This window comes from Agrobacterium sp. CCNWLW155 (genome assembly GCF_036888815.1).
Taxonomy (GTDB): Bacteria; Pseudomonadota; Alphaproteobacteria; order Rhizobiales; family Rhizobiaceae; genus Agrobacterium; species Agrobacterium radiobacter.
The window spans coordinates 1008387-1063285 of sequence record NZ_JBAKFW010000001.1 but is presented as its reverse complement, the minus strand read 5'-3'; the positions used below and the strand labels follow the sequence as shown (position 1 = coordinate 1063285).

The 54899-nt window shown below is 58.4% G+C and carries 57 protein-coding genes, 4 tRNA genes and 1 pseudogene (2 of these 62 cut by a window edge); 37 read left to right on the top strand and 25 right to left on the bottom strand.

The window, feature by feature from the left end:
- From V6S97_RS05400 to ilvC, 3 genes are all read left to right on the top strand, one after another.
- On the top strand, positions 1-774 hold the 3' portion of the coding sequence (locus V6S97_RS05400) for an AraC family transcriptional regulator (RefSeq protein ID WP_082182593.1). 135 nt of this gene lie to the left of the window's left edge; 774 of the gene's 909 nt are visible here — the last part of the coding sequence; its start codon lies off the left edge, out of view; the stop codon is at positions 772-774.
- 402 nt (positions 775-1176) lie between these two features.
- Positions 1177-1830 carry a TetR/AcrR family transcriptional regulator gene (locus tag V6S97_RS05395; protein ID WP_003507581.1) on the top strand — a complete coding sequence of 218 codons (654 nt, stop codon included), beginning with the start codon at positions 1177-1179 and terminating at the stop codon, positions 1828-1830.
- Between the two features lie 49 nt (positions 1831-1879).
- Positions 1880-2899, top strand: a complete 1020-nt coding sequence (ilvC, locus tag V6S97_RS05390) for a ketol-acid reductoisomerase (RefSeq protein WP_046798127.1) — start codon at positions 1880-1882, stop codon at positions 2897-2899.
- 81 nt (positions 2900-2980) lie between these two features.
- Here ilvC and V6S97_RS05385 read toward each other — a convergent pair whose 3' ends face one another.
- Both V6S97_RS05385 and V6S97_RS05380 read right to left on the bottom strand, forming a co-directional pair.
- Positions 2981-4012 carry an endonuclease/exonuclease/phosphatase family protein gene (locus tag V6S97_RS05385; RefSeq protein ID WP_080866274.1) on the bottom strand — a complete coding sequence of 344 codons (1032 nt, stop codon included), beginning with the start codon at positions 4010-4012 and terminating at the stop codon, positions 2981-2983.
- Positions 4013-4119: 107 nt separating this feature from the next.
- A complete protein-coding gene (locus V6S97_RS05380) occupies positions 4120-4572 on the bottom strand; it encodes an RbsD/FucU family protein (protein WP_060726384.1) in 453 nt (150 codons plus the stop codon).
- Between the two features lie 273 nt (positions 4573-4845).
- Between V6S97_RS05380 and V6S97_RS05375 the strand changes: the two genes are divergently transcribed.
- The 5 genes from V6S97_RS05375 (at position 4846) to V6S97_RS05355 (ending at position 11496) form a co-directional block, all read left to right on the top strand.
- Positions 4846-6090, top strand: a complete 1245-nt coding sequence (locus tag V6S97_RS05375) for an aminotransferase-like domain-containing protein (protein WP_060726383.1) — start codon at positions 4846-4848, stop codon at positions 6088-6090.
- Positions 6091-6418: 328 nt separating this feature from the next.
- Positions 6419-7402 carry an ABC transporter substrate-binding protein gene (locus V6S97_RS05370; RefSeq protein ID WP_060723369.1) on the top strand — a complete coding sequence of 328 codons (984 nt, stop codon included), beginning with the start codon at positions 6419-6421 and terminating at the stop codon, positions 7400-7402.
- A gap of 9 nt (positions 7403-7411) precedes the next feature.
- Positions 7412-9106 carry an ABC transporter permease gene (locus V6S97_RS05365; protein ID WP_060726381.1) on the top strand — a complete coding sequence of 565 codons (1695 nt, stop codon included), beginning with the start codon at positions 7412-7414 and terminating at the stop codon, positions 9104-9106.
- A complete protein-coding gene (locus V6S97_RS05360) occupies positions 9094-10119 on the top strand; it encodes an ABC transporter ATP-binding protein (RefSeq protein WP_003507595.1) in 1026 nt (341 codons plus the stop codon). The genes V6S97_RS05365 and V6S97_RS05360 overlap by 13 nt, the downstream gene beginning before the upstream one ends.
- A gap of 267 nt (positions 10120-10386) precedes the next feature.
- Positions 10387-11496, top strand: coding sequence for an endonuclease/exonuclease/phosphatase family protein (locus V6S97_RS05355; protein ID WP_334426221.1), 1110 nt, complete (start codon positions 10387-10389; stop codon positions 11494-11496).
- Positions 11497-11527: 31 nt separating this feature from the next.
- Here V6S97_RS05355 and V6S97_RS05350 read toward each other — a convergent pair whose 3' ends face one another.
- Entirely contained in the window at positions 11528-13267 is a 1740-nt protein-coding gene (locus V6S97_RS05350; protein WP_003507597.1) for a GGDEF domain-containing protein, read from the bottom strand.
- A gap of 212 nt (positions 13268-13479) precedes the next feature.
- Here V6S97_RS05350 and V6S97_RS05345 point away from each other — a divergent pair.
- Positions 13480-13555, top strand: a tRNA-Thr gene (locus V6S97_RS05345).
- A 469-nt stretch (positions 13556-14024) separates the two neighbouring features.
- Here the strand turns inward: V6S97_RS05345 and V6S97_RS05340 are convergent.
- Together V6S97_RS05340 and V6S97_RS05335 are read right to left on the bottom strand one after the other, a co-directional pair.
- The gene (locus V6S97_RS05340; protein ID WP_162690857.1) at positions 14025-14870 is read right to left on the bottom strand and encodes a hypothetical protein; all 846 of its coding nucleotides are present in this window, start codon (positions 14868-14870) and stop codon (positions 14025-14027) included.
- A gap of 90 nt (positions 14871-14960) precedes the next feature.
- Positions 14961-15314, bottom strand: coding sequence for a nuclear transport factor 2 family protein (locus V6S97_RS05335; protein ID WP_003507612.1), 354 nt, complete (start codon positions 15312-15314; stop codon positions 14961-14963).
- Positions 15315-15709: 395 nt separating this feature from the next.
- On the opposite strand from V6S97_RS05335, the gene V6S97_RS05330 reads away from it, so the two are divergent.
- Positions 15710-16312: a J domain-containing protein gene (locus V6S97_RS05330; RefSeq protein WP_003507613.1), complete on the top strand. Its 603-nt coding sequence runs from the start codon at positions 15710-15712 to the stop codon at positions 16310-16312.
- Positions 16313-16319: 7 nt separating this feature from the next.
- Here the strand turns inward: V6S97_RS05330 and V6S97_RS05325 are convergent, their stop codons facing one another.
- Both V6S97_RS05325 and V6S97_RS05320 read right to left on the bottom strand, forming a co-directional pair.
- Positions 16320-16928 (bottom strand): DUF922 domain-containing Zn-dependent protease, encoded by a 609-nt coding sequence (locus V6S97_RS05325; protein WP_003507614.1) that lies wholly within the window; start codon positions 16926-16928, stop codon positions 16320-16322.
- A gap of 158 nt (positions 16929-17086) precedes the next feature.
- A complete protein-coding gene (locus V6S97_RS05320; RefSeq protein ID WP_003507615.1) occupies positions 17087-17542 on the bottom strand; it encodes a PRC-barrel domain-containing protein in 456 nt (151 codons plus the stop codon).
- Between the two features lie 163 nt (positions 17543-17705).
- On the opposite strand from V6S97_RS05320, the gene V6S97_RS05315 reads away from it, so the two are divergent.
- Complete coding sequence (locus V6S97_RS05315) at positions 17706-18131, top strand: DUF1801 domain-containing protein (RefSeq protein ID WP_003507616.1); 426 nt, start codon at positions 17706-17708, stop codon at positions 18129-18131.
- A 28-nt stretch (positions 18132-18159) separates the two neighbouring features.
- On the opposite strand, the gene V6S97_RS05310 is transcribed toward V6S97_RS05315, so the two are convergent.
- Positions 18160-19128: an alpha/beta hydrolase gene (locus V6S97_RS05310; RefSeq protein WP_334426218.1), complete on the bottom strand. Its 969-nt coding sequence runs from the start codon at positions 19126-19128 to the stop codon at positions 18160-18162.
- A 256-nt stretch (positions 19129-19384) separates the two neighbouring features.
- Between V6S97_RS05310 and V6S97_RS05305 the strand changes: the two genes are divergently transcribed.
- A complete protein-coding gene (locus tag V6S97_RS05305; RefSeq protein ID WP_223564864.1) occupies positions 19385-19918 on the top strand; it encodes a hypothetical protein in 534 nt (177 codons plus the stop codon).
- 19 nt (positions 19919-19937) lie between these two features.
- Here the strand turns inward: V6S97_RS05305 and uvrB are convergent, their stop codons facing one another.
- A complete protein-coding gene (gene uvrB / locus V6S97_RS05300; protein WP_334426217.1) occupies positions 19938-22904 on the bottom strand; it encodes an excinuclease ABC subunit UvrB in 2967 nt (988 codons plus the stop codon).
- Between the two features lie 266 nt (positions 22905-23170).
- On the opposite strand from uvrB, the gene V6S97_RS05295 reads away from it, so the two are divergent.
- Both V6S97_RS05295 and V6S97_RS05290 read left to right on the top strand, forming a co-directional pair.
- Positions 23171-23524, top strand: coding sequence for a DMT family protein (locus V6S97_RS05295; protein ID WP_020009373.1), 354 nt, complete (start codon positions 23171-23173; stop codon positions 23522-23524).
- A gap of 106 nt (positions 23525-23630) precedes the next feature.
- Positions 23631-24053 carry a GNAT family N-acetyltransferase gene (locus V6S97_RS05290; protein WP_003507621.1) on the top strand — a complete coding sequence of 141 codons (423 nt, stop codon included), beginning with the start codon at positions 23631-23633 and terminating at the stop codon, positions 24051-24053.
- 117 nt (positions 24054-24170) lie between these two features.
- On the opposite strand, the gene V6S97_RS05285 is transcribed toward V6S97_RS05290, so the two are convergent.
- Positions 24171-24554, bottom strand: a complete 384-nt coding sequence (locus V6S97_RS05285; RefSeq protein ID WP_003507622.1) for a winged helix-turn-helix transcriptional regulator — start codon at positions 24552-24554, stop codon at positions 24171-24173.
- Positions 24555-24708: 154 nt separating this feature from the next.
- On the opposite strand from V6S97_RS05285, the gene V6S97_RS05280 reads away from it, so the two are divergent.
- Together V6S97_RS05280 and V6S97_RS05275 are read left to right on the top strand one after the other, a co-directional pair.
- Entirely contained in the window at positions 24709-25320 is a 612-nt protein-coding gene (locus tag V6S97_RS05280) for an NAD(P)-dependent oxidoreductase (RefSeq protein WP_003507632.1), read from the top strand.
- A gap of 12 nt (positions 25321-25332) precedes the next feature.
- Positions 25333-25809 (top strand): nuclear transport factor 2 family protein, encoded by a 477-nt coding sequence (locus V6S97_RS05275; RefSeq protein WP_003507634.1) that lies wholly within the window; start codon positions 25333-25335, stop codon positions 25807-25809.
- Between the two features lie 68 nt (positions 25810-25877).
- Here the strand turns inward: V6S97_RS05275 and V6S97_RS05270 are convergent, their stop codons facing one another.
- The 4 genes from V6S97_RS05270 to rlmB form a co-directional block, all read right to left on the bottom strand.
- Entirely contained in the window at positions 25878-27242 is a 1365-nt protein-coding gene (locus V6S97_RS05270) for a PepSY-associated TM helix domain-containing protein (RefSeq protein ID WP_003507637.1), read from the bottom strand.
- 47 nt (positions 27243-27289) lie between these two features.
- Positions 27290-27694, bottom strand: a complete 405-nt coding sequence (locus V6S97_RS05265; RefSeq protein WP_003507644.1) for a DUF2946 family protein — start codon at positions 27692-27694, stop codon at positions 27290-27292.
- A gap of 177 nt (positions 27695-27871) precedes the next feature.
- The gene (locus V6S97_RS05260) at positions 27872-28264 is read right to left on the bottom strand and encodes an acyl-CoA thioesterase (protein WP_003507645.1); all 393 of its coding nucleotides are present in this window, start codon (positions 28262-28264) and stop codon (positions 27872-27874) included.
- Between the two features lie 76 nt (positions 28265-28340).
- Positions 28341-29228 (bottom strand): 23S rRNA (guanosine(2251)-2'-O)-methyltransferase RlmB, encoded by an 888-nt coding sequence (gene rlmB / locus V6S97_RS05255; RefSeq protein WP_003507646.1) that lies wholly within the window; start codon positions 29226-29228, stop codon positions 28341-28343.
- A gap of 209 nt (positions 29229-29437) precedes the next feature.
- On the opposite strand from rlmB, the gene V6S97_RS05250 reads away from it, so the two are divergent.
- The 5 genes from V6S97_RS05250 (at position 29438) to V6S97_RS05230 (ending at position 33539) form a co-directional block, all read left to right on the top strand.
- A tRNA-Tyr gene (locus V6S97_RS05250) sits at positions 29438-29522 on the top strand.
- A gap of 25 nt (positions 29523-29547) precedes the next feature.
- Positions 29548-29621: transfer RNA gene (locus V6S97_RS05245), tRNA-Gly, on the top strand.
- A gap of 253 nt (positions 29622-29874) precedes the next feature.
- Entirely contained in the window at positions 29875-32085 is a 2211-nt protein-coding gene (locus tag V6S97_RS05240) for a sensor histidine kinase (RefSeq protein ID WP_111792329.1), read from the top strand.
- Positions 32078-32533 carry a response regulator gene (locus V6S97_RS05235; protein WP_003507648.1) on the top strand — a complete coding sequence of 152 codons (456 nt, stop codon included), beginning with the start codon at positions 32078-32080 and terminating at the stop codon, positions 32531-32533. Before V6S97_RS05240 ends, V6S97_RS05235 begins: the two co-directional genes overlap by 8 nt.
- Positions 32534-32546: 13 nt before the next feature.
- Positions 32547-33539 carry a sensor histidine kinase gene (locus V6S97_RS05230; protein WP_003507649.1) on the top strand — a complete coding sequence of 331 codons (993 nt, stop codon included), beginning with the start codon at positions 32547-32549 and terminating at the stop codon, positions 33537-33539.
- A 53-nt stretch (positions 33540-33592) separates the two neighbouring features.
- Here the strand turns inward: V6S97_RS05230 and V6S97_RS05225 are convergent, their stop codons facing one another.
- Positions 33593-34018 (bottom strand): response regulator, encoded by a 426-nt coding sequence (locus V6S97_RS05225; RefSeq protein ID WP_223564862.1) that lies wholly within the window; start codon positions 34016-34018, stop codon positions 33593-33595.
- A 118-nt stretch (positions 34019-34136) separates the two neighbouring features.
- Here V6S97_RS05225 and V6S97_RS05220 point away from each other — a divergent pair, with 118 nt between their 5' ends.
- From V6S97_RS05220 to V6S97_RS05205, 4 genes and pseudogenes are all read left to right on the top strand, one after another.
- A complete protein-coding gene (locus tag V6S97_RS05220; protein WP_334426214.1) occupies positions 34137-34346 on the top strand; it encodes a hypothetical protein in 210 nt (69 codons plus the stop codon).
- Positions 34347-34637 (top strand): annotated as a pseudogene (locus tag V6S97_RS29165) (CHASE3 domain-containing protein); the annotation flags it as partial. It abuts the gene before it with no gap.
- A gap of 288 nt (positions 34638-34925) precedes the next feature.
- Positions 34926-35924: an ATP-binding protein gene (locus V6S97_RS29160; RefSeq protein WP_442886022.1), complete on the top strand. Its 999-nt coding sequence runs from the start codon at positions 34926-34928 to the stop codon at positions 35922-35924.
- Between the two features lie 4 nt (positions 35925-35928).
- Positions 35929-36969, top strand: coding sequence for a sensor histidine kinase (locus V6S97_RS05205; RefSeq protein WP_003507655.1), 1041 nt, complete (start codon positions 35929-35931; stop codon positions 36967-36969).
- An 85-nt stretch (positions 36970-37054) separates the two neighbouring features.
- Here the strand turns inward: V6S97_RS05205 and V6S97_RS05200 are convergent, their stop codons facing one another.
- The 7 genes from V6S97_RS05200 to V6S97_RS05170 form a co-directional block, all read right to left on the bottom strand.
- The gene (locus V6S97_RS05200) at positions 37055-37765 is read right to left on the bottom strand and encodes an anti-sigma factor (RefSeq protein WP_334426212.1); all 711 of its coding nucleotides are present in this window, start codon (positions 37763-37765) and stop codon (positions 37055-37057) included.
- Positions 37762-38304, bottom strand: a complete 543-nt coding sequence (locus tag V6S97_RS05195) for a sigma-70 family RNA polymerase sigma factor (RefSeq protein WP_087744505.1) — start codon at positions 38302-38304, stop codon at positions 37762-37764. Before V6S97_RS05195 ends, V6S97_RS05200 begins: the two co-directional genes overlap by 4 nt.
- Positions 38305-38429: 125 nt before the next feature.
- On the bottom strand, positions 38430-38861 hold the full coding sequence (locus V6S97_RS05190; RefSeq protein ID WP_003507662.1) for a DUF2177 family protein: 432 nt from the start codon (positions 38859-38861) through the stop codon (positions 38430-38432).
- A gap of 77 nt (positions 38862-38938) precedes the next feature.
- Positions 38939-39316, bottom strand: coding sequence for a DUF2147 domain-containing protein (locus tag V6S97_RS05185; RefSeq protein ID WP_003507664.1), 378 nt, complete (start codon positions 39314-39316; stop codon positions 38939-38941).
- A 27-nt stretch (positions 39317-39343) separates the two neighbouring features.
- Entirely contained in the window at positions 39344-40576 is a 1233-nt protein-coding gene (locus V6S97_RS05180) for an SAM-dependent methyltransferase (RefSeq protein ID WP_003507666.1), read from the bottom strand.
- Positions 40563-41381: a DUF1365 domain-containing protein gene (locus V6S97_RS05175; protein WP_060723326.1), complete on the bottom strand. Its 819-nt coding sequence runs from the start codon at positions 41379-41381 to the stop codon at positions 40563-40565. The genes V6S97_RS05180 and V6S97_RS05175 overlap by 14 nt, the downstream gene beginning before the upstream one ends.
- Complete coding sequence (locus V6S97_RS05170; RefSeq protein WP_060723325.1) at positions 41378-42751, bottom strand: NAD(P)/FAD-dependent oxidoreductase; 1374 nt, start codon at positions 42749-42751, stop codon at positions 41378-41380. Before V6S97_RS05170 ends, V6S97_RS05175 begins: the two co-directional genes overlap by 4 nt.
- Before the next feature lie 189 nt (positions 42752-42940).
- On the opposite strand from V6S97_RS05170, the gene V6S97_RS05165 reads away from it, so the two are divergent.
- The 3 genes from V6S97_RS05165 (at position 42941) to V6S97_RS05155 (ending at position 46914) form a co-directional block, all read left to right on the top strand.
- Entirely contained in the window at positions 42941-43729 is a 789-nt protein-coding gene (locus tag V6S97_RS05165; RefSeq protein ID WP_334426210.1) for a DUF1295 domain-containing protein, read from the top strand.
- Positions 43726-44751, top strand: coding sequence for an SAM-dependent methyltransferase (locus V6S97_RS05160; RefSeq protein ID WP_334426209.1), 1026 nt, complete (start codon positions 43726-43728; stop codon positions 44749-44751). The genes V6S97_RS05165 and V6S97_RS05160 overlap by 4 nt, the downstream gene beginning before the upstream one ends.
- 312 nt (positions 44752-45063) lie before the next feature.
- On the top strand, positions 45064-46914 hold the full coding sequence (locus tag V6S97_RS05155) for an ABC transporter ATP-binding protein (RefSeq protein ID WP_334426208.1): 1851 nt from the start codon (positions 45064-45066) through the stop codon (positions 46912-46914).
- Between the two features lie 58 nt (positions 46915-46972).
- Here V6S97_RS05155 and V6S97_RS05150 read toward each other — a convergent pair whose 3' ends face one another.
- Complete coding sequence (locus V6S97_RS05150) at positions 46973-47167, bottom strand: hypothetical protein (RefSeq protein WP_003507677.1); 195 nt, start codon at positions 47165-47167, stop codon at positions 46973-46975.
- Between the two features lie 117 nt (positions 47168-47284).
- Positions 47285-47611, bottom strand: a complete 327-nt coding sequence (locus V6S97_RS05145; protein WP_003507678.1) for a BA14K family protein — start codon at positions 47609-47611, stop codon at positions 47285-47287.
- 299 nt (positions 47612-47910) lie between these two features.
- Between V6S97_RS05145 and V6S97_RS05140 the strand changes: the two genes are divergently transcribed.
- Positions 47911-48360, top strand: a complete 450-nt coding sequence (locus V6S97_RS05140; protein WP_003507679.1) for a hypothetical protein — start codon at positions 47911-47913, stop codon at positions 48358-48360.
- Positions 48361-49000: 640 nt separating this feature from the next.
- Positions 49001-49369 (top strand): MliC family protein, encoded by a 369-nt coding sequence (locus tag V6S97_RS05135; RefSeq protein WP_003507680.1) that lies wholly within the window; start codon positions 49001-49003, stop codon positions 49367-49369.
- A gap of 470 nt (positions 49370-49839) precedes the next feature.
- Here the strand turns inward: V6S97_RS05135 and V6S97_RS05130 are convergent, their stop codons facing one another.
- Positions 49840-50472: a TerC family protein gene (locus tag V6S97_RS05130; protein WP_003507682.1), complete on the bottom strand. Its 633-nt coding sequence runs from the start codon at positions 50470-50472 to the stop codon at positions 49840-49842.
- 402 nt (positions 50473-50874) lie between these two features.
- Here V6S97_RS05130 and tuf point away from each other — a divergent pair, with 402 nt between their 5' ends.
- From tuf to rplA, 7 genes are all read left to right on the top strand, one after another.
- Complete coding sequence (gene tuf / locus V6S97_RS05125) at positions 50875-52050, top strand: elongation factor Tu (RefSeq protein WP_003507684.1); 1176 nt, start codon at positions 50875-50877, stop codon at positions 52048-52050.
- Between the two features lie 142 nt (positions 52051-52192).
- Entirely contained in the window at positions 52193-53086 is an 894-nt protein-coding gene (locus V6S97_RS05120; RefSeq protein WP_003507686.1) for an NAD-dependent epimerase/dehydratase family protein, read from the top strand.
- 125 nt (positions 53087-53211) lie between these two features.
- Positions 53212-53287, top strand: a tRNA-Trp gene (locus V6S97_RS05115).
- 183 nt (positions 53288-53470) lie between these two features.
- Complete coding sequence (secE, locus tag V6S97_RS05110; RefSeq protein WP_003507689.1) at positions 53471-53671, top strand: preprotein translocase subunit SecE; 201 nt, start codon at positions 53471-53473, stop codon at positions 53669-53671.
- Between the two features lie 23 nt (positions 53672-53694).
- Complete coding sequence (gene nusG / locus V6S97_RS05105; RefSeq protein ID WP_003507690.1) at positions 53695-54225, top strand: transcription termination/antitermination protein NusG; 531 nt, start codon at positions 53695-53697, stop codon at positions 54223-54225.
- A 144-nt stretch (positions 54226-54369) separates the two neighbouring features.
- The gene (gene rplK / locus V6S97_RS05100) at positions 54370-54801 is read left to right on the top strand and encodes a 50S ribosomal protein L11 (protein WP_003507702.1); all 432 of its coding nucleotides are present in this window, start codon (positions 54370-54372) and stop codon (positions 54799-54801) included.
- 2 nt (positions 54802-54803) lie between these two features.
- A protein-coding gene (rplA, locus tag V6S97_RS05095) for a 50S ribosomal protein L1 (protein WP_003507704.1) crosses the window boundary here: on the top strand, positions 54804-54899 show its 5' portion. 600 nt of this gene lie beyond the right edge of the window; the window shows 96 of its 696 coding nt (coding positions 1-96); the start codon lies at positions 54804-54806; the stop codon falls past the right edge of the window.

Sequence of the window (54899 nt, the reverse complement as noted above, 5' to 3'; positions counted from 1 at the left end):
GGCAGCTACCGCCCCTGTTTCGCACTGGTGATCCAGGGATCGAAAAGCGTCCAGCTGGGAACGGACACCATCAATTACGGTGCGGGCGACTATCTCCTGACATCGCTTGACCTGCCGGTTGCCTGGCGCGTGGTGGAGGCGAGCAAGGAGGTTCCGCATTTTTGCATCGCGCTTGCGATCGATAGTGAAAAGCTGCTCGATCTCATGCGGCGCGTGCCTATCGACCCGCCTGCGGAGCCGGCGAACGCGCAGCGCGGCATCGTCGTCAATGCCGCCACGCCGGAGCTGCTCGATGCGGCCATCCGGCTGATGCGCCTGCTCGACCGCCCGGCGGACATTGCGGCAATGGCGCCGCTGATCGAGCAGGAAATCCTCTACCGCATCCTGACCGGACCGGCGGGTGGGCAGCTGATGAACATCATCGCGGCCGGCAGCCACGGCAACCGGATCGCCCGCGCCATTGCCTGGCTGCGCGAGAATTTCGCGCGCCAGCTGCGCGTCGAGGATCTTGCGGAGCATATCGGCATGAGCGTGTCCTCCTTCCATCATCATTTCAAAACGATCACGGCCATGACGCCGGTTCAGTACCAGAAGCAATTGCGCCTGCATGAGGCGCGCCGGCTGATGCTGCTGGAGCGGCTGGATGCGGGCACTGCCGGACATCGCGTCGGTTACCAGAGCCCTTCGCAGTTCAGCCGTGAATATAGTCGCTTTTACGGGTTGTCGCCGTCGCGGGATATCGATGCCTCGCGTGAGATCAGCGTGGCTGGGTAGGTTGGGAGGTTCTGCGTCGGTTAGTGGATTGATGGTGGGTGTGGCTATACCCCCCTCTGCCCTGCCGGGCATCTCCCCCTCAAGGGGGGAGATCGACTCGTGGTTGGGTCTCGCCCATCTCAACGTTTGCGAATGGAGCGCTGGTAGGGCCTCCTGCCGATCTCCCCCCTTGAGGGGGAGATGCCCGGCAGGGCAGAGGGGGGTATAGCCACACCCGTCATCGATCCGCCATCAACACAAAACTTCCTGGTAAAGCTCCCAGGCCGGCATTCACGCTTCACCGCACCGCGTCAATTCTCATTCTCCCCGAAGAATCCGCTTGACCCCAACGCTGCCTCCGCTTAAATGGCGCTCGAACCGTACCGTACGGTACATTAATCGAGCCCCTGGAGTGGAAAAGACTTGGCTTCCGACCCGATCACAGCGCAGGAATTTTCGCCGCGCCAGAACGCCGTTCTGGATCAGGCATTGCGTCTATTGGTCGAGGGCGGCGAGAAAGCGCTCACCACATCCGGTCTGGCGCGTGCGGCCAACTGTTCCAAGGAAAGCCTCTACAAGTGGTTCGGTGATCGCGATGGCCTGCTGGCAGCAATGATCACCTTTCAGCAAAGCAAGGTCCGCACCTTCGAAAAGGCGGGCGACCGCGTGTCTGCGCCGCAGCTTGCCGATCACCTCGAGGTTTTCGCGCATGATCTGCTTGATGTGCTGGCGGGCGACGTGTCGCTGGCGCTCAACCGTCTGGCGATAGGGCAGGCGAGCCGTGACGGTTCGAAGCTCGGCGATCTGCTGCTGGAACGCGGCCGTCGCCAGATCGACCGCCGCGCCCGCGGGCTGATCGAGGCGGGTCGCCGTTCGGGTTACCTGCGTTTCGATGATGCCGAGGAGGCATATCGCAGTTTTTACGGTCTCATCGTTTCGGATCTGCATGTGCGCATGCTGCTGGGCGAGGCGCCGGACAAGGATTTTTCCGCCCGGGCGAAGAAGGCGGTCGTCGCCTTTCTGACCCTCTACGGCACGGAAAAGGTACATTCGGAACTCAGCGGCAAACCCGCCTGAGATTCCGGTTCAGACAACTGAGAGACAAGCATTAGGGAAGGACCATAAAATGCGCGTTTATTATGATCGTGATGCCGATCTCAATCTCATCAAGTCCAAGAATGTCGTCATCGTCGGTTACGGCTCCCAGGGCCGCGCCCATGCGCTGAACCTCAAGGATTCCGGCGCCAAGAACGTCGTCATTGCTCTGAAGGCCGGTTCGCCGACCGTCAAGAAGGCGGAAGCCGACGGCTTCAAGGTCATGACCGTTGCCGAAGCCGCCAAGTGGGGCGACCTCCTGATGATGGCGACGCCGGACGAACTCCAGGCTGACATCTACAAGGCCGACATCGCCGGCAACATCCGTGACGGCGCAGCGATCGCTTTCGCACACGGCCTCAACGTTCACTTCGGCCTCATCGAGCCGAAGGCATCGCTCGACGTCGTCATGATTGCACCGAAGGGCCCCGGCCACACGGTTCGCGGCGAATACCAGAAGGGCGGCGGCGTTCCCTGCCTCGTAGCCGTTCACCAGAACGCTTCGGGCAACGCGCTTGAACTCGCTCTCTCCTACGCCTGCGGCGTTGGCGGCGGCCGTTCGGGCATCATCGAAACCAACTTCAAGGAAGAGTGCGAAACCGACCTCTTCGGCGAACAGGTCGTTCTGTGCGGCGGTCTCGTTGAACTCATCCGCGCCGGTTTCGAAACCCTGGTCGAGGCCGGTTACGCACCTGAGATGGCCTATTTCGAGTGCCTGCACGAAGTGAAGCTGATCGTTGACCTGATCTATGAAGGCGGCATCGCCAACATGAACTACTCGATCTCCAACACGGCCGAGTGGGGCGAATACGTCACCGGTCCGCGCATCATCACTGCCGACACCAAGGCTGAAATGAAGCGCGTTCTGCACGACATCCAGACCGGCAAGTTCACCTCCGAGTGGATGCAGGAATGGAAGGCTGGCGGCGCACGCTTCAAGGGTATCCGTCGCAACAACGACGCCCACCAGATCGAAGAAGTCGGCGCAAAGCTGCGCGGCATGATGCCCTGGATCGGCAAGAACAAGCTGGTCGACAAGGCTGTCAACTAAGCTTCATTGCTGGTGGAAGATTGGAAGGCCGGGGCGAAAGCTCCGGCCTTTTCTGTATTGTCCGGCTGAGAGGGCTCCCGGTCACACGATCGCGTCGTCTTCCTCGATAACCACCGAAACCGGGAAGTGATCGGAAAATCCGCCGAGATTGACGTTTTTGACCGCATCGCCTTTCGAAAGACCGAAGCGGATCGGTCCCTCGTTCTTGCTATGGCTGACCATGGCGGCAATCGCTTCGATTTTCGCGGTTTCCTCGTGCACCTTGAAGCCGCTGCTGCCGCTCAGAAGTGATCGGGAGACGAGGATCTGATCGAAGATATTGGCATCTCCGTTAAAATAGAGCGTGCCGTAGATCGTTCTTGCCGTGCCGACGGAATCCACCACCGGCTGGCGCAGATAATTCCAGGTGAGATTGTAGAACATGGCCGATTGCGAGCTTTCGACATCGTCGCGCTCGCGGGTGGAATTGGCGTGATAGCGCAGCGATGCATCGGAAGGGTCGTCGTTGAAATCGCCGAAAGCGATGACGGCGATGTCGTTGCCTTTCTCTTCCCTGATCCGCTGGTGCCAGTAACCCAGCGTTTCACCGGCGGTCATGCGAAAACCGGCGCTTTCCACCGCGCCGCCCGAGCGCGACGGCCAGTGATTGGAGAGCGCGATAAGCTGGCGGCCGCCCTTGGTGATGAAGGTGCATTGGGTAATGTCGCGTGTGCCGGTGCGGCGCATCACGAAATGGCTGAAAATCTCGTTTTCGTTGATCAGCAGCTTTTTGCTGTCGTAGATGAAGGCGGTGTCGATGCCGCGCTGGTCCTTGCTGGAATCGGCGTGCACGACGCGATAGGCGCGCGTGGGCATGAGGTCGTTCAGATGTTCCGCCAGCGTCTCCAGCACGAAACGGTTCTCGACTTCGCACACACCGAGCAGATCCGGTCCCGCACCGCCGATCTGACTTATGATCAGACCGAGCTGCCTGACCTTGGTCCTGAACAGGTCCTCTGTCCAGCCTTTCAGATCGTTCTTCAGCCGCTCGGCAATCCACGGCTCGCGCGCCGGATAGCCCTCCGGCGCAAACAGGTTTTCGACATTCCAGAACGCCAGGACATATTGGGTCATGATCCGCACACCTCCGGTTGGTTTTTCAAGCCTAGTGGAAGTTTTTGCCACAACAACTTGAAATTGTCATGAAGGCCGGCGGCTGGCGAATTTTCCGGTTCCCGGCCTTATTCGGCCGGCGGAATGACACCCTTCGTCAGCAGGAAGCAGCCATAGAACCGGGTTTCGCCTGTTGTGATGACGCAATAGGCCTGTTTGGCTTTTTCGTAGAAGGCGAAGCGTTCGATGCCGTACATGGGGGCGGATTTTCCTTCCGCCGCGTCGATTTCCTTCTGCACCTCGGCCTGCACCGGCTCCAGCTGATCGGGCGCGCCCATCACTTCCATGCGACCGACCGAGGGCTGCAGCGGCGTGTCGAGCGGCAGGACGGACAGGATGGCTTTCATGGCGCGGGCTGCAGAGACATTGTCGATATGCAGCACCTTGCCGACAGTCGTCTGGCGGGCAACCGAATCGGAAGGGAAGTTGGTGTCGGAGATCACCAGCGTATCGCCGTGACCCATGGCGCGCAGCGCGTGCAGAACGTCGGCGTTCAGCGCCGGGTCGATATTTTTCAGCATGTCGTCAAACTCCCATGATGCTTTCGCCGCGTTGCGGCGCGCGCGCAATCCAGCCGGAAAACCATGTCGCGTCAATCGCAAAGGTGTGATTGTGAAGCTTTGCGCAAGGGTGTATTTGGCTTTGTCCGCAAAATCGGGCCTCAAGAGGGGCCGGTTGCGGACAATGTGCAGGGAGGCAGAAATAATTCGAAAAACTGATAAGTCAGTATTGCTGACGTATCGACATTTCTGTAAAGATGCACGCATAAAAACGACACAAGAGGAAACGTACCCATGCTTGATTGGGAACAAATTTTCGCCACGCGCTCTTCGCGCATGAAAGCGTCTGAAATCCGCGAGCTGCTGAAGCTGCTCGAGCAGCCCGATATCATCTCCTTTGCCGGCGGCATTCCGGACCCGGCTCTTTTCCCCGCAGAGGAATTCCAGCAGGCTTACGCGGAAATTTTTTCCGGCGCGCAGGTCAATGCAGCGCTGCAATATTCGGTGAGCGAAGGTTACAAGCCGCTGCGCGAATGGCTGGCCGGCGAGATGGACAACATCGGCATCGAATGCACTGCCGATAACGTCTTCATCGTTTCCGGTTCGCAGCAGGGTCTCGATTATCTCGGCAAGCTGTTCCTGTCGCCGAAGGATACAGCGCTGGTCACCTGGCCGACCTATCTCGGCGCCCTTTCCGCCTTCAACGCCTATGAGCCGAATTACGACCAGCTGAACCCCGGCGGCAACCGCACGCCCGAGGCATACCGCGAAACCGCGGCCAAGCTCGGCGGCGCGGTGAAGTTCGCTTATCTCTCGGCCGATTTCTCCAATCCGACCGGGGAAACCGTCGATCTGGCCGGCCGCGAAAAGGTTCTGGCGCTGGCCGATGAGCTTGACATCGCCGTCATCGAAGACGCTGCTTACCAGTCGCTGCGTTACGATGGCGAGGCTGTTCCGCCGATCATGGCGCTCGATATCGCCCGCTCGGGCGGCATCGAGAATACCCGCACCATCTATTGCGGCAGTTTCTCCAAGACGCTCGCACCCGGCCTTCGCGTCGGCTACATCGTCGCGTCTGCGCCTGTTATCCGCAAGCTGGTGCTGATGAAGCAGGCCGCCGACCTGCATTCCTCGACAATCAACCAGATCGCCATCGAACGGGTCGCCTCGCGCGGCTTCGACAAACAGGTTGCCAAGATCAAGGCTGCTTACAGCGCCCGCCGTGATGCGATGCTGGCGGCGCTTGACAGGTACATGCCGAAGGGCACGCGCTGGACGAAGCCCGAGGGTGGCATGTTCATCTGGGTTACCTTGCCGGAAGGCATGGATGGCGCCGCACTTCTGGCGAAGTCCATCGCCACAGAAAAGGTCGCCTTCGTTCCTGGCCGCGCTTTCTTCGCGGATGGTTCCGGCACGAATACGCTGCGTATCAGCTTCTCCTGCGCCAATGAGGCGATGATCGAGGAAGGCATGAAGCGGCTTGGGCGGTTGATCGCGACCGCGCAGGCAACTACGGGCGAGGTGGTTCCGGCGATTTGAGTGACTTTCCGGCAGTTACAGAGGTTGCGGCTTCACCCCCCCTCTGCCCTGCCGGGCATCTCCCCCTCAAGGGGGGAGATCGGCAAGACGCTCGCCTGCCACTTCATTCTAAAGCGTTGAGATAGGCGAAACCTTGCCGCAAATCGATCTCCCCCCTTGAGGGGGAGATGCCCGGCAGGGCAGAGGGGGGCAAGCCGCAAGCGCCAAGGAGCATTGTTACTCTCAATCCCGACGAACCCTAGGGATTACACCTCTAAAATCCTGCCTGTCACATACATGTTATGCAATCATGTTTTAGCGGTCCCACCGAACAACAGGGACTGGACCCATGAAAACGCTGCTCTCCGCTTTCACCGCCATCGTATCGCTCGGCTTCATCGCCACAGCCGCCAATGCCGCCGATCTGGTGCTTTATACCAGCCAGCCGAACGAGGACGCGCAGGCGACCGTTGATGGTTTCAAGGCCGCCAATCCGGGTCTCGAAGTTGAATGGGTGCGTGACGGGACGCCGAAGATCATGGCCAAGCTGATGGCCGAGATCAATGCCGGCAATCCGGTTGCCGACGTGCTGCTGATCGCCGACACGGTAACGCTGGAGCGCATGAAGCAGGCCGGCCAGCTTCTGGCTCACAAGTCCCCTGAAGCCAAGAATATCGATGCCTCGCTCTATGATGCGGATGGCTTCTATTATTCCACCAAGCTCATCACGACAGGCATCATGTATAATACCGCTGCCGCGATGAAGCCGACCAGCTGGAAGGATCTGGCGAAGGCGGAAGCCAAGGGTCTCGTGACGATGCCGAGCCCGCTGACCTCGGGTGCCGCGCTGATCCATGCGCAGACGATCGCCGCCGTTAAGGACCTCGGCTGGGATTATTACAAGCAGCTGAAGGCCAATGAAGCCATTGCCGGCGGCGGCAACGGCGCGGTCCTGAAGTCCGTCGCATCGGGCGAAAAGGCCTATGGCGTGGTCGTCGACTACATGCCGATCCGCGAAAAGGCCAAGGGCGCGCCGGTCGAGTTCGTCTTCCCGGAAGAGGGCGTTTCTGCTGTCACCGAGCCGGTCGCGATCATCAAGGGCACCAAGCACGAGGAAGCAGCCAAGAAGTTCGTTGACTACGTGCTTTCCGAAAAGGGCCAGCAGGGCTTCGTCAAGCTCGGTTACATTCCCGCGCGCGCCGACGCCGGCATGCCGGAAGGTTTCCCGGCCCGCGACAAGCTCAAGGTTCTGCCGCTCAACGCTGCTGATGCGTTGAAGAACTCCGAACAGGACCTGAAGACCTTCTCCGATATCTTCGGCTCTAAGGGCTGATAAAGCGGAATGACCCGTTCCAATGCCTATGGAAGCAGCCAGCCGCGCTGGCTGTTTCCTTTTGTGGTCAGCGTTGTTTTTGCGCTGAGCGCCCTGCCGCTCGGGCGGCTCGCCTATACCGGCATCATTTCGTCACTCAATGGTGACATATGGCGACTTCTGGCCGATCCGGCCCTGTGGGATGCGGCGCTGAACACGCTTTCCACCTCGTTTTTCGGCATGCTGATTTCGCTTGGCATCGGCGGCGCCTTTGCGCTTTCGCTGACGCTCTGCGACATACGCGGCAAGTCGATCTTGAGCTTTCTGTTCATGCTGCCGATGATGATCCCGCCGCAGGTGACGGCGCTGTCGTGGATCGGCATGACCGGCCCGTCAAGCACGCTTTTGAAGGCCATCGGCCTTGCGCCGGCGATGGGATCGCCGCAGCCGCTTTATTCCACTGCCGGCATCGCGCTGTTGCTCGGCGTGCAGCATGCGCCGCTCGTCTATCTGTCGCTGCGCGCGGGTCTGCTGGCCTTGCCACAGGATGGTATCGAGGCCGCCAAGCTCTCGGGTGCTTCACCGCGCCGTGTGTTGTTCGATATCATCCTGCCGCTTTCGACACCGGGATTGATCGCCGGGGCGGCAATCTCATTCGTGTCCAATGTCGGCAATTTCGGCATTCCGGCGATCCTCGGCATTCCCGCCTCGATCTTTACCCTGCCGACGCTGATCTACAGCCGTTTCGCCAGTTTCGGCACCAGCACCTTCGGCGATATCGCCATTCTCTCCACCATGATCGCCATCATTTCCGTGGCCGGGCTTGCTTTGCAGGAACGGGCGATGAAGGGCAGGGACTATCGCATCATCGGCCTTTCCGGCAAGGCGGCGACTTTTGGGCTGGCGCGGTGGCGGGTGCCGGCGGAGCTTGCCCTGTGGCTCGTGTTGTTCTTCATGCTGGTGGCGCCGCTTGCGGCACTGGTGGCAAGTTCGCTCGCGCCCGCCTACGGCGTGCCGCTCAGCCTCAAGACCGCGACACTGCATGCCTATGAGGAACTGCTTTACCGGCAGAGCGTGACCCGCACGGCCTTCCGTAATTCGCTGTTTCTGGCGACTGCCACATCACTTTGCCTGCTGGCGGTGACGGTGCTGACGGCCTACTTCCTCGTGCGTGGCAAGAGCCGCTTCATGTTCCTGCTCTCGGCGCTGGTGGATATTCCCTATGCGCTTCCGGGCGTGGTTATTTCCGTTTCCTTCGTGCTGCTTTTCGCGGCCCCGATCCCGCTCCTCGGCGTGACGCTCTACGGCACGATCTGGATCATCCTGCTCGCCTATTTCTCCTCCTTCTTCGCGGTCAGCCTGAAACCGATGGTCAGCGCCTTCCTGCAATTCGATCCATCGCTGGAAGAGGCGGCGCGGCTGTCCGGCGCGGGTTTCTGGAGGCGGCTCAAGGATATAATCCTGCCGCTGGTCGGGCCGGCGGCAGGCGCTTCCGTCATTCTCGTTTTTCTGATCGCCTGCAATGAACTGACGGTCTCGGCGCTGCTGTGGTCGGCTGGCACGCAGACGCTCGGCGTCCTCATCTACAACCTCGATGACAGCGGCAGCTTCGATCTCGCCTCGGCGCTTTCGGTGCTCGTTGTCATCATGGTGATTTTTCTCATGCTGCTGCTCGAAATTCTGGGGCGCTATCTGCCGAAAGGAGTCGTCCCGTGGCGAAACTGATTCTCAACCGCCTGTCGAAAAGTTTTGGTGCGGGATCGAAGCCAGCCGTTGACGATGTGTCGCTGACGGTGCGTGATGGCGGTTTCCTGGCGCTGCTCGGACCTTCCGGTTGCGGCAAGACGACGGTGCTGCGCATGATCGCCGGGTTCGAACAGCCGACTGATGGTTCCATCCTGCTCGGCGAGCGGGTGCTGGCCGATGCCGGCAGCATGGTGCCGCCGGAGCGGCGCAACATGGCGATGGTGTTCCAGTCCTATGCGCTGTGGCCGCATATGTCGGTCGCCGACAATGCCGGTTATCCCTTGAAGGTGCGCGGTATTTCGGGAGAGAAATATCGCGAGAAGGTGCGACAGGCGCTGGCCGCCGTTCGCCTCGAAAGCTTTGCCGATCGCCGTCCCGCCGAATTGTCGGGCGGGCAGCGGCAGCGTGTGGCGCTCGCCCGCTGCCTCGTCACCGAGCCCGATGTGGTGCTGCTTGACGAACCGCTCGCCAATCTCGACCGCCATCTGCGGCAGGAGATGGAGGAGACTTTCCGCGAGTTTCACGCACGCTCCGGCGCGACGATGATCTATGTTACCCACGACCAGGCCGAAGCCATGGCGCTCGCAACTGATGTCGCGGTCATGTCGCATGGCAAGCTGCTGCAGGTCGCGCCGCCGGCGGAGCTTTATGCTCGGCCGGAGGGCAGGCTTGTCGGTTCTCTGGTGGGGCAGGGGGCGATCCTGACGGTGCCCTTGCGGGAAGGCGCTTCGCGGGATCTCGACTGGCCGGGGCTTCGTGCGGCGATGGAGAGCGGAGCAGCATCGCAGATGGATATTCTGGTGCGGCCGCAGGATGTGGTGCGGGATGCTGAGGGGATTACCTGCACCGTCACCTCGGTTCTTTACGAGGGCGAGCGTTATGCCCTGCGTCTCGATCTGCCGGACGGGCAGGCGATCAGGGCCTATTCACGGGAAGCGGTTGCGATCGGTGATCGGTTGCCGGTCGCCATTCGTGCAGCGTGGCGGCTTTAGCCTGAAAATGACGTCTCCTCATCCCTGTGCTTGTTACAGGGATCCAGCCAGCCCAAGTCTTTGGGCTGAAAGGAATCTCCCCGCCGCGCGGACGCACGTCGGCCGGATTCCTCTGACAAGCACAGGAATGAGGATGGAAGATGTACTGGCGTATGGAGTCCTGACGGCACCTCTGTGGGCCAATCTGGTCAAACGCGATGTGTTTCAGGCTACTGGTGATACGGTGCGACACCGGCTAAGCTTTCCCCGCAGCAATAGGATTGATTCATGTCGCTTCGACTTGCCACCTTCAATATCGAAAATCTCCTCACCCGTTTCGATTTCACCGGCTTTCGCAACCAGACGCGGCGCGACAGGGCGATCCAGCTTTTCGATATCAGGGATGAGGCAACCTATCAGGCGCTGGAAAGCGCACGGATGGTCTCGTCCACCGACGATACGCGGCAGCTTTCGGCGCTCGCCATCGCCGATGCGGATGCCGACATTCTCTGCCTGCAGGAAGTCGACAACATGGCTGCGCTGCAGGCCTTCGAATATGGCTATCTCTACCGCATGGTCGGTAATGGCTACCTGCAGAAATATCTGGTCGAGGGTAATGACAGTCGCGGTATCGATGTCGCCGTCGTCATGCGCGAGGAAACGCGAGACGGCGACAAGATCGAGGTGGTCGATATCAAGAGCCATGCGGCGCTGACCTATCGCAATCTCGCTCTCTTCAATCCTGCGCTGGCCGCCACAAACCAGATCGATGACAAGATTTTCAAACGGGATTGTCTGGAAATCGATTTGAGGATCGGCGGCAAACCGTTGACGCTCTACGTCACGCATTTCAAATCCATGACCAATTCCCGCGATCCGGTCGATGCGCGGCTTGCCACCATGCCGATCCGCGAGGCGGAGGCCATGGCCGTTCGCCGCATCATCGAAAACCGCTGGGGTGTCGGCAATAGCCGTAACAAGAACTTCGCGATCTGCGGTGATATGAACGACTATCAGGAGCGTATTGCGATTTCCGGCGACCGGCGCAGCGGCTACAGCTTTGCGCCGATCGAGGAGGAGCGCAGCGCGCTTGATGTTTTTACGGCCGATGATTTCGTGGTCAATCCGATGATGCGCCGTGATGTCATGGACCGCTGGACGCTTTATCATTCCCGCGGTCCTCAGGAGCAGCATCTGTGCCAGCTCGACTATATCTGGCTTTCGCCGCGTCTCGCCGAGACGAACGCCACGCATGTGCCCGAAATCATTCGCAATGGACAGCCTTTCCGGACGGTATTCCCGCCGGGGCAGGAGGTCGAACGTTATCCGCGCACCGGTTGGGATCGTCCGAAGGCTTCCGATCATTGCCCCGTGGTCATGACGCTGGATCTGATATAGGCGAGGCGAAACCTGCCGCCGGCAATGTCGCTCAGCCGTTCGCGACCTTGGGGAAATAGGTTGCCCAGACCCGGTTACGGCCCGCGCGCTTGGCCTCGTAAAGCCGGTCGTCGGCAATGGCGATCAATTCGTCCCAGCTGTTGATCGCACGCGCTTCCTGCCAGACCACGCCGAAACTTGCCGTCAGGGACAGGCCGCTCTGCTCATCGATGATCTGGGCCTCGATCAGGCGGCGAAGGCGGTCGGCGGTGGCCGTCGCCGTGGCGTGGCTGACATCCTGCAGCACAACGACGAATTCCTCACCGCCATATCGGGCAAGAATGTCGTCCTTGCGCAATGCGCCCTTCAAAAGGCTCGCCGTTTTCTGCAGCGCGAGGTCGCCCATGGCGTGGCCGTATCGGTCGTTGATCGACTTGAAGTGGTCGATATCGACAATCATCACGCCCAGCGCCGGACATTGCTCGTTGCCGCTGAGGATGGTGCGAACGGCCTTTTCCAGTGCGCGGCGATTGAAGACGCCCGTCAGGGCGTCGGTTTCGGAGAGCTTGCGCAGCTGCTCGGCCAGCGCTCGCTGCTGGTCCTCCATTTCTCCTTTCTGGCGAAGCTGTTCGCGCAGGAAATCAAGTTCCTGGAACATCTTCTTCACTTCCGGAGCGACGCCATCCTTATAGTGTGCCTCGGAAAGATCGCCTGCCGCTATCGCGGCGATCTGCGTCCGGACGGACTGCATGGGCTGGAACAGCGCTGTCTTGTAGACCGATGTGAGGCGAAGCAGGACCAGAACCGCAATGAAGGCGATTAACAGAGACGCTGCGCCATAGATGAGCGCTTCCTGCTTCTTCTTTTCGATTCTCGCCCGGGTTTCGGCAAGAATGAGGTCACGCAGCTTGTCCGACGACCGCATGCCCTGAATGTAGCTTTCGGAAAACTCACGCACGCTTGGGCGCGCAGATGGCACGACGATGGCAATCGTATTCTGCGCATAGCGAAGCGCCTGACCGAAATAATAGGCCTCAAACTCACGAAATGCGGTGTCCAGACGCGGGGTCGAGAGATAGGCGGCGGTATAGTTCCACAATGATGACTTCACCAGCATCAGGCTTTGCATCTCGGTGTCGAACTTTGCGCGATAGCTTAACCTGTCCTGCCGGTTTGCCTGCATGCTCATGATGACATAGGAACCGAGGCGGCCGATCCTGTCGCGCATCACGCCGGCCGTGCCGGTCATGGCGATGTCGATCGCCACGTCAGGCGTCTTTGTTATGATGGCGCGTGCAGCCCTGCCGCGAAGCAGGTTGACACTGTCCGCCGCCTTGAACATCGACTGAATGGCGTTGGCCATGGCGCTGTAGCTGCGTGCTTCAGGCGAAAGGGCAGCAACGTCGTCCACCGCCTCTCGCGAATCCGCCAGCTTCTGGCGGGTTTCGGCAAGCGATTTCGCCAAGCCGGGTTGCGCTTTAATTTCCTCGGCGAAGGAGGTCTCGACCTGGGACAACTTGTCGTCCGTCGCCTTGCGCGCCGCGGCGAGGGCTTCGACCAGGCTTGCGTCCACGGCAGACGACGCCATCAGATTGTTGGCAGGACCGCGCTCTGCCGAAACCAGCCAGGCGGACTGGAGCGCGGTTTCAAAGCGGCCAAGCTGCTGCGCATTCGTCCGGTAACGCAGATAGTTGGAGACGCTGGGCAGCGCGGCAAGAGTAGCCAGCAGGATGGAGCTTACGGCAATGATGATCGTGCCTGTCAGCTGGATTTTCTGTATGCTCGCGCGCATCTGATGCGTTATTCTCGCTGGAATGGTTATGGTTCATGGCCATTCTATCTCCGCCGCGTAAATACTTCGCTTATTTTATGGGCCTTCTGCTTTAATAGTGATCATGCGGACAAGCGGGCCGTCGCGGTGTGGAAAAGCAACCGACTGACGGCCTGCCGACAGTTTTTGCTTTACACCAAGTCAGAATCTGATAGTTGGCAAGGCACTGGCTTGCCCTTGTAGCTCAGTTGGTAGAGCACCTGATTTGTAATCAGGGGGTCACGAGTTCGAACCTTGTCGGGGGCACCAGTTTTCTCATTGTTTATCAATGTTTTATCTTGTCGTTCAAAATCATCCATTTTGCTGCGCGGCGCATTTTACATTCCGTCGCCAGCGCGTTTCCCTGCGCCATGATGACGTGAAGCCGCTTGGCGTCCAGTTCTGTCCGAATGAATTCACCAAGACGCCACAAGCAAGAAAGACAAGAATTTCGAGCGGGGCGCGGGCACGGTTTTCGCCAGGGAAAGCAAGTTTTTCGATTGGCGGGCGCGGCGGATACGACAGCCGCAGATGAAGCGGAGCGGCGGGGCTGCGTCAAAAAGACCGCGCATATGAAGTTGTTGCAGCAGCAGTTTTGAGGTAGCGCTCCTCACGACAGATAGTGTCAAGTAACAGCCTGGAAATATGCAAATGATGGATTGGGATTGGGTAGACTGGTTCCCTATAGTCGTCTTTCCGCTCAAGATTCTCGTGTTAGGCACGGGCATGTTCTTCGCCATTAAGTGGCACCACGATCAAGCGAAGAACGAAAAGAAAAACGGCGGATCGTAAGCGCCCGCCGAATATGTCCTTGGCGCCTCGGATTGGTCGGTCGATCCCAGTGATGCGGCAACAATTCGCCCAACAGGGCGACGGGATTGCCGCTTAGTCTGGGGCGCGAGACAGACCCCTTTATTGCCTGGTCTTTCAGGATGATTGTAAAGCCTGCGGGTTTAAGCATATTGTTCAGCGATAAGTTGAGCAACAGCGGGCGCTTCCAATGGATGCATACGGTCATTTGCGGATATTGGTAAGCCTCATCCTCGGCTTGGCAATCACCAGAGTTTTGTCTGGTCTTTCCAGAAGGTTGCAGGAGCCGCAAAAAACCGATCGCATGCACGCGCAGATCGTCTGGTCGATTGTCCTGCTTCTTGGAGCGGTCCACTTCTGGTGGTGGGAGTTTGCCCTGCGGCTCATCCATAACTGGAATTTCTGGATCTACATCTTCGTTCTGGTTTACACGTCGCTCTTCTTTTTGATGTCGACGCTGCTTTATCCCGATCATATTCAGGAGTTGTCCGAGCGGGAAAGTTTTTTCGTGCGCAGGCGACATGCGTTTTTTGCCTTGTTTGCCGCGTCGTTCGTCTTCGATCTGATGGACACCTACATCAAGGGGAAGGAACACTTTGAACAGCTCGGGCCATGGTATCTGGCAAGGATAGTCGGCGGCCTGCTGATTGCTGTTGTGGCAATGAGAACCGATAGCAGCCGCAAAATTATGTGGCTCGGTGTTGTCTGGCTCTTCGTTAACGCGCTCTGGATAACGGCGATCTACAGCGATCTGTTTTAGTTCTTCCAGCGGCAAAGCAACCAGAATCGCAATTATGGCCCGTCGCTGAGAGTGGAACGCGAGCGGGCAGAAGCGCACAAAGCGGGGTGGCGGTTTTAAAAATCCCTATGGCTTTACGTGATAAAGCTTGTGCACGATCGACCAGTTGCCGTCGCGTTCCAGCAGGGACAAATATTCATAAAAATCCATGCCGTCGAAACGGGTCGTCAGCTTCACCGAGGCGCTGTCGCCCTCCTTGTCGATACCCATGATTTCGAAAGCGGGATCATGATCGGGGAGGCCACGTTCGCTTTTGCGCATGTGGTCAACAAAGTCCTCCAGGGATAACCATTCGATTTCGCCTTCGAAGGTTCCGACGATGCTGGCGCGCGGGTCGAAAACGTCACGCATCAGGCTTTCATCCGCATAGGCCATGGCATGGATGTAGTCCGTGACGGTCTGGGTAATGGTTTGCGGCATCGGATCGTCCTCCCTCAGGATCCAAAAGCCAAGCTTACACCCGTTGGCGAGGTTCCACCATAACCTCCTGAAAACGCGCCGGTAACGCTTTTCTTCAGGATGGTTTTGGGCCGGCTGCGGCAAATGCGGTGCTGCAGGGGCGGCATGTTTTGCCGCCGCTTTCCACAATTTTGTCCTGCCCGTCATTATAGTCGCCTTGGGTCCGACAAATTTCGGCCTCAAGGGCTTTCCGCCGGTCTTCCTGCCGCCTGCGGCAAGGCTTTTGTGTGGGCTTTGCCGGTTTAACCGCCGGGGCGGGGTGCCGTGCCGGGCGGATTTGGCCTATGATCCACTCGCAGGCCTTATGAGGGTGGCATCAGGTGTGCGGGTAACAGTTTGCGTTTGAAGGTGTTTTTGTGATTGATCCCTATGTTTTGCTTGGCGTGGAGCGCGATGCCGACGAGGCGGCGATCAAATCGGCTTACCGCAAGGTGGCCAAGGCCGCCCATCCCGACAGCGGTGGCGATGCCGAGCAGTTCGCGCGCCTGCAAACCGCCTATGAGCTTCTGAAGGATCCGGTGCGCCGCAAGGTGTTCGACGATACCGGCTATGATCCGCAGCTTGCCGACGCCAAGGACCTGAAGGGCCTGCTGATGCTGGAAACGCTGGTCAATGAGTTCATTCTGGACGAACGCGAGCCCGGCAGTTTCGACCCCGTGGCCGCCATGCGCCGCAAGCTGACCGATGATATTCTGAAAAGCCGTTTCCATATTCTCGAACTGGAACGGCACCGCACCCGGGTTCGCAAACATATGGACCGTCTTGGCCGCAAGCCGGAAACCGATGTGCTGAGTTCCATGCTGCGCGCCCGCAGCCAGTCCATCGCTGAAGCGATCCGCAACGCCGAAGCTCAGATCGAGGCGATCGAACAGGCCTATACGATGCTCGAGGGCTATTCCTACGAGCTGGAAAGCGTGATGCTGGCCGAGCCCTTGCTGAAAGGCGAGGCGGCGGAGTAAGCGCCCGTCACGGACCGTTGACGAGGGCGAGAATGAGCTGGTGCACCCGTCCGCCCGGGGAAAGCTCGTCGCGGTCGAAATCGCGGCCGCGCTGGCGCTGTTCGTTGGAAAGCTCGCCCAGCCGCTGCTGCAGCACGACGCGTACCTTCTGGCATTTGGGATCGTTTTCCGCCCTCAGGCCGGTGCTGAAGGCCTCGATCTTTTTCACCATGTCGAGGATGTGTTCGCCATGGACGCGCTCATGGGTTTCCACGCCGGAAATGAAGGTCTTCCAGCTGGCGGCGACGGCGGGCGGCAGATTGGCCGGCGCTTTCGGCCAGGTATAGATGATGGTGAGATTGGGCCTTGCTGTGGCGAGAATACAGGCACCATCCGGCTGCGGGCGGTAATCGCGCCGCCATGTCAGCTTGAAGGTGGTGTGGGCAATGGCCTGCACGCCGGCAGTGGGGCCGCGCTCGCCGATCGACTGGTAAAGCGCACCACCCGAATTACCGCTGATGGCATAGGTCTTTATCTGCTCGGCGGGTTTCCAGCCGGCGGACTGCGCTGACAGCGGAAGGGCGCTCAGCAACAGGGCGGTGCTGACGGAAAGGGAAAAAAGACTATGGGCGGGCACGCATCGATCCTTGGTGGTTTGCGCGCCGAAGATAGGCGAGGGGCATGCGGTCAGGCAAGGGGGTGTGGGCGAGGATCGCCGGCTCCTGCGCGGAATAATCCACACGAAAACCCCCGCGCCTCGGCGCGGGGGAGACAAGTGTACGACTGCAGGGGTAATCAGTCGTCCAGCTTGTCGTAATCGAGCTTGGGTGCGTTCTGCAGTGCGTCCTTGGTGGTGTCGACATAGGCCTTCCAGGTGCCGTTGTCGTTGTGGACGGCGACGGAAACGGGATCGAGAACCACATAGCTCTTGTCGATGCCAAGGAAGCCGCCGACGCTGGCGACAAGGCCGATCACCGACTTGCCGTCGCCGATGACGACATCTTCGATTTCGCCGATGTTTTCGTTCTGGGCGTTATAGATGTCCATGCCGTCAAGCTGGGAGGCGGTGAGATCGGTCTTCTGGACATTGACGAACTTCAGCGGGCCGCTGGCCTTGGTGCCCATGGTGATGCCCGGGCCGGACAAAGTGGCATCCGCACCGGCAGCAGGAGCCGTGGTTGCCGTCTGGGCAAAAGCCACGGAAGAGGAGAGCGCTGCTGCGGCAGCGAGAGCGATGACATTGATTTTCATGATGTTTCTTCCCTTTGTATGCTGAACGTTGCGTTCGGGGAAGAAACGGTGAAGGGCGAATTTGGTTCCGCATGGGAGCGCAGGAAATTTTGGTCTATGCTGAAAACCGGAACAGATGTGCAGCAGGCCGGGAGCGGCGGCGCGGCGAAATCGGGAGGGTATCATGGCAAAAACTGTGACGGAGAAAGCGGCGGAAGAGGCTGCGGCATCCGAGGTCATCGACCGGAAAATTGCAGAGCTGGACGACTGGCGCGGCGACACGCTTGCGCATATCCGTGCGGTGATCAGGACGGCCGATCCCGAGGTTATCGAAGAGGTGAAATGGCGCGGCGTGCCGGTCTGGTCGCATGCCGGTATTCTCTGCACGGGTGAAACCTACAAAAGCGCGGTGAAGATGACATTTGCCAAGGGCGCGTCGCTGGAGGACCCGGCGGGGCTGTTCAATTCCAGCCTGGAGGGAAACACGCGGCGCGCGATCGATTTTCACGAGGGGGATGTCGTGGATGACCAGGCGCTAGCGGCGCTGATACAGGCTGCGGTGGCGTTGAATGTGGCAGCGACGAGCGGGAAGAAACGAGCCGGAAAGTGATGAAACCGGTGGTGGGGAGGGCGATGCCTCAGTCCCGGGCTACGTCCGCGGCCTTGTCCCACTCCCCATCGATGAACTTCAGCGCGTCGATGATCGAGACCTTCCACACCGACCAGACGTGATCGCCATCGGTCACGCGCAATTCAGATTTGCGCTTGTCGGCCTGTAGCGTCTCATGCAGGGCGATGGCGCCGCGCCAGAGGAAGAAGCCGTCATCGTCGCCGACGGTCAGATAGGTGGCGGGCAGATCCTGGCTTTCAGCGACATGCTGCGCCACGAGGGTGAAGACGTTCTTTTCGTTGAAGAGCCTTGCATCGAAAGGCGTGCCGAAGGCGCCGGAGAAATGGTCGCCGGTTGAGGGCAGCACGATGCCGCTTGTAACGGTGGCGCGGTCAACCCGGTGAAAGAAAGCACTGTCCTGAATGAGCTTGAGTTCGGCAGGTGTCTTGTCGAGATCGGCGGCAGGGACATTCTGCCAGATGGCGCCCGACAGGCTGGCGACGGCGCCATAGAGGTCCTCGTGGCCATAGGCGAGATGCAGGGCGCCGAAGCCGCCCATGGAGAGGCCGGCAATGGCGCGGCCTTCCCGATCTTTCCGCACCGGCAGCGTTTTTTCGATCTGGTGGCGCAAATCGCCGGTCAGGGCGGTTTCGTAATCGCCGGGACCGCCGACGGCGGCGGAATCCACATACCAGCTGTTCTTGACACCAGGCATCACGACGACAAGCGGACGGATGGCGCCAGCCTCGATGAGCGTATCAAGCGTCTTTTCGATATTGCCGAGATCGCGCCAGCTGTTCTGGTCGCCATCATGGCCATGCAGGAGATAGAGCACCGGCCAGCCGTTTTCCGGCGGAGCGCCATCCGGGCGGTAGATGTTGACGGGAAGCGGCGCGTTGAGGGCCGCACTGTGGAAGGTGGCATCCTCGATCTGGCCGGCAAAGCTCGGGGCGCAGGAGAGGAAAAGGTATGAGAGCGCCAGATTTCTGAGATGCATGCCGTGTCTCCATACTGCTTGCCATTCCATAAGGGCGGTCAACGTTCAAGGGAACCGTGAGTTCCGGAAGACGTAACGCTGCTGCAATGTCATTCCCTCACATCTGCGGACCGGTATGACGGTCTCAGGTCCGGGAAGGATTGTTCCCGCCAAGGCCATTGCGCACATTTGATAATTTTGGATTTAAAACATGGTGACATTGATATTATCGCGTTTCACACGCTCGCTTATTTTACTTTTTCTCCTTACCGGCTGCATGACCACGCCCATCTCGAGTATTCCCAAGCTGATGCGGCTCGACTTTCTGACGATGAATTTCGAGCATGTGCGTGTAGGGCTGCAGCTTCCTGCCCATCTGTCATTGGGTTCCGGTGATGCGGTGATGATTATTCGCAGCGTTACAGACGGCGTAAAGGGCGAGACTGTCGAGACGTTTGCGTTGATCGAGGATAAGGACGCCGCCGCCCGCGCGCAGTTCCACGCGGAAAAGCGGGAGGGAACCGCCACAAGCGTGTGGAGAATAAAGCCTGAGGAGGTTTCAAGGCTTGCAACATTGCAGGAGAAGGTGCGCCTTTCCCGCATCGAGGGGCCGCGCATCAGGGGGAGTACGGAGATCGAGATATTGCGCGCCTGTGTCACAGGCGTTCTCCCGACCGGCCCGGTCTATTTCTCGACTTACATCAAGCCTGCGGAAAATGAAGACTACATTGCCATGACCGTGGATGCGGATCTGACGAAAGTGTTTGGTGCGGGCCAGGTCGCGGCGCGGATCAGACAGTGCGAAAACTGATCGCCGTTGCCGGGGCGCGTTAGCGCCCCGGCCGGCCCGTCTTGCCCTTCGTCCGGCTTTTGCGCTTCTGCTCGCCGGCGTCTTCATAGGACCCCGCGCCGATCTTGCCGCGCACCAGTGGTCGCGGATCATCGGTAGCACGCTCCGGCTGGCCTTCCATGAGCGGTGAGAAGCGTTTGCCGGATTCGGTCTCGGGCTTGTCTGGTACTGCGCTGCGCACGGGCTTTTCGGTCCTGCCCACGGTCATCTCGTCCAGCGTGTTCCTGCGGAACAGCGGTTTTCCCGCATCTGAGCCGGGGCCCATTTCATCCAGTGAGGGTTTGGTGAAAAGGGATTTGCCGCTTTCGTTCGGCGCGGCGTCCGCCTCCGTCCCGCCGGACGTCTCCCCCTCAGGCGGGGAGATCGACAAGTGGCTGCGTCTGTTGTTTTTTCCGCCGCCTTCGATGGCGCGGGCCTCTTCCTTCGCCATGGGATCATCCATGGTGGCGAGTTCGGCGGCCTTAAGACGTTTGATTTCGTCGCGCAGGCGGGCGGCCTTTTCGAAGTCGAGATCGGCGGCGGCATCGCGCATGGATTTTTCCAGCGCGTTGAGATGGGACTGCAGATTGTTGCCGACCAGATGGCCGCCATCGGCGAAGCCTTTGCCGGAAGCGCCGGAAATATCGGCCCTTACGTGGTCGCGCTCATAAACAGAATCAAGAATATCCGAGATTTTCGCCTTGACCGATTCTGGCGTGATACCGTGTTCGGCGTTATAGGCCATCTGCTTTTCGCGGCGGCGGGAGGTTTCCTCCATCGCCCGTTTCATCGAGCCGGTGATGTTGTCGGCATAAAGGATGACCTTGCCGTCGACATTACGGGCGGCGCGGCCGATGGTCTGGATCAGTGAGGTTTCCGAACGCAGGAAGCCTTCCTTGTCGGCATCGAGGATTGCCACGAAACCGCATTCGGGAATATCGAGGCCTTCGCGCAAGAGGTTGATACCAACAAGCACGTCGAAAGCGCCGAGACGCAGGTCGCGGATGATCTCGATGCGCTCCAGCGTGTCGATATCCGAGTGCATGTAGCGTACGCGAACACCCTGTTCGTGCAGATATTCGGTCAGGTCCTCGGCCATGCGTTTCGTCAGCACGGTGCAGAGCGTGCGGTAACCCTTGGCGGCGGTCTCGCGAATTTCACCGAGAACATCGTCCACCTGGCTACGGGCGGAACGAACCTCCACCGGCGGATCGATAAGGCCGGTCGGGCGGATGACCTGTTCGGCAAAGACGCCGCCGGCCTGTTCCATCTCCCATGAGCCGGGGGTAGCCGAAACCGCGACCGTCAGAGGCCGCATGGCATCCCATTCCTCGAAGCGCAGCGGACGGTTGTCCATGCAGGAGGGCAGGCGGAAGCCGTATTCGGCCAGCGTCGCCTTGCGCCTGAAGTCGCCGCGATACATGCCACCGATCTGGCTAACCGAGACGTGGCTTTCGTCAATAAAAAGCAGCGCATTATCAGGGATATATTCGAACAGCGTCGGCGGCGGCTCACCGGGATTGCGGCCGGTGAGATAACGCGAATAGTTTTCGATACCGGCGCAGGAGCCGGTCGCCTCCAGCATTTCGATGTCGTAACGCGTGCGCTGTTCCAGCCGCTGGGCTTCCAGCAGGCGTCCCGCCTTTTCCAGCTCGGCGAGGCGGACCCTCAGCTCTTCCTTGATCGACTTGATCGCGCCGTTCAGCGTCGGGCGCGGGGTGACATAGTGCGAATTGGCGTAGATCTTGACGGATTGCAGATCGCCGGTTTTCTGGCCGGTCAGCGGGTCGAATTCGGTAATGGAATCGATTTCGTCGCCGAACATCGAGATGCGCCAGGCGGCATCCTCAAGGTGGGCAGGGAAGATTTCGATGGTATCGCCGCGCACGCGGAAGGAGCCGCGCTGGAAATCCATGTCGCGGCGCTTGTATTGCTGGGCCACAAGGTCGGCCAGAAGCTGGCGCTGGTCCAGCCGGTCGCCCACCTGCATCTGGAAGGTCATGGCGGTATAGGTTTCCACCGAGCCGATACCATAGATGCAGGAAACCGAAGCGACGATGATGCAGTCGTCGCGTTCCAGCAGCGAGCGAGTGGCGGAGTGGCGCATCCGGTCGATCTGCTCGTTGATCGAGGATTCTTTCTCGATGAAGGTGTCGGAGCGCGGCACATAGGCTTCCGGCTGGTAATAATCGTAGTAGGAGACGAAATATTCCACCGCATTGTCGGGGAAGAAGTTCTTGAACTCCGAATAGAGCTGCGCGGCCAGCGTCTTGTTGGGGGCGAGGATGACAGCCGGGCGCTGCGTCGCCTCGATCACCTTGGCCATGGTGAAGGTCTTGCCGGAGCCGGTGACGCCGAGCAGGACCTGGCTGCGCTCGCCGGAATTGATGCCTTCCACGAGGTCGTTGATGGCCGTCGGCTGGTCGCCTGCGGGCTGATAGTCCGAGGCCATGCGGATGGTAACGCCGCCTTCGGACTTCGGCGGCCGGGCCGGGCGGTGCGGCGTCCACAGCTTGCCGTCCTTGAACAGCGGATTGCCGCTCTCGATCAGCTTCGACAGCGCGTCCACCGTTGCGGTGACGGCGCCCGGCGCGAGGTTGGCGGCATCCTCCAGCGATACGTCCATGCCGGCGACCGGATTGAGGCCGGCGGCGGCGCGGGTTTTCGGATCGCTCGATGCGCCGATGGAAACACCGCGCGCGGTCTTGGAGGCCGTGGTGTTCTTGGCCGTCTTCGAGGCGGCCTTCTCCGCGTCCTTGCGTGCTTCGATCTCGATCTTCTTGCGGTGCTTGCCCGCCTTTGAGGCGATTTCGCGCTGGGTTTCCACGGAGGATGCCTCCGCTTCCGCCTCGAGCTGCTTCACCCAATCGGAGACGCTGCCGCTGAGCGGCGCACCTTCGAATGACGATTGCGGAGCTTCCTCGAAGCCCGAGGGCGAGGAGGTGGAGTTTTTCGGTGATCTGGCCATGGGCGAAATATGGAGGGAGTCACGCACAAAGTGAAGGGGATACAGCGAAAAAATGAGTACAAAAAGGAAACGAAGCGTGCGGAACAAAATTCGGCCGGATGCGTTGCGTAGCGGCTGAAAACAGCTTTGCTAAAATCTGCAGAAAATCGATTCCGGTTTTCGGGCGGATGCGCTAGAGCAAATCCATACGGGCAGAATGACGTTTACCTTCAGACTGCTTTTTATACTGCATTTCATGACATCCCTCCCTTTTTCCAGGACCCATCATGCCGTTCTCAATTAGCCCTGCCCACATCTGGCCTGTCCTGATGCTTATCGCCTCCAATATTTTCATGACCTTCGCCTGGTACGGCCACCTCAAGCACAAGGGCAGCGCGCTCTTCCTGGCTATTGTCGCCAGCTGGGGTATCGCGTTCTTCGAATATGTGCTGGCCGTTCCCGCCAACCGCATAGGTTCGGAGGTCTATTCCACCGCGCAGCTGAAGACCATTCAGGAAGTCATCACGCTCGCGGTCTTCGCGCTGTTTTCGATCTTCTGGCTGAAGGAAAGCATCACCATCAATCACGTGATCGGTTTTGCGCTGATCGCCTTCGGCGCTTCCTTCATTTTCCGCTCCTGAAGACAAACGAGAGAGACTGGCGCTTTACCGGCGGAACCAATCGCAACGAATATGAGGTGATGTATCGATGAAAATACGCCCTGCAAGAGTTGACGACGCGACGGGAATGGCGGCGGTCCAGAACGAGATATTCTCGGCCGGCCTCCGAAAAGCGCCGACGGATATTACGGCGGTGCTGGAGAATTATATCCAGCACACCGATCGTATCGAGTGCTCGGTCGCCGAGGATGAGGACGGGCGCATTATGGGGTTCCAGTCGCTGCGTTATGCGCGGGCGGACAATCCCTATGGCGTGGCGGAAGGCTGGGGCATCATCGGCACCCATGTCAGCCCGCAGGCGGCGCGAAGAGGAGTAGGATCCGCCCTCTTCGCGGCAACGCGAAGGGCGGCAGAGGCGCGGGGCCTCAAGAATATCGATGCCAGCATCGGCGCGGACAACATGCTCGGGCAGGGTTATTACGACGCCATGGGCTTCACGACCTATCGCCAGCCGGAAGGGCTGGTCTGCAAGGTCTACCGGCTGGGCTAGGGCACGTCCGGTTTAAACGGAAGCGTCGGACGTGCTCCATCTCTTTGTTTATCGCATTATCCGGACGTAAAACCGCTACGCACTTTTACTGGAAATGCTCTGGATGCCTGCTTCCTGTCAGCTGCGATTGTCGTTTTCGGAATATTGCAGCCGCGCCTTGCAGATACGGACGTGGTTCTCATCGGCCCATTGCACCAGCAATTGCATCGGCACCAGAAACGAACGGCCGAGATTGGTCAGTTCGTATTCCACGCGCGGCGGTACCTGCGCATAAAGCGTGCGGCGAATGAAACCGTCTTCCTCAAGCCGCTTCAACGTACGCGACAACATCTGCTTGGAAATATCGTCGATCTTGCGGTTCAATTCGTTGAAACGCAGCACGCCGCCCTGAAGCGCTTCCAGAACCAGCAGGCTCCATTGATCGCCGATACGATCCAGCACGTCGCGTATGGGGCAGGGCTGGTCGAAGACGAAGATTTCTTTGGTTTGCATATCCGGCATTTGCCTCGCCCTTTCCATTTTCTTACCCCTTCAGGTCATCGCCGTGTGACCTGATCAGCGGCGGCTGACTTCTTGCGGCCGGGGTTGCGATATCATAGCTTTCATTAGCGGTCTATTATTTAGACCAATAACGATACCGACAAAGGAAGAAGTCATGGCTAAAATCGCGCTCATCGGAGCCTCCGGCAATGCCGGATCCCGTATTCTGAAGGAGCTTTCCGACCGGGGCCACAAGGTGACAGCGATCGCCCGCAGCCCTGAAAAGATCGCCAGCCTGCCGAACGTGGTGGCAAAACAGGGCGATGTTTTCGATCAGGCAGGGCTTTCGGAGCTGCTTAAAGGTCACGATGCCGTGATCAGCGCGGTGCACTTCACCGCCAGCGATCCCGTGACGCTGATCGAGGCCGTGCGCGCCTCCGGCGTTCCCCGTTACCTCGTGGTGGGTGGTGCCGGCAGCCTTGAAATCGCACCGGGTCAGCGCGTTGTCGACCTGCCGGATTTCCCGGCCGCCTACAAGGCCGAAGCGACCAAGGGCGCGGAGTTTCTGGACCGCCTGAGAGGGGAAAAGCAGCTTGACTGGACCTTCCTGTCGCCATCGGCCGAATTTGTGCCGGGGGAAAGAACCGGCAAATTCCGTATCGGCAAAGATGAGCTTCTCAGCAATGCCGAAGGCAGCCGCATTTCCTTCGAGGACTACGCCATTGCGCTTGTCGATGAAATCGAGAAGCCGCAGCATTCCCGCCAGCGTTTCACCGTCGGTTATTGAGAGGTATCACCCATGAATTTCGTGACACGTCGTCTTGCCATCGCCGCTCTCGCTTTAGCGCCTGCATTGATGGCCGCTCCGGTCCTGGCCGAAACCGCCAAGCGGGATCTCGCCCAGGAAGAGGCCAACCGCAAGCTGGTGATCGAGTTTTACGATACCGTTTTCAATAAGCATGAAGTGGAGAAGGGGGCTGCCGTCATTGTCGACAGCTATAAGCAGCACAACCCCATGGTGCCGGATGGCAAGAAGCCGTTCGTGGATTATTTCACCGGTCACTTCAAGGAAAACCCGCAGTCGAAGGCGCGCATCGTGCGCAGCGCCACGGATGGCGATCTCGTCTATCTGCATATTCATTCGACCGAAAAAGACGGCGATCGCGGTACGGCCATCGTCGATATCTTCCGCGTCACCGACGGCAAGATCACCGAGCACTGGGATGTGATCCAGCCCGTTCCGGAAACGGCGGCGAACAATAATACGATGTTCTGAGGGCAGTCTCTCGACGCCTCACCGATGACAAGGGAACAGCCGGGATTTTCGCCCGGCTGTTTCCATTTTCAGATTGTGCGCGGTTTCTGACGGGACTGTATGATCAGGTCCAGCACGAGCATGACCAGCAGGCTCGCGCCCACCAGCGGGAAAATGACGCCGCCGATGGCGAGCATGACGAGCAGGCCGCGAAGCACGCGTTTTTCCTGAGGCAGGGGCGGCACTCCGAGCGACCCTTTCGGACGGCGTTTCCACCACATGACGCCGGCGGACACGGCAAGCAGCAGAATGCCGATACAGGCCGCCAGAAGCACGATCTGGTTGGCGAGGCCATATTGCTGTCCCAGATGCACGTTGATGCCCCATTCCAGCGCCTTGCCGAGCGGGCCGTAATCGGCGTAGCTCATGTCGATCAGCGGCTCTCCGCTATATTGATCAAGGTGCACAACGCGCTGTTGACCGAGATCATCGGGATAGACCGAGCCGCTATAGACGCCGGTCGGTTTTCCCGGCAGGGCGACGGCATAACCGGCGGCAAGGCCGAGTGCGTCGAAACGTGCGATCGCCTCGTCGATTCCGATCGGCTGGCCTTCGGAGGCGGTGGTGGATTCCGGTATTTTTGCCTGCTCCAGCGACCAGCTTGTCTTCGCCACATGATCGAGATGGTCTCCGGACATCGGCACATCGGTGCGGATGCCCGCCGGGTACCCGAAGTTGCTGCCATTCGCCCATTCATTGACCTTCGCGCCCCATACGCCCGACCAGGGCATGCCGGTGACCGCAAGAAAGACGATGAAAAAGCCGACGAAAATGCCGGTGACGGCATGGGTATCGCGCCAGAAGACCCGTTTTTTCGGCGTGCCGCGCACGGTGACGACTCCACCCGTCTGCTTTCGCGGCCACCAGAGATAGATGCCGGTGGCGACAAGAAGGATGGACCAACCGGCCGCGATCTCGATCAGATAGCGGGCATAGGCGCCGAAATATTTCAGGCTGTGGAGATAACGGATCGTCCACATGATGGTGCCGCGATCCGGCAGGGAACCGGCCACCTCAGCGGTGTAGGGGTTTACGTAGACGGCCCGCTTTCCAACCGCCGTATTGACGGTGATTTCCGTCGAAGCACCTGGATCGGCCGGTGTCGTATATTTGACGGCGGTGCCGGGAACGGCCGCGAGCGCTACGGCCACGATCTCGGAAGGCAGGGCTTTTGGCGCGTTTTGCGCTACCTCGATGCGCTTCAGGTCCGAATGGATAAAATTGTCGAACTCGTCCTGGAAGAGATAAAGCGCGCCGGTGACGGCGAGCGATATCATGAAGGGCAGGACGAGGAGACCGGCATAAAAATGCCAACGCCACACGGCGCGGTAAAGATTTGCGGACGAGGAATGCGCAGGCGCACGCTCGCCCTCGAAAGAGGTCGTAACGGACATGGATGTCTCCGCAAGAGAATGGATTTTCCGGCAGGCCGGACGGTGTTCTAGCGTTGCGGAGCGAAGGGCGGCGCGCGTGGGCGCGATTCCAGATTGGGCGGCGATGGCGACAGCACCGCGTCGAAATTCAAAAAGGCGACTTCGACCGCCGGGAGAATATTGTCCGCGCCTTCGACGGGAATAACCGGAAGAGCGGCGGCCGTGGCCGAGGCCAGACGGCAGAGCGTGCCGCAACAGTCATCGGCGATCTTGCCCGCCGGGTCGTGTTTGTCCGAGCCGCCTTCAGGCATATGGCTGGAACAGATGATCTCATCCGCCGCCAGCGCGGCCATCGCCATATTGCCGCTGGTCAGGCCATTGGCGAGACCCTGCAAAAGGAAAAGCAGAACCGCCAGCATGGCGATGGCGCCAGCCGAACTTCTATCCTGCATGATCCTGCGAATGAATCCCATGGGATCGGAATGTCATATTTGCGGCGAGATGTCACCGCGACACAATGACGGCAGGGGAGAGACAACAGGGATCGCATCGGTGAGGAATGATCCTGACAATGCGCGAGATGTCTATGCTGCCTGCTGTATATGGCGTTTGAGCTGAGAGCGGCACTGGAGCCCAGTGCCGCAACGCGATTATTCCGCTGCGGGAATGGGCGTGGGTTGTCCGTTTTCGTCCATTGCCACCATGATGAAAGTTCCGGCGGTGACTTTCTCCAGCTTGTCATAACGCGACCGCTGCGCCCAGGCTTCCACCGTGAGCGTGATGGACGTGCGGCCAACGCGGGCGATATCGGTATAGATGGACAGCGTGTCGCCGATCTTCACCGGCAGTTCGAAGGCCATTTCCTTGACCGCTGCCGTGACCACACGACAGCGGGAGCGTTCCGCGGCGCGGATGCCGCTCGCCAAGTCCATCTGTGACATGACCCAGCCGCCGAAAATATCACCGGCCGGATTGGCGTCGGCCGGCATGGCGAGCGTTCTGAGAGTCAGCTCGCCGGTCGGTTTGATGGTCGGGTTGGTCATGTTGAGATTTGCTCCATGCGAATGACAAAGGCGCAGCATGCGTTGCGCTTTGCGATTTCGCAAGGAAGGGCAAGCGTCAGGACGACGCTTTGCCCAGAAATTGCTGCGTTGCATAAAGGGCGATGGCCGCCGCATTCGAAACATTGAGCGATTTGATCTCGCCCGGCATGTCGAGACGGGCGAGCGCCGAGACGGTTTCGCGCGTCTTCTGGCGCAGGCCCTTGCCTTCGGCGCCCAGCACCAGTGCGATTTTTTCACCGCTAAAGGTCTGTTCGATGGGGGCGGGGCCTTCCGAATCCAGACCGACGGAGAAGAAGCCGAGCTTGTGCAACTCGCTCAGCGCATCGGCCAGATTGGTGATCTGGATATAGGGAATGAGTTCCAGCGCACCGGAAGCCGATTTCGCCAGCACGCCTGACTCGGTCGGGCTGTGGCGCATGGTGGTAATGACGGCGCCGGCGTTGAAGGCGACCGCCGAGCGCATGATGGCCCCGACATTGTGCGGATCGGTGACCTGATCGAGCACGAGGATGAGCGGGCTGTCCTTCAGCGCGCCGAGCCGCTTGACCGGCAGGGGCCTGGTTTCCAGCATCACGCCCTGATGGATCGCCTCGGGGCCGAGAACCTTGTCGATATCCTGCGGCGAAACCATCTCGACCGGGAAGGGCTGGGCATCCGCCTCGCCGATATCCAGCCGCGCGAAGGCGTTCTGGGTGACGGATAGCTTGATGAGTTGCCGTTCGGGATTGGCAAGCGCCGCGCGCACGGTATGCAGGCCGTAAAGATGCACCTGATCGGGCGCAAGCTGCGGCGGCTTCCAGTCATCGGCACCGCGGTTGCGGCGCTTCGGCTGCTGCGGGGTCGGAATTTCGCCCCGCTCGCGCTTGGCGTCGCGCACGGCACGGCGCAGGGTGGCATAGTGCGTGTCGCGGGTGGATTTGTTGTTGGGATCGTCTTTGCTCATGGCGCCTTATATCTCTGCAAAGAGGCGCGCACCAGCCCCCGCGATAATCCACAGGGCTGCAAACAGGTTTGAATTTTTTCCCGAAAATTCGTGAAAGGGCGTGTTGACAGAAACGAACGAGGCCGTCATATACGCGCCACAGACGACGCAACGGCGCTTCGCCGCAGCGAAATCTGAAGAGCTTGGTTGCTCGATCCTAGCAGAAAGCTGGAGGGATGCCCGAGTGGTTAAAGGGGACGGACTGTAAATCCGTTGGCTACGCCTACGTTGGTTCAAATCCAACTCCCTCCACCATTCTGCACGGATCGAAATCACCACCGCGGGTATAGCTCAATGGTAGAGCAGCAGCCTTCCAAGCTGAATACGCGGGTTCGATTCCCGCTACCCGCTCCAGTGACTTTTCCAAAAAGATCATTGACGTCCAACAAGCGCCGATTTTGCTGCGCCAGCGCCCGGATTTCTTATCGCGTGATTGTTTCAATCTATGGCCGCGTGAACGTCCTACGTTTGCGTAACCGGAAATCCGGTGGAAATCATTCGGCAATTTTGCGAAAACGAGCGTTTACATCCCCGCAATAATCAATAGGTTGGCCGCATCTTTTGAGCAGGTCGAACGTTCTCGCAAAAAGAGCGGCTGGAGAAAGTTATGAGTTCAAATACGCCGAAACTGGATAGTTGCGGCGCAGAGCCCATCCACATTCCCGGTGCTATTCAGGAACATGGAGCCCTTTTGGTTCTGTCCGCGCGGGAACTCTCCGTTGTGCAGGCGAGCGATAATCTTGCCGATTATATTGATGCGGCCTTACCAATCGGTACCGTCGTCACCGAAACAATCTTGCCGTTCATCTCTGAACTTTCCGCCTGGTATTCCGGCGAAGAGAGCAATTTCCGATATGCATGGGCTGAAAAGAAACTCGTTGTTTCGGCGCATCGATCCGGGACTTTGGTTATTCTCGAGGTCGAAAAGGCAAGAGAGGGCGAGTCGGCTGAAAAGCTGATGGGCGAACTTACGAATCTGGCGCAATATCTGAACAGCGCGCCGTCGCTGGAGGACGCGCTTTTTCGGACGGCGCAATTGGTGTCTTTGATCAGCGGTTATGATCGTACGCTGATCTATGACTTCGGACTGGACTGGAGCGGTCATGTCGTGGCGGAAGCCGGAAGCGGGACTTTGCCGTCTTATCTCGGACTTCGCTTTCCGGCGGGCGATATCCCGCCGCAGGCGCGGCAGCTCTACACCATCAATCGCCTGCGAATGATTCCCGATGTCGATTATAAGCCCGTCCCGATCAGGCCGCCGGTGAATGCGGAAACGGGAGCAGTGCTCGATATGAGCTTTTCTCAGCTTCGCAGTGTGTCGCCGGTTCATCTCGAATATATGCGCAATATGGGTACGGCCGCTTCGATGTCGGTGTCGATCATCGTCAATGGCGCTCTCTGGGGCTTGATTGCCTGCCACCACGCTACACCCCATTCGATATCCCTTGCCGTCCGTGAAGCCTGCGATTTTGCCGCGCAGCTCCTGTCGATGCGGATCGCCATGGAGCAGAGTTCCCAGGATGCATCCCGCCGGGTGGAGCTTGGCCACATTCAGGCGCGCCTGCTGAAGGGGATGGCTGCTGCCGAAAAATGGGTTGATGGACTGCTTGCGGGTGACGATGAAAAAAACGACCTGCTGAAACAGGTGGGAGCGGACGGCGCGGCACTCGTCCTCGGCGACGACTATGAGCTGGTCGGCAGGACGCCGTCACGGCAGCAGGTTGAAGAGCTTGTCCTATGGCTCGGTGAGCAGGACGTTGCCGATGTTTTTGCAACCGACAACCTATCCGGCGATTACGCCGCCGCTGAGGCCTATGCCGCCACCGCAAGCGGAATTATTGCGATGCGGGTTTCGGAGTTGCACGGCAGCTGGCTTATCTGGTTTCGGCCGGAAGTCATAAAAACGGTACGCTGGGGCGGTGATCCGCACAAGACGGTGCAGGAGAGCGGGCGCATTCATCCCCGCAAGTCTTTTGAAATCTGGAAGGAGCAATTGCGCAACACGTCATCTCCCTGGTCGGAGCCCGAGCTTGCGGCAGCGAGGGAGCTTCGCAGTGCGATCATCGGCATTGTCCTGCGCAAGGCCGAGGAGATGGCAGATCTGACGCGGGAATTGCAGCGGACCAATAAAGAGTTGGAGGCCTTTTCCTATTCCGTTTCGCACGACCTGCGTGCCCCGTTCCGTCATATCGTCGGGTTTGCGCAGTTGTTGCGGGAGCGCAGCAATGCCCTGGACGAGAAATCCTCGCATTATCTGCAGATGATATCAGAGGCGGCGCTGGGCGCCGGCAGGCTGGTGGATGATCTCCTGAATTTCTCACAGCTTGGTCGCACGCAACTGTCCCTGAAACCGGTGGATATGCAGAAGGTGGTGAGCGAAGTTCGTCGCTCTCTCGGGCACGCCGTTGCCGATCGCGAGATCGAGTGGCGCATCGGCGAGTTGCCGGTGATATTCGGGGATGCGACCCTGCTGCGGCAGGTCTGGTACAATCTCATCGAAAATGCCATCAAATATTCGTCCCGGGAGCCGGTCTCGATCATCACTATTTCTGCGGTCGAAACCGAGGACGACGTCACTTACTCGGTCGAAGATAATGGTGTTGGCTTCGATATGGCCTATTACAGCAAGCTTTTTGGTGTGTTCCAGAGATTGCAGCGGGTAGAGGATTTCGAGGGAACGGGCATTGGACTTGCGCTGGTCCGACGAATTGTCGAACGCCATCACGGTTTGGTCGGTGCCGAGGGAACTGTCGGTGAGGGAGCCACGTTCTTCTTCACATTGCCGGTTACGAAAGTTGAAGAGGAAAAAATTGCCTGAACTCAGACCCATTCTGCTGGTGGAAGATAATCCACGCGATCTGGAACTAACGCTGACCGCTCTTGAGAAATGCCAGCTGGCGAATGAGGTGGTGGTGGCACGCGACGGTACGGAAGCACTCGACTATCTGAATGTAACCGGTAGCTATCATAACCGCCCGGGCGGTGATCCGGCCGTGGTTCTTCTTGATCTCAAACTCCCGAAAGTGGACGGGCTTGAGGTTTTGCAGACGGTCAAGGGCAGCGATCACTTGCGGCATATTCCAGTCGTCATGCTGACGTCGTCGCGAGAAGAACAGGATCTCGTCAGGAGCTACGAACTCGGCGTGAACGCATTTGTCGTCAAGCCTGTGGAATTCAACCAGTTCTTCAAGGCTATACAGGATCTTGGCGTCTTCTGGGCTCTCCTGAACGAACCGCCGCCGGGTGCACATCGCAATGGCGGATGAGACTGTGTCGCGAATGGAGGCAAGCAGACTTCTTCTCCTCGAAGACAGTTCGGTGGATGCCGAACTGATCGAAGAACAGCTTTCACGTCTTTCGACGCCGCCTGCGGTAACGAGGGCCGTTGGCAAGGCATCGTTCATCGAGGCGTTGGAAAAACAGCAGTTCGATATCATTCTCGCGGATTTCTCTTTGCCGGACTTCGATGGCATGTCGGCGCTCGATGTCGTTATGGCGACAAGACCCGATACGCCGTTCATTTTCGTGTCCGGTGTTTTAGGTGAGGATGCGGCCATCGATGCATTCCGGCGCGGCGCGACGGACTACGTCCTCAAGCAACGGCTTGTGAGACTGCCATCCGCTGTGGAGCGCGCCCTGGCGGAAGCTCGGGAGAAACAGGAGCGAAAACGGGCGGAGCTGCACAAGGAGCTGCTCGTCCGCGAGCTAAGCCATCGTGTCAAGAATACGATGGCGATGGTCATATCGATCATCCGCAGAACGGCGAAAGGCAGCACCTCGATCGAGGATTATCAGGAACGGCTGGTGGCCCGCGTAAGCGCTCTGGCCGAAAGCCACGCCCTGCTTTTTCAGAGCAATTGGGGTGAGACGGATTTGAGAGATGTCGTGAAGCGCGCGATCGAGCCGCATAATACCTTCACGAGCAGGGTCGAACTCGACGGTCCGGATGGCGTTCATGTATCGCCAAAATCCGCTCTGGCGCTGGGAATGATCCTGCACGAGCTGGTGACTAACGCGCAGAAATACGGTTCCCTTTCCGGTGCGAACGGAAAGGTTGACGTTGTCTGGAAAAAGCTTCGTGACGGAGACGGACGCGACCGTATCAATCTGCGGTGGCGGGAAAGCGGAGGCCCGCCGGTCTCAATGCCGGAAGACACGGGCTTTGGAACCACCCTTGTAACAAGGGGCGCGCAATACGAATTGCAAGCGGAAAGTGAAATTCGCTACGACCGCGATGGCCTGCAATATCAGGTCATCTTTCCCCTGGACTAAGTCGCCACATGAAAAGAAGCGGCTTGGGGCACCGGACCGAGATTAGCCCCGCCCTAGTTGGTCAGTAAAAACTCATTTGCCAGAACATGCGAGAGATTGTCGAAATCGCAGGGTTTGGAGACGACGGTAAGCCCGTCCAGCTGCGCACGCACTCCGGGTATTTCCGCATATCCGCTGCATATGACGAAAGGGATATTTGCCGCCTTGAGCTCCTCGATGACCGGGAAGGACAATTCGCCTCTCAGATTGAGGTCAATGACTGCGCCGTCCAGATCAGTGGCGTTTATTTTTTCCAAGGCCGCGCCAATGTGCGAAACGGGCCCGACGACGTTGACCCCCAGATCGGAAAGAAAATCCTCCATATCCATCGCCAGAAGCGCGTCGTCCTCCAATACGAGGATTTGTTTTCCCTGGAAATTATAGCTCATCGTTATCGCATTCTCGTCAGTTCGGCTCAGTCGGGCACTGCCAATCAACATTGCAAAACCCCTAAGTCCCAAACTGGTTCCTTCCATAAATAAAAAGAAAACAGTCGCCTCTGATGTCGTCGTATTCTAGTTTGCAACTTTAATTCGTGCCTACCGGGAATGTATTTCTGTGATTGGTTTTTCACCGTTTGCCCAACGAAGCCTTTTGATGCTTGCCGTGGGTGTTGCGATTTTGATTGGCATGGTCTCCATGTCGTTGTGGCTGGTGCAGGTGAATAACCGCTATTCCCAGGAAACAGCGGAACTCCGACGTTTTCGTGCCGCTGTTTTGGATGTGCTGACGACGATGCAGGACATCGAAACCGGCCAGCGGGGATAGCTGCTGACCAATAATCGCGATTATCTCGTGCCTTATGAAGAAGCCCTGCGTGGCTTGCCCCAACGCCAGTCAAGACTTTTCGATCTTCTGACGGAAGACGAGCAATACAAGCAGTCTCTTTCGGGTTTGAGGCAGACAATCGACGCGAAGCTGGCTGAAACCCGTGAGACCATCGATTTGCAGCGTTCGGGCCGAATAACGGAGGCGGTTGAGGTCGTCCGTAATAATGACGGCAAACGCTTCATGAACGAGATCAGGAGTATTCTGTCGGACCTGCAATCGGACACAGATGATCGCCTGCGCATCATCGTTGCGGATCAACTCGGGGCTGCCAATAAGCTGCGCTGGGTAACGGTCGGCGGTGCGCTCGCTATCCTCATTGTGGTCGGTGGTTCGATCTTCCTTGTCTTCACCTATATCCGTGCCCTGAACAGGTCGCGGGAGGATGTCGATGAACTCAATCGTCATCTTGAAGAACGTGTCGAGGAAAGAACGCGGGATCTTCGCCGCGCCAATCAGGAAATTCAGCGCTTCGCATATATCGTGACGCATGACCTGCGCGCGCCGCTCGTCAATATCATGGGCTTCCTATCCGAATTCGATACTTCGCTGAAGCCGGTAACGAGTTATGTTCTCGCAGATGGCAAGTCTCTCCCGGAGGACGTTATTCGTGAGGCGCGGCTGGCGGTTGAAGAGGATATTCCAGAGGCTATCGGCTTCATCCGCTCGTCCACCCGCAAAATGGATCAGCTGATCAACGCTATCCTGAAAATATCCCGCGACGGCCAGCGAAAGCTGCAGCCGGAGAAAGTCGACATAGAAACGTTGCTCTCGTCACTGTCTGAGACGGTACGCCACCAGATCAACGCCAATGGCGGCGAGATCGAAGTCGACACGCCGAAGCTGACGATCGTGACCGACCGGATATCTCTCGATCAGATACTCGGAAATCTCTTCGATAACGCGGTGAAATACCAGATGCCTGGCCGCCCGCTGAGACTGACGGCCCGGGCCTATCCGGCTGGACGTGGAGCTATTTGTATCGAAGTCGCCGACAACGGGCGCGGTATTGGCGAACAGGACCTCGAACGGGTTTTTGAGCTCTTTCGGCGGGCGGGCAATCAGGATCAGCCGGGAGAGGGCATTGGTCTTGCGCATGTTCGTTCGCTCGTGATGATCGAAGACGACGAAGGCCATGCTCGGCTGATCGAGAAAAACGTGCGGCGCGCCGGCGTGAACAACGAAATCGTGCCTTTTACGCTCGGCGCCAAGGCGCTGGACTTTATATTAGGCGAAAGTCGGGATGGGCTTGTCAGCAAGGACCGTTATCTTCTCGTCTTGCTCGATCTCAATCTCCCCGACATGTCGGGCATCAATATTCTCGAGCAGATCAAGAGCAATGAATATACACGCCGTTTGCCCGTGGTGGTTTTGACAACGACCGACGACGAGACTGAAATTCAGAAATGCTATGATCTTGGCGCGAATGTTTATATAACCAAGCCGGTCGATTATGAGGGCTTTGCCAATGCCATCAAAAATCTCGGCCTGTTCTTTTCCGTAATTCAGATACCTTGAAGGCATGATGGCTTTGCGCGTTTTGTATGTCGATGACGACCCGGCTCTGGCGCGGCTTTCCAGCCGCGTTCTCGGTCGTCACGGTATGGAGGTGGTTCATGCCACCTCCGTAGCTTCCGGCCTCGAGCTTTTTCAAAACGGGCAGTTCGATGTTGTCGTTCTCGATCACTATTTCCAGACCGCGACGGGCATGGAATTTCTTGCCGCGATCCAGACGATACCGGCAAGGGCGCCAGTTCTCTATGTGACGGGGTCCAACGAGGCCCAAATCGCCATAGACGCGCTCAAGGCGGGTGCTGCCGACTACGTCATCAAGAATGTCGGGGACGACTTCTTTCCGCTTCTGCTTACAGCCATCGAGCAGGCATTGGAAAACCATCGCCTGCGCCAAACGAAGGAAGAGGCCGATCGTTTGCTGGTAAAGGCCAAAGAGCACGCGGAAATGATGGTGAAGGAGATGAACCATCGTGTCGCGAACAGCCTATCGCTGGTGTCGGCGATGATCCGTCTGCAAATAAACACCCTGAAATCGCAGGAAGCGGAAACCGCGTTATTGGAAACGCAAAGCAGGATTTCGGCCATCGCCGGCGTGCACCGTAGCCTCTATAATACCGCCAATGTCGGATTGGTCTCCCTGAGTTCCTATCTGACCTCTATCATCGGCGACCTGTTCCAGGCGGTGCCCGGCTCTTCTTCCGTCACGGTCGAGACTTCGCTTTGCGAAATCGATCTCAAGGCTGATCATGCCGTGGCGCTTGGTGTCATCATTACCGAGCTTCTGACCAATGCGCTGAAATATGCCTATCCTGACCAGACCGGTACGGTTCGCGTCAAACTCTCCGAGGATAGTGGGCAGTTTGTTCTGCTGGTGGAAGATGACGGCGTCGGCGTGTCGTCGGATTCGACTCCGCGTGGCACAGGCCTCGGTACCAAGCTGATCATGGCGATGGCGCAGAATATCGGTGCACGTGTCGAGCAGACCCATACACATCCCGAGCTGAGGCAGGGAACGCGTTTTACTATGACATGGCATGAGAAGCGGTAAGGATTGATTTTCCGCTCTCACCAGCGCCAATAATGAGAGTCGCGCAGAAGCTTCGCTCAGGCGATGCTAAAACCGGTTTGAAACCTCACAGATGCCGCGCGGTGCCGATAGCGATGACTGGGCCGGTTGCCTGACCGGTCGGAGAGCCTCCGAAGGGTTCCACGCTGATTGCGAAGGTCGTGCCATCCGTTATGGTGCCGCGCATGTCGGCGGGAATGATGAGGTCGCCGTTCGTGCCCGGCTGGAAAACGCCAAGCGAGCGGGTCTTGCCGCCATCCATGACGAGCCACAATTCCAATGATTTTTCGTCCATCTTGCCGGTTGCGACCGGTACGATACGCATCCGGCCCGATTCCGCATCGTAGGACGCGAGGAGATTGACCTGACTGTCGGTTGTCGCAAGCTCGGCCACAAGCGGGGTGGTATCCGGCCGTTGGTCGGGGAACGCAGCATAGACGACGGCAGCGACGGCGGTTGCGCTGGTGGCGACTGATATCCAGCGCCAGAAAGGCGCGGAGTTCCAGAGACTGCCATTGGTATTGACAGCCCTGCTGCCAAACAGGCGCTCTTCGATGCGGGCAAGGACAGTCGGGCTCGGTGTCTGTTCCTGATACTCGGCGTTGAAGTCGGAAAACTCCGTTTCCCAGCGCTGCACGAGTTGCGCGAAGGCTTCCTCGTCCTGGATGCGCCTTTCCACCTCGCGGCGCTTTTCGAGCGGCAGAACGCCCAGCACATATTCGCCGGCGAGGATTTCGTCGCGCGTGTGCATTCCGCCACTCTGGTCGCCCGTTGTCATCGCTGCATGCACTCTCTGAGTTTGAGAAGACTGCGCCGGAGCCAGGTTCTGACCGTATTCAGAGGCACGCGCAATTCGTCGGCGAGTTCAAGATAACTCAAACCTTCGACATAGGCACGACGTACCGCCTGTGCGTGCACAGTCTCAAGTTCCCGCATGCAGTCATCGATCCTGCGGCCTTCATCCACCAGAACGACCTGCTGCTCGGGATCGCGGATGCTCTCATCAACGAGATCATAGGCCTCGTCAATGTCATCGCTTGCGGGTTTACGCGCACGGATGGTGTCTATCGCGTGGTTGCGGGCGATGGTGGCAAGCCATGTCGCCGGTTTGCCGGCGCTTACGGCAAATGTTCGGGCGCGCTGCCAGACCTTGATATAGATTTCCTGCAGCGCCTCTTCGGCTTCCATTTTGTCCCGCAGGATTTTTAGGCAGATCGCAAAAAGCTTCGGGCTTGTTGCCTGGTAAAGCGAGACGAATGCTGAACGATCACCCATGCCGACGCGGTTGATAAGCGCTGCGATCTCTTTGCCCTGCATTCGAACCTTCCTTGCTGTCCTTCCTTTATAGGGTCGTCTTTCGGAAGAAGACAAGAGATGCTTGGGGCGTTCGCTACATGGACTCCCTTTGAGCGTCGGGCGCAAGCCGCAGGTTATGACAAGTGTCATGACAGACCCGCCGAGTTTTCAAGCGGGCCGATGAGGCGGACCGTGACGAGATAACCGATGATGGCCGCTGCCGCCGAGACGAAGGTTCCCCACAGTAGATCGGCAACAGTCAGGGTGGTGGACCAGTTCTTCAGTGTGGCCTGATTGGTCAGATCATAGGTGGCATAGGCCATGAAGCCCACCGCTGCGCCATAAAGCAGAGCCGTGGTCCATTCGCCCGAAATCAGAGCCGGACGAACGGCGAGAAAAGTGAGGCCGGCGGCGTAGATGAGATAAAAGACGATTGCCGGAGCAAGGCGGAAATTTTCCGCCAGAAGATCGCCGATGGCTGGCCGGTAAAGACGCGACGCCATGGTGCTCAGCCAGATGAAATCGATCACCAGAAATGCGATGAGGGTGAAGGAATAAGCGGCAAGGTATGTCTTCATCGGTGTTTCCTTTGCCTTTGATCAGGCGACGTTTTTTTCGGGATGACGAGAATAAAGAGAAGCGATTTGAGTATGCGCTAGTCGATCCTGGTCCAGCTTATGCCCTTGCACAGCAGGCCGGCGACGATGCAGCCTTTCGTGGTCATGTTATTGCCCGCGACCGTCACCGTTATCTTGTAGGATTTTTCCCGTTGCGGGTCGAAGGCGGTGCCGGAATAGCTGCCCGCCTCGCTCTGCTTGATGTCCATGATCAGGCGATCACCGGTCTTTTCTTTTGCGGTGCCAGGTTTGATCCATGTATTCGTGGCGCATATTTTCTCGCCGCAGGGCGCGATCAGCACTTTCGCCTTGCCGTCGCCGCGCGCCCAGTTTCCGTCAATCTCGCCTGCTGCCGCACCGAGGCCCGCCAGCGTCGGGAAGAGGGCGGGTACAATTGCCAATCTGCTGATTTTCATTGTCTTTCTCCGCTTGTTCGCCCCGCCTCATCCGTGTTCTATCGTGTATAGGCCGACATTTATGGTTCCCTCGGCAAAACCCGCTTCGCAGTAGCAGAGGTAATAGTCCCACAGCCGCCGGAAGCGCTCATCGAAGCCAAGCAGGGAAATCGTTTGCCATCGGGCGTGAAAACGCTGGCGCCATTCCGACAGTGTGAGCGCATAGGACTGGCCGAAAAGCTCCGTCTCCGTGAGTTTCAGGCCGGTTTGTCCCATGGCTTTTTCAAGCGCTGAATCGGAGGGCAGAAAACCGCCCGGGAAGATGTATTTCTGAATGAAATCGGCCTTGCGCCGATAGGTGTCAAAGCGGCTTTCTTCAATGGAGATAATTTGCAGCACCGCACGGCCGCCGGGTTTCAGGCAGCGTTTCAGCGTTTCGAAATAGCTTGGCCAATAGGCTTCGCCGACAGCTTCAAACATTTCCACCGAGACGATATTGTCGAATTGACCCTGCACGTCGCGGTAATCCTGCAGCCTGAGATCGATCCGGCCCGCGTTGTTTTCTTTCTCCGCCGCATTTTCTGCCCAGCGCAACTGGGAGGGGGAAAGGGTGATGCCGGTCACGTTTGTATTGTGCTGCGTGGCGAGATGGATGGCGAGTGCACCCCAGCCGCAGCCGATTTCGAGTACGTTGTTATTTCCGGTCAGCTGTAGCTTCTCCGCAATGCGCTCGAGTTTCTTGCGTTGCGCGGCCTCAAGGCTGGTGGTGGTTTCGTCGAAAATCGCCGAGGAATAGAGCATCGTGGGATCGAGCCACTGCCGGTAGAACTCGTTGCCAAGATCGTAATGCGCCTCGATATTGCGGCGGCTGCCGCGTCTGGTGTTGGCATTCAGCCCGTGTGCAAGCCGGTTGATGAGACGCATGGGCAGGCTGCCGCGCATCGACCTTGCAAATGCCTCGCGATTTTGAGCGGCGAAACGGATGAGCGCTGTCAGGTCAGGCGTAGACCAGTCATTTTCGATGAAACCTTCCGCAAAGCCGATATCGCCGTTGACGAGCAGCCTGCGGATGGCCCGCCAGTTATGCAGCACGAGAATGGCTTCGCTACCTTCCGAATCGCCCGATTTTTCGATGTTTCCACCGCCAGGAAGGGTTACGCGCAGTCGGCCGCGCTCGATATTGTTCAGCAGCCGGCTGATGAGCCATGTGCCCATGCCGGCACGACCATTGAGGCGAGTGCCCTGCGTCGATAATTCAGAGAGATTTTCAAACGGGGTCATGAATTCTGGCCTCGATTTGCGACGATGATGGATGAACGAATGAGACGGGTTCGGCGGGCGGCGGCGGACGTTTTTTGAGCCGCACGCCTTTCAGCCAGATTTTAAGGGCTTCCCAGTGAATGCCGAGAACGACCTTGAGCGTCAGGAACGGGATGGTGACGAAGGCTTTGAGCAGAGCGCGATCGGTCAGCTCGACGCGCCGGGCAAGATGACGGGCCGTCAGGACCACGCCGTCATCGTCGAAAGTTTCGATGACGATCTTCAACCTGTCACCTGGCGGAATGACGCGGAAAACATAACGTAGGTCCATGTCCATGAAGGGCGAGACATAGAAAGCCTTGTCGCATCGCTGGACGATCTCGGTCTCTTTGCCGGCCTCCACCGGGATCAGATAGGAATGCCGTTGCCCGAAGGTGTTATCCACCTCCCAGAGGATGGCTTTCAGCGACGTGTCGCGCCCATAGCAGAAGAACACGCTCAGAGGGTTGAAAGCCCAGCCGAGCAGGCGCGGCATGGTGAGAAGGCGAATAGGCCCTCCATCCACGGCGATACCCGCCGCCGTCATCGCTGTCTCTATCTGCCGGCGCAGGCCAATCGCGCTGCCGTCGCCACGGTCCCTGCGATGAAAAGAGAAGAGGTTGAACCGGTCCACGGAAAAAAACCGCAATTTCCGGTCGAGCGTCTCAAGTTCATCGAGATCGAGAAGCAGCGAATAAATCCGGTAGGCCAGTTTGTGGATTTTCGGCTTGAAGCGCGCATGGGTCACATTGCCCGGAAAAAGCGCTGACGTGAAGGGAGGCGTCATGCTGTCGCCTCCATGAGTTTCGTGTCCGTCGCAATGGTTTTCAAATCCAGGCGAATGATCCGGCCGCTATCGTCGGCAACCTTCCATGGCCGTGTCACCCCGCCTAGATCTTCGGCAACCGCAAGCCCGGCCTGAAGTCCGTCCTCGTGAAAACCCGATCCGAAATAAGCGCCGCAGAACCAGGTGTTTCGCAGGCCCTGCAAAGCCCAAAGCTCCTGACGCATCTGCTCTGTGCCGGCGTCGAAAACGGGATGGTGATAGGTTTCCTCGGCGATGATCTTTCCTTGATCCGGTTCCCGGACCGGGTTCAGCGTTACGAAAGTGTCCGGGGTTTCTCCCAGCGGCTGAAGCCTGTTCATCCAGTATGTGATGCTTGGCTGGCCCGCCTTAATGCGCGTATCGGCAACATAGTTCCAGCTTGACCAGGCAGCGCGGCGACGGGGCATGAAACTGCTGTCGGTGTGAAGCACGGCGCGGTTTTTCGTATAGCCAAAGGCGCCGAGGATGCGCTGTTCAGCGGGCGAGGCGTCCGTGAGCATATCCAGCGCCTGATCTGCATGGGTTGCCATCACCACGTCATCGAAGCGAGCAGTTTTCCCGTCCGCTGTGGTGAGTTCGACGCCGCGCGGAAGGCGGCGAATGCGTGTCACCGGTGTCGAGAGGCGAATTCGATCCGCAAATGGCGCCGTGATGCGTTTTACATATTCGCGCGAGCCACCGACAACGGTGCGCCAGACCGGTCGATCGCGCAGCAACAGCAGGCCGTGATTGCGGCAGAATTTGATAAAATGCGCAGCCGGGTAACGGCCGACCTCCATGGCCGGCGTGGACCATATGGCTGCCGCCATGGGGTAAAGATGATCGTCGCGGAACGCCGATCCGTACCGGTTGTGCGTGAGATATTCGTCGAGCGATGTATTGCCCATCAAATGCAGGTCGCGAGGGGCATTGCGGTAAAACCGAAGGAGGTCCGCAACCATCGCCCAGAAACGTGGTCTGAGCACATTTCTCTTCTGTGCCAGCAGGCCAAGACCGGTTCCACCGGAATATTCAAAGTCGCCATTGTCGAGGGAAACGGCAAAAGACATGTTCGACGCTGCGGTCTGTACGTCAAGCGTTCGAAAAAGCGCGGTGAGATTGGGATAGGTCCACTCGTTATAGACAATGAACCCGGTATCGACATGAGCCGGTCCTTTATCCGTATCGAATGTCACCGTGTTGCTGTGGCCGCCGACGCGATCAGCCGCCTCAAAGACCGTGACATCGTGCCGTTTCGACAAAAGCCACGCTGCCGACAGGCCGGAAATTCCTGTTCCCACAATTGCGATGCGGTACCGGCTATCTTTTTGTCTCGTTTCCGTGTCGGTCATCTATCCTCGCCATCGCATTACAGAAATTTGCCTTGGGACAGCGCAGATACGAGGGAGGGGGCGGATAAGTTTCAGCGGCTGGTGTTTTTTTGGAATCTTTTCCGAAACCTGAAACTCTTTTGCCGGTTCGGTCGTATTTGCCATCACGAAACCCGGTCTCCATCTGTTCAAACCGTGAGTGAAGTAGTGATGTTGTCTGTGATCCTGACGCTTGCCATTCTCATGTCGCTTCTGATGGCAGGCGCGTGGGCGCTGCAGAGAGCAACCGGTTCTAGCGGCTGGATCGACACCGTCTGGTCGGCGAGTGTCGGGTTTGGCGGAGTTTCGGCAGTTTTATTCGCGGAAGGAGACGGCTGGCGGCGCGCGGTCGTATTTTCCCTTGTCGTCGTCTGGTCGTTGCGACTTGCCGGGCATATAGGCATGCGCACGCAGGGCGGCGGAGAAGATCCCCGTTATGCAAAGCTCATCAGGCAATGGGGCAGCGCAGCCCCTCTCAGACTTTTCATCTTCCTCCAGATACAGGCCATTGCCGCTTTCGTGCTCGTTCTTACGGTTTATCTCGCTGCCGGCAACGGCCAGGGTTTTCCGCGTCTCATCGATATTTTCGCCACGGCGGTCGCTTTTGCCGCACTGGCCGGTGAAGCGCTCTCGGATGCCCAGCTTTCAAAATTCAGGAAAACGCCGGAAGCAAAAACCGGCGTCTGTGAAACCGGCCTTTGGCGTTATTCCCGCCATCCCAATTATTTCTTCGAATGGCTTTTCTGGTGCAGTTTCCCGCTGCTCGCCGTTCAGGAGCAGGTCTTGTCCTGGGCGTCGCTTGCTGCACCCATCATGATGTATTGGCTGCTCGTCCACGTCTCCGGCATTCCGCCGCTTGAAGAGCACATGCTGAAATCGCGCGGAGAGAGGTTCCGCGTCCTGCAACGCCGCGTCAACGCCTTCTTTCCGGGCCCGCGCAAGAACGAGGAAACGCCATGAATATGCTCGCCTTCGCCATCAATGCCGCAGAACGCGCACCGCTCACTGACGCGGTCACACTGGCCAGTATAGATATGCTCTGCGTGCGAACGAAACGGCGGCTTGCAAATATTCCCGATGATGCCGAATTGGCCTTTGCGAAGGATATGGCGACGTTTCCCATAGCCAGCCACACCGACGAGGCGAACAGACAACATTACGAAGTCCCAGCGGAGTTTTTCTCGCTGGTTCTCGGAGCGCAGCGCAAATATTCCTGCTGTTATTATCCCGACGCCACGACGACGCTGGATGAAGCCGAGACCGTGGCGCTTTCCGAGACAGTGGCCCATGCCGGGCTGCGTGATGGCATGGATATTCTGGAACTCGGCTGCGGTTGGGGTTCGCTTTCCCTGTATATGGCGGGCCGATTTCCCAATGCGCGGATCACATCCGTTTCGAACTCAGCATCGCAGCGTGACTACATAATCGGCTGCGTCCGGGAGCGCGGCTTCTCCAACCTTTCGGTGGTAACCGCCGACATGAATGATTTCACGACAGGCAATCGTTTCGATCGAGTCGTGTCGGTGGAGATGTTCGAGCACATGTCGAACTGGCAGATGTTATTCGAGCGGGTTCGTTCCTGGCTGCAGCCGGAAGGCAGGTTCTTCCTGCACGTCTTCAACCACCGTGACCGATCCTACCGTTTTGACCACAATAATCCGGCAGACTGGATCGCCCGGCACTTCTTCACCGGCGGTATCATGCCTGCCTTCGATCTTCCCCATCGTTTTGGGAAGATTTTCACTGTAGAACAGGACTGGCGATGGTCCGGTCTACATTATCGACGGACAGCTCTTGATTGGCTGGCGAATTTTGACCGGGAGATTGACCGTGTCCGGCCGATCCTGAAGCGCGTTTACGGAAACGACGCGAGACTGTGGGAACGCCGCTGGCGACTTTTCTTCCTCGCAACCGCCGGGCTGTTCGGGCATCAGGGTGGGGAGGTCTGGGGTGTCGGACATTACCTTCTGATGCCCAGTTAAGTTCGAAACACTAAAAAAAAGGCGCTGTGTTCGCCCTTGAAAATCGAAGACAACCGTTAAACGTTGATTTTGCGCCGTTTTGCCTTGTCTGCTCTCCATTGCAGGCATGTTCACCCGCAATCATTTTCGCTGCTTCGACCTGCCGATGATCGGCACGGTCGTGCGAACCTTTCATTTCACGCATGTTCAGGGCGCGCGCCAAGGCGCGCACCAGCTATTCTTTACAATTGAGGTCAAGGGCCGGTCATGGTTCCATGCCGGACGCGTAGCTGATTCCTCCCCGTCGATGCCAAACTGCGATTCGAGAGGCCCATGTCGATTTCAGATACGATTTTTCGCCCTTTCGAGACGCTGATACGGCCGCTCGGCATTCCCTTCCGGCCACTGCCGTCGAAAGGCCCCGTCGCGGTGCTGCTGCATTTCATCGGGATGTTTCGCGGCGTCCTCATTGCTCTTGCCCTGTCGTCCATGGCGGTGGAGGCCATCAACCTGTCGATCATCTGGGGATTGTCCGTTATCGTTGATGGCGTGACGGCGCAGGGGGCGGAGGCTTTTCTGCGCGATGAATGGCCGCTGCTTACCGTCCTTGGGTTGTTGATCTTTCCCGCCATGCCGGTGGCTTCGTTTCTTCTCAATACGCTCAATTCGCACACGCTCGGCATCGCCATGCCGGTGGCCATCCAGTGGCAGGGCCACAAGGCCGTGGAGCGGCAGGATCTGGCATTTTTCCATGAGCTCTACGCCGGACAGGTCGCCTCGCGTCTTTCGCAGGTCTCGTCAGCCGTTCAGCAGCAGATCATTAACGCATTCCAGATCGGACCGCGTTTTCTGCTGCAGATGATCGGCTCTCTTGCGCTTCTTGCCGCCTTGTCCTGGCAGCTGGCGCTGCCGGTGTTCATCTGGATCGTGCTGAATGTGGTTCTCGCCGTCAAACTGGCTCCCGTCTTCACGGAACGGTCACGCCGGTCGGCGAAACAAAAGAGCCTTGTCTCGGGCGCGATTACCGATCTCTACAGCAACATGCAGATGATCAAGCAATTTGCAGCCGAAGACAGCGAGGCGGGCGCAATCCGCCGCATTCTGATGAAGGCGGTGCAGACGCAGCACAGGGAGCAGCGTGTCTACCGCGCGTCCGAGCTGGTCGTGGTTGCGCTCAACATGGCGTTGTGGCTGGCGATCCTGTCTGTGGGGTTTTCCGGTCTGGTGAAGGGCTTCATCACGGTCGGAGAATTCGTCGGCGCGGTCTATATATTGCAGCGGCTGTCAGGGCACACATTCACCTTCCTGCAGATGGGCCAGCAGATATTCCAGGCGATCGGCACCATCAAGGATGCCATGCCTGTGATGACGACGCCGCCGACCATTACCGACAGGGCCGGTGCGGCGGAGCTGAATGTCGCGCGTGGAGATATCGATTTCAACCATATCCGCTTTGCTTACAAGTCCGGCAGACCGGTGATCGATGATCTGTCGCTCAAGGTCCGCGCGGGAGAGAGGGTCGGGCTGGTGGGCCTGTCTGGCGCGGGAAAAACGACGCTGGTCAATCTGCTCCTGCGGTTTTACGACATTCAGGATGGCGCCATCTGCATCGACGGTCAGGATATTCGCGAGGTCACGCAGATGAGCCTGCGCCGCAATATCGGGGTGATTGCCCAGGATGTGGCGTTGCTGCACCGGTCGGTTGGCGACAATATCCGCTACGGGCGACCAGAGGCGACGCGGGAGGAGGTGGAGCAGGTGGCGAAAGTGGCGAAGGCCGATGCCTTCATCGCCGATCTCGCCGATAGTGAGGGGCGAAAAGGATATCTCGCTTTTGTCGGAGACCGTGGCATCAAGCTTTCCGGCGGGCAGCGGCAGCGGGTCGCCATTGCGCGCGTGCTGTTGAAAGACGCGCCTATCCTGATCCTCGACGAAGCCACCTCCGCCCTTGATAGCGAGTCCGAAGCCGCCATTCAGGACAAGCTCAATCTGGTGATGGAGGGCAAAACGGTGATTGCCATTGCGCACCGCCTGTCGACCATTGCACGAATGGACCGGATCATCGTGCTGGATCATGGCCGGATTATCGAAGAGGGCAGGCCGGAGGAACTGGTCGAGCAGGGCGGGCTGTTTGCGCGGCTCTGGAAACGCCAGATCGGCGGGTTTATTCCGGAAGACGAGTGATCAGCAGACGCCGCATTGGGGGACGCCGAGGCGATAAGCCGGTTGGCGTGGCGAGCGTTCAGACTGCATCGAGCGCTGACTGGATTCGCAGTTTCTCCGCATCCAGTTCGCTCAGCCTTCCCATATGCGCCGTGATTTCCTCAAAGATCGAGGTGCGATCCGTTTTCGACAGACGCTCCACGCGACGCAGGGCTGTAATGACCTCGATCAGGTCAATTCGTTCCTGCTCAAGCTTTTCCAGATTCCACAACATCGCGTTTTCTCCGTTGGCACACGGTTCAAATGGCCAGATGGGAGAAAGGTTCAAACCGGTAGAATTTAAGGTAAATTTTATCTTGTCGGAAACGGCGCGGCCCGGGCCGCAGCCGAATCAATAGGGCGAGAGACATTGCATCCGTGTGCCGCCAGCCGCCATATAGCTGTTGTCGGTGGGATGGTAGGATGTGTAACGCGTCGCACACCATTTTACATGGTTGATCTCGGCCTGCGACAGGGCGTAACCGTTGGGCGTGGCCTCTTCGCCTTTTCCTGCCGCAAAGGCTGAGGCGGGATAGCCCCGCTGGTCTGAAGTCTGCGCCTGTTCCTGTGTCTCATAGGCCGGCTGTATGAGGCTCAGAGCATGGGCGGGCACGACGGAAGCGGCAGATATTGCGACGCCAAGAGCGAGCGCGGAGATAGTCTTCGGCATCCTCAACATCGATAAATCCTCGTTATTCGTTCGGTATGCTAACGAAAACTTAAGAAATTCGTTCCGGTGAAGGGTTGACCTCACACGAACACGTGATTCTTGGGATTGGGTGCTGGGGATGCATCCGGCTCCTGCGACGGGGTCTTCAAGATGACGGCGCCGTGCCGGCTTCACCACGAAGATGGTGTGTCCGGTGAGCAAGTGCCGTGCCCCGTCGATCTGAGTTTCCGTCTCTACCGCACTGCTCGTTGACAAGCGGAAAATCCGGTCAGATAGTCGGCCGGCAATCATGCACACGGGAGTCTTCAATGTTGAACAGGGTTGTCATTCTCTCATCCTTTGCGCTGCTGGCATCGGCGGCGTTCGTCTCCCCCGCAGCCGCACTCACCATGAAGGAGTGCAGCGTGAAGTATCAGGCGGCGAAAGCCGACGGGTCCGCCAAGGACGTCAAGTGGAACGACTATCGCGCCAAGTTCTGCGGCAGCGAGGCGGCCGCTGAGGATGCGGCCGACGACAAGCAGGTCGCGGCCACCACCGAAAAAGAACCCGCAAAAGCGACGATAAAAGCCCCGAAGGGCGTCGCTTTCCCGAGTGCTATCGATAAGAAATATTCAAGCGAGACGCCCGGAAAGGCCCGCCTGAAAACCTGCGTCGACTCCTACCACAAGAACAAGAGTGACGGCACGCTCGGCGATCTGAAATGGATCCAGAAGGGCGGCGGTTACTGGAGCCTGTGCAACACGGCCCTGAAGAGCTGAGGCAGGGCGGCGGGCCGATCCGCTGCTCCGGTATTGGCGCGTTATCCGAGATAGATTCGGATAACGCGTAGGCCGTTCGGTCGCGATCGTTTGCCCCGCATCGCCTTTGCCTATGGCTCCTTCGCTGCCCTTGCTGGCATGTGAGGATATGACGGCCCATCCGCGATCAGGACCTGTTCGCGGATGAACCTGTTTCTCGATGGGGTGAAACTCGCTAGATGAGGCAACCCCGTTTTAGGGCGGGTAAAAACTGCGAATGGCTTGCGATTCAATCTATTGATAGAACGAGTTGACCCTGCGGCTTGATCCGCATCCAGCAATTCAACGGCTACGGCTGTCCGATGACGGCTCGCCGGCAATGTGGGCGGATGACCAGACGATTTCGAAACTATCTCACGGTGCTGGCCATATCGCTGCTGATGTGGACGGTGATCCTTGGCGTCGTTTATTGGCTGTTTCGATAGGTTTCGCCGCAGTTTGCCGGCCCGAATGAAGGTACCCGCATGGCCTGTGCGGCGATAGATCTGCCGCATGTTTGCAAGGTTGGCTTTCCCGGAAATTTGATAGGCGCGAGGCGGCGGCCCCATTTCGGCTTTGCTGGCATGACCTTATGATCCGGTCACATCAGGAAAGGATCATCATGAATAAAACCGTTGCCGCGATATCTCTTGCAGCTTTCTCCGTATCGCTCGCTACCGGCGCCATGGCTGAAGACCTGGTGATTCCGCTTCCGAAGGACACGACGGTCGAAAAGGTGGAGACCGTCTATCAATGCGTCGCCGACAAGGTGGAGGCCGTCTATTTTAATGCGGGCGAGGTCAGCCTCGTGCGACTGGGGCTGAAGGATGGCGTGACGGTCGCCGCAAATGTCATTTCGGCCTCGGGCGCCAAATATCAGGGCGGTATTTATGTCTGGTGGTCGAAGGGTGACGAGGCGGATCTTTACGATCTGATGGCGGACCCGGAGATGAAAAAGCCGGTTCATTGCGTGGACGTGAAGAAATCCTGAGCGCTGGACTTTCCCTCAAAGGAGCGGCGGCAGGGCGGTTCCTGAAAACCTTGCCATGCCGCCGGTCAGCGTGGGAGTGCGCGCGCGGCGCGTTCAGCCAAGAACGAGCGACGCAAGAAGCGCCAGCAGGATAAGAGAGCTGGCGACAACACCGAGCCTCACCCTGCGAAGGCGGCGGGTACGACCGCCGCTCCAGTCATAAGCCATTGGCAGCTTTACCTTTCTTTTTATTATTATGACTTATTGACTAGCTCCCTAGGCTTGCCCGTGGCTGACCTCAACTGTCAGAAACCACCAGCGAGAATTCACGATTTCCCTGTCTTCTCCTGATGTTGCAGCAATTGCGACGATTGATTCTTCCTGTTCTGCAACGGCGAAACCGGGTGAGGGATTTGACGGTCGCAGGTCACGAAAAAGGCCCGGAAACTGGCGTTTCCGGGCCTTGTGCAAAAGCGTTTCTACTGGCGGTGTCAGCCGAGATAGGCCTGGATATAAGGCAGAACCTCGAGCGTGCCGTGGTAGAGCATGTTGAGCGCCACATAGATGATGACCATGAGGCCGAGGTAGGAAATCCAGCGATAGCGGTGCAGGAGCTTGGCGACGAAGTTGGCGGCGAGGCCCATCAGCGCGATCGATACGACGAGGCCGATGATCAGCACCGTCACGTGTTCCTGCGCAGCGCCGGCGACGGCAAGGACGTTGTCCAGCGACATGGAGACGTCGGCGATGACGATCTGGGTCGCGGCCTGGAAGAAGGTCTTGTGACCCTTGGTCAGGTCGGCCTCTTCGTCGGTCACCTCGTCTTCGATGGAACCTGCGGCGTCACGCAGTTCCGTCCACATCTTCCAGCACACCCAGGCGAGCAGCAGTCCGCCGAACAATTGCAGGCCGACAATGGCAAGAAGCTGGACGGTGACGGCGGCAAAGCCGATGCGCAGAACCGTGGCGGCGATGATGCCGACCAGGATCGCCTTGCGGCGAAGATGAGCGGGCAGACCGGCGGCGGCAAGGCCGATGACGATGGCGTTGTCGCCCGCCAGAACGAGGTCGATTGCAATGACCTGCAAAAATGCCGTGAAACCGGCGGCTGTGAAGATTTCCATGGGATAGTCCTGAAACGGATAGAGATGTCGCGAGGGAAAAGCGACGGATCGAGATATGGCATGGGATGGCGCGCGCGCCGGATTCCAATCGCCCGTCTCCCCGCGGCGATGGAATGCACTTAAGCCATCATGCCGGTGCAGGTAAAGAAGTTGTGATAGAAATATCTTGTTTAGTGATTAGCTAGGCTGACGGAGGGGGGCTCCCGGCCGACGTCTGCCTCACCCTCGCGAGGGTTTAAATGTCGCAAACCAGACACCATATACAGGCCTCAAGGCACGCTTAAGGCGCGCGCGAAGACGCTTTCATAATTAAGTCTTGCGCATTCGCTTACAAAGCCTTAAACGGCGACACCAAACCGGTGCGCCGGGGAAACTACTTCACGTTCACAGGAAGCAATTCACATGGCAAAGAGCAAGTTCGAGCGCAATAAGCCGCACGTCAACATTGGCACGATCGGTCACGTTGACCATGGCAAGACGTCGCTGACGGCAGCAATCACGAAGTTCTTCGGCGAGTTCAAGGCGTATGACCAGATCGACGCGGCTCCGGAAGAAAAGGCTCGTGGTATCACGATCTCGACGGCACACGTTGAATACGAGACGCCTGCCCGTCACTACGCGCACGTCGACTGCCCCGGCCACGCCGACTACGTGAAGAACATGATCACCGGTGCTGCCCAGATGGACGGCGCGATCCTGGTTTGCTCTGCAGCTGACGGCCCGATGCCGCAGACGCGCGAGCACATCCTGCTCGCCCGTCAGGTTGGCGTTCCGGCGATCGTCGTGTTCCTCAACAAGGTCGACCAGGTTGACGACGCCGAGCTTCTCGAGCTCGTCGAGCTTGAAGTTCGCGAACTTCTGTCGTCCTACGACTTCCCGGGCGACGACATTCCGATCATCAAGGGTTCGGCACTTGCCGCTCTTGAAGATTCTGACAAGAAGATCGGTGAAGACGCGATCCGCGAGCTGATGGCTGCTGTTGACGCCTACATCCCGACGCCTGAGCGTCCGATCGACCAGCCGTTCCTGATGCCGATCGAAGACGTGTTCTCGATCTCTGGCCGTGGTACGGTTGTGACGGGTCGCGTAGAGCGCGGTATCGTCAAGGTTGGTGAAGAAGTCGAAATCGTCGGCATCCGTCCGACGTCGAAGACGACGGTTACCGGCGTTGAAATGTTCCGCAAGCTGCTCGACCAGGGCCAGGCTGGCGACAACATCGGTGCACTCGTTCGCGGTGTTACCCGTGACGGCGTTGAGCGTGGTCAGATCCTGTGCAAGCCGGGTTCGGTCAAGCCGCACAAGAAGTTCATGGCAGAAGCCTACATCCTGACGAAGGAAGAAGGCGGCCGTCATACGCCGTTCTTCACGAACTACCGTCCGCAGTTCTACTTCCGTACGACTGACGTGACCGGCATCGTGTCGCTTCCGGAAGGCACGGAAATGGTTATGCCTGGCGACAACGTCACCGTTGAAGTCGAGCTGATCGTTCCGATCGCGATGGAAGAAAAGCTGCGCTTTGCTATCCGCGAAGGCGGCCGTACGGTCGGCGCCGGCATCGTGGCTTCGATCGTCGAGTAATCTTCGGGCCTGAAAAGGCTTGACGGAAACCCCGCTGGAGACAGCGGGGTTTTTTGTTTTGTATTGCGCGTTAGGGGGAGGGTGGCTTTCGCTTCCCTGTCCGGGCTGCTACTTCGTTGCCGGGGAGATGATGAGGAGTATCATGAAGAAGCGCGTTCTATTTACCGGTGGTTCCGGCAAGGCCGGCAGGCATGTGATCCCGTGGCTTATCGACAAGGGTTATGAGGTCCACAACATCGATCTCGTTCCGCTCGACAGGCCGAGCGTCACCAATCTCATTGTCGACATCACCGACAGCGGGCAGGTCTTTAATGCCCTGTCCATGCACAGGAACTTTGCAGAGCTCGAAAGCGGGAAGGGTGTTTTGCCCTATGATGCGGTGATCCACTTCGCCGCGGTTCCGCGCATTCTGATAAAGCCCGACAATGAGACGTTCCGCATCAATACAATGGGAACCTACAACGTCATCGAGGCTGCGGTGAAGCTTGGTATCCGCAAGATCGTCATCGCATCGAGCGAAACCACCTACGGGGTCTGTTTTGCCGAGGGTGAAAAGGATTTCCACCATTTCCCGCTTGAGGAAGACTATGATGTCGATCCGATGGATTCCTACGGGCTGTCGAAGGTGGTGAACGAAAAGACGGCACGGGCATTTGCCGAGCGAAGCGGATACGACATTTACGCGCTGCGAATCGGCAATGTCATCGAACCGCATGAATATGAGAAGTTTCCCGGCTTCTTCGCCCGTCCGGAAACGCGCAAACGCAATGCCTGGGGTTACATCGATGCGCGCGATCTTGGCCAGATCTGCCATCTGTGCATCGAGAAGGACGGCCTCGGTTATCAGGTCTTCAACGCCGTCAATGATACAGCGACAGCGACGGTCCCCACGCGCGAGCTTGCGCAGACTTATTTCCCTGACGTGCAATTCCGCCGCGAGATCGGGGATCATGAGGGGTTGATCTCCAACCGCAAGATTCGCGAGGTCCTGGGCTTCAGCGAAGAACATGACTGGCGGAAATACGTTAAAACCTGAGAGGCGCAGGATTTTCGGGGGCGGAGTGGAAAAAACAAAAAACACACTTGCCATTCCTTTCCCTGCACCTTAAAGGAGCGCATACCGAATTGGCCAAGCGATTTCGCGGCCGATTCAGGTGCTGAAGGGGTATAGCTCAGTTGGTAGAGCGGCGGTCTCCAAAACCGCAGGTCGGGGGTTCGAGCCCCTCTGCCCCTGCCACTTTCCATTCGCAAGCGCGGTTTTCGCTGCATGGCAGATGGGGCCGGATTTCCGGCGAATTTCGCCGAATGTCGATTTCCTCTTGTTAAAAGTGGAATCGGTGTTTATGTAAGGTCAAAACAGACACGCGGTGCGTGGGGCTGATTAGTTCGGCTTTACGCGCCGTAATTGCGTGGGCAGTCAATGGCATCCAAAACCAATCCGTTTACGTTTCTGCAGCAGGTTCGCGCCGAAGCGTCAAAAATCACTTGGCCGTCGCGCCGCGAGACCATGATTTCGACGGCTATGGTGCTGGTGATGGTCATTTTTGCGGCTCTGTTCTTCTTTGCTGCTGACCAGCTCATCGGCTGGGTGCTTAGCCTCGTGCTGAACGTCGGCCGGTAACGGATTGAACGGAGAATAAAAAAATGGCAGCGCGCTGGTATATCGTTCACGCATATTCGAATTTCGAAAAGAAGGTCGCTGAGTCGATCGAAGAGAAGGCCCGTCAGAAGGGTCTTTCTCATCTGTTCGAGAAAATCCTCGTGCCGACCGAAAAGGTTGTCGAGGTGCGTCGTGGCCGTAAGGTCGACAGCGAGCGCAAGTTCTTTCCAGGTTACGTGCTGGTGCGCGCCAACCTGACGGATGAGGCCTATCACCTCATCAAGAACACGCCGAAGGTTACCGGTTTCCTCGGTTCGGACAGCAAGCCTGTTCCGATTCCCGATTATGAAGCCGAGCGTATCCTCGGTCAGGTTCAGGAAGGTGTCGAGCGTCCGAAGTCTTCGGTTTCGTTCGAGATCGGCGAGCAGGTTCGCGTTTCCGACGGTCCGTTCGCGTCGTTCAACGGCGTTGTTCAGGATGTCGACGAAGAGCGTTCGCGCCTGAAGGTGGAAGTTTCGATTTTCGGCCGCGCTACGCCGGTCGAGCTGGAATACAATCAGGTCGAGAAGGTCTGATTGGCGGGGCAAGACCCCAAGCGCGTGGAAGGCAAACTGGCTCTTTAAGCCGGAGCAGGGCGCCGCACCACGCAACCGCAGCCGCCGGAGCAATCCGGCTTAAGAGAAGCCGGGTAACCGGTTTGAATTGAAAGGCAGAGAGATATGGCTAAGAAAGTTGCAGGCCAGCTCAAGTTGCAGGTAAAGGCCGGGGCGGCCAATCCGTCCCCGCCGATCGGTCCGGCACTTGGTCAGCGTGGCATTAACATCATGGAATTCTGCAAGGCGTTCAATGCCGCCACGCAGGAAATGGAAAAGGGTATGCCGATTCCGGTCGTCATCACCTATTACCAGGACAAGTCCTTCACCTTCGTCATGAAGCAGCCGCCGATGACGTATTGGCTGAAGAAGGAAGCCAAGATTACCTCCGGTTCCAAGACGCCTGGCAAGGGCGCCAAGATCGGCTCCATCACCAAGGCTCAGGTCAAGACGATCGCAGAAGCCAAGATGAAGGATCTGAACGCAGCCGACATCGAAGGCGCAATGGCAATGGTTGAGGGCTCCGCCCGCGCCATGGGCCTGGAAGTGGTAGGTTGATCATGGCCAAGGTAGCAAAGCGCATTCAGAAGATCCGCGAAGGTGTGGATCCCAACAAGCTTTACGTTCTCACCGACGCCATTTCGATGGTCAAGGAA

Bases quoted from the DNA above. Each gene is read 5' to 3' on its own strand.
- V6S97_RS29160 (WP_442886022.1), top strand. From the start codon at position 34,926: ATGGGCTTCCTATCCGAATTCGATACTTCGCTGAAGCCGGTAACGAGT.
- V6S97_RS05240 (WP_111792329.1), top strand. From the start codon at position 29,875: ATGAGTTCAAATACGCCGAAACTGGATAGTTGCGGCGCAGAGCCCATC.
- uvrB (WP_334426217.1), bottom strand. From the start codon at position 22,904: ATGGCCAGATCACCGAAAAACTCCACCTCCTCGCCCTCGGGCTTCGAG.
- V6S97_RS05165 (WP_334426210.1), top strand. From the start codon at position 42,941: ATGTTGTCTGTGATCCTGACGCTTGCCATTCTCATGTCGCTTCTGATG.
- V6S97_RS05370 (WP_060723369.1), top strand. From the start codon at position 6,419: ATGAAAACGCTGCTCTCCGCTTTCACCGCCATCGTATCGCTCGGCTTC.
- V6S97_RS05380 (WP_060726384.1), bottom strand. From the start codon at position 4,572: ATGCTGAAAAATATCGACCCGGCGCTGAACGCCGACGTTCTGCACGCG.
- V6S97_RS05285 (WP_003507622.1), bottom strand. From the start codon at position 24,554: ATGCCGGATATGCAAACCAAAGAAATCTTCGTCTTCGACCAGCCCTGC.
- V6S97_RS05275 (WP_003507634.1), top strand. From the start codon at position 25,333: ATGAATTTCGTGACACGTCGTCTTGCCATCGCCGCTCTCGCTTTAGCG.
- V6S97_RS05170 (WP_060723325.1), bottom strand. From the start codon at position 42,751: ATGACCGACACGGAAACGAGACAAAAAGATAGCCGGTACCGCATCGCA.
- V6S97_RS05120 (WP_003507686.1), top strand. From the start codon at position 52,193: ATGAAGAAGCGCGTTCTATTTACCGGTGGTTCCGGCAAGGCCGGCAGG.
- V6S97_RS05335 (WP_003507612.1), bottom strand. From the start codon at position 15,314: ATGCCGCAAACCATTACCCAGACCGTCACGGACTACATCCATGCCATG.
- V6S97_RS05155 (WP_334426208.1), top strand. From the start codon at position 45,064: ATGTCGATTTCAGATACGATTTTTCGCCCTTTCGAGACGCTGATACGG.
- V6S97_RS05350 (WP_003507597.1), bottom strand. From the start codon at position 13,267: ATGCGCGCGAGCATACAGAAAATCCAGCTGACAGGCACGATCATCATT.
- nusG (WP_003507690.1), top strand. From the start codon at position 53,695: ATGGCAGCGCGCTGGTATATCGTTCACGCATATTCGAATTTCGAAAAG.
- V6S97_RS05195 (WP_087744505.1), bottom strand. From the start codon at position 38,304: ATGCAGGGCAAAGAGATCGCAGCGCTTATCAACCGCGTCGGCATGGGT.
- tuf (WP_003507684.1), top strand. From the start codon at position 50,875: ATGGCAAAGAGCAAGTTCGAGCGCAATAAGCCGCACGTCAACATTGGC.
- V6S97_RS05225 (WP_223564862.1), bottom strand. From the start codon at position 34,018: ATGTTGATTGGCAGTGCCCGACTGAGCCGAACTGACGAGAATGCGATA.
- V6S97_RS05205 (WP_003507655.1), top strand. From the start codon at position 35,929: ATGATGGCTTTGCGCGTTTTGTATGTCGATGACGACCCGGCTCTGGCG.
- rlmB (WP_003507646.1), bottom strand. From the start codon at position 29,228: ATGAGCAAAGACGATCCCAACAACAAATCCACCCGCGACACGCACTAT.
- V6S97_RS05135 (WP_003507680.1), top strand. From the start codon at position 49,001: ATGAATAAAACCGTTGCCGCGATATCTCTTGCAGCTTTCTCCGTATCG.
- V6S97_RS05190 (WP_003507662.1), bottom strand. From the start codon at position 38,861: ATGAAGACATACCTTGCCGCTTATTCCTTCACCCTCATCGCATTTCTG.
- rplK (WP_003507702.1), top strand. From the start codon at position 54,370: ATGGCTAAGAAAGTTGCAGGCCAGCTCAAGTTGCAGGTAAAGGCCGGG.
- ilvC (WP_046798127.1), top strand. From the start codon at position 1,880: ATGCGCGTTTATTATGATCGTGATGCCGATCTCAATCTCATCAAGTCC.
- V6S97_RS05270 (WP_003507637.1), bottom strand. From the start codon at position 27,242: ATGTCCGTTACGACCTCTTTCGAGGGCGAGCGTGCGCCTGCGCATTCC.
- V6S97_RS05230 (WP_003507649.1), top strand. From the start codon at position 32,547: ATGGAGGCAAGCAGACTTCTTCTCCTCGAAGACAGTTCGGTGGATGCC.
- V6S97_RS05365 (WP_060726381.1), top strand. From the start codon at position 7,412: ATGACCCGTTCCAATGCCTATGGAAGCAGCCAGCCGCGCTGGCTGTTT.
- V6S97_RS05280 (WP_003507632.1), top strand. From the start codon at position 24,709: ATGGCTAAAATCGCGCTCATCGGAGCCTCCGGCAATGCCGGATCCCGT.
- V6S97_RS05320 (WP_003507615.1), bottom strand. From the start codon at position 17,542: ATGAAAATCAATGTCATCGCTCTCGCTGCCGCAGCAGCGCTCTCCTCT.
- V6S97_RS05200 (WP_334426212.1), bottom strand. From the start codon at position 37,765: ATGACAACGGGCGACCAGAGTGGCGGAATGCACACGCGCGACGAAATC.
- V6S97_RS05145 (WP_003507678.1), bottom strand. From the start codon at position 47,611: ATGTTGAGGATGCCGAAGACTATCTCCGCGCTCGCTCTTGGCGTCGCA.
- secE (WP_003507689.1), top strand. From the start codon at position 53,471: ATGGCATCCAAAACCAATCCGTTTACGTTTCTGCAGCAGGTTCGCGCC.
- V6S97_RS05385 (WP_080866274.1), bottom strand. From the start codon at position 4,012: ATGACCCAATATGTCCTGGCGTTCTGGAATGTCGAAAACCTGTTTGCG.
- V6S97_RS05260 (WP_003507645.1), bottom strand. From the start codon at position 28,264: ATGACCAACCCGACCATCAAACCGACCGGCGAGCTGACTCTCAGAACG.
- V6S97_RS05175 (WP_060723326.1), bottom strand. From the start codon at position 41,381: ATGACGCCTCCCTTCACGTCAGCGCTTTTTCCGGGCAATGTGACCCAT.
- V6S97_RS05150 (WP_003507677.1), bottom strand. From the start codon at position 47,167: ATGTTGTGGAATCTGGAAAAGCTTGAGCAGGAACGAATTGACCTGATC.
- V6S97_RS05295 (WP_020009373.1), top strand. From the start codon at position 23,171: ATGCCGTTCTCAATTAGCCCTGCCCACATCTGGCCTGTCCTGATGCTT.
- V6S97_RS05310 (WP_334426218.1), bottom strand. From the start codon at position 19,128: ATGCATCTCAGAAATCTGGCGCTCTCATACCTTTTCCTCTCCTGCGCC.
- V6S97_RS05355 (WP_334426221.1), top strand. From the start codon at position 10,387: ATGTCGCTTCGACTTGCCACCTTCAATATCGAAAATCTCCTCACCCGT.
- V6S97_RS05130 (WP_003507682.1), bottom strand. From the start codon at position 50,472: ATGGAAATCTTCACAGCCGCCGGTTTCACGGCATTTTTGCAGGTCATT.
- V6S97_RS05140 (WP_003507679.1), top strand. From the start codon at position 47,911: ATGTTGAACAGGGTTGTCATTCTCTCATCCTTTGCGCTGCTGGCATCG.
- V6S97_RS05315 (WP_003507616.1), top strand. From the start codon at position 17,706: ATGGCAAAAACTGTGACGGAGAAAGCGGCGGAAGAGGCTGCGGCATCC.
- V6S97_RS05305 (WP_223564864.1), top strand. From the start codon at position 19,385: ATGACCACGCCCATCTCGAGTATTCCCAAGCTGATGCGGCTCGACTTT.
- V6S97_RS05185 (WP_003507664.1), bottom strand. From the start codon at position 39,316: ATGAAAATCAGCAGATTGGCAATTGTACCCGCCCTCTTCCCGACGCTG.
- V6S97_RS05265 (WP_003507644.1), bottom strand. From the start codon at position 27,694: ATGGGATTCATTCGCAGGATCATGCAGGATAGAAGTTCGGCTGGCGCC.
- V6S97_RS05290 (WP_003507621.1), top strand. From the start codon at position 23,631: ATGGCGGCGGTCCAGAACGAGATATTCTCGGCCGGCCTCCGAAAAGCG.
- V6S97_RS05375 (WP_060726383.1), top strand. From the start codon at position 4,846: ATGCTTGATTGGGAACAAATTTTCGCCACGCGCTCTTCGCGCATGAAA.
- V6S97_RS05160 (WP_334426209.1), top strand. From the start codon at position 43,726: ATGAATATGCTCGCCTTCGCCATCAATGCCGCAGAACGCGCACCGCTC.
- V6S97_RS05180 (WP_003507666.1), bottom strand. From the start codon at position 40,576: ATGACCCCGTTTGAAAATCTCTCTGAATTATCGACGCAGGGCACTCGC.